The organism is Intrasporangium flavum (assembly GCF_001956915.1).
In the GTDB taxonomy this organism is placed as follows: domain Bacteria; phylum Actinomycetota; class Actinomycetes; order Actinomycetales; family Dermatophilaceae; genus Monashia; species Monashia flava.
This window is the reverse complement of sequence record NZ_MLJO01000027.1, coordinates 1-57,671: the sequence shown is the minus strand read 5'-3', so window position 1 is coordinate 57,671 and position 57,671 is coordinate 1. Positions and strand designations below refer to the sequence as shown.

Genomic DNA, 57,671 nt, shown 5'->3' with positions numbered 1-57,671 from the left:
TCGCGCGGCACCGCGTACGTCGGCCGCGGCCGCGGCTGCGAGGTGCAGCTGGCCGACGAGTCGGTGTCGCGACAGCACGCCAAGCTCGTCGTGCAGGAGGTCGTCGAGGTCGTCGACCTCGGCTCGGCCAACGGCATCACGGCGGGTGGCCAGCAGGTGACCCGCGCCCACCTCAAGAGCGGCGACGTCATCCGCCTCGGCGACACCGAGCTCGAGGTGCACCTGACGGGCGACGGCGCCGTGGCGCGTCCGGGCAGTGGCGTGCTGTCCGGCGACGCCGGCACCGTGCAGTTCTCGCGGTCCCCCCGCGTCGCCCCGCTCTTCCCGGGCCAGGAGTTCCAGGTCCCCGACCTGCCCGAGCGCGGCAAGACCAACCCGATGCCGCTGGTGGCCATGGTCGTGCCGCTGCTCATGGGCGTCGTCATGTACCTCATCACCCGCAGCGCCTTCTCGATCATCTTCATGCTGATGATGCCGATGATGATGGCGGGCACGTATTACGAGTCCCGGCGCCAGCAGCGCAAGGACTTCGAGCAGGCGATGAAGGACTTCAAGGAGGACCTCGCCCTGCTCTCCGACCGCATCCGCGCCTCCCTCGATCGCGAGGGCCACGTGCGCCGCGGCGAGCAGCCGAGCGGCACCGAGTGCCTCGTCGCCGTCCGCGACCGCAGCGCGCTGCTCTGGACCCGGCGCCGCGACGGCAACGGGTTCGGCGAGCTGCGGCTCGGCCTCGGCACGCGGCCGTCCCGCTCGCCGATCAAGATGCCCGCGGTCGGCCGGTCCAAGGCCGAGGCGTGGCTCGAGGTCTCCGAGCAGCTCTCGGGCCTCGAGGTCGTCCACGACGTCCCCGTCGTCGCGGCACCGCTCGTCTCGGGTGCCGTCGGAGTCGCCGGCTCGCGGCAGAACGCCCTCGGCGCGGCCCGCTCGCTCGTCGTCCAGGCCGTGGCGCTGCACTCGCCGGCCGAGCTCGCCGTGTGCTCGTTCGCCTCGGGCAGCTCGGCCCGCGACTGGGACTTCCTCAAGTGGCTGCCGCACACGAGCTCGCCGCACAGCCCGATCGAGGTCGGCCACCTGGCCGGCAGCGCCCCCGCGTGCTCGGCCCTCGCCGACGCCCTCGAGGACCTCATCAGTGCCAAGGGGAGTGCCAAGGGCACGCCCTCCGAGCAGGCGGAGGCGGGTGCCGGCCGCCCGTCGGTGCTCGTCCTCGTCGAGAGCGACGCCCCGATCGACCGCAGCCGGCTCGTCGCCATCGCCGAGCGCGGCCACGCCCACGGCATCATCGTCGTCTGGGTCGCCGAGACCCAGCAGCTGCTGCCGGCCGCCTGCCACACCTTCCTCGTCGTCGAGGGCGACGAGCGGTCCCTCGCCGGCTACGTCCACGAGGGCGAGGAGGTGCAGCCCGTCGCCGTCGACCGCATCGGCTACGACGAGGCGATGGCCTGCGCCCGGGCCCTGTCGCCGGTCGTCGACGCCGGTGTCCCGGTCGACGACGCCAGCGACCTGCCCCGCGCGGTGTCGTTGCTGACGCTCGCCGGCACCGAGCTGGCCAGCGCCGAGGAGGCGGTCATCGAGAAGTGGGGCGAGTCGCGCTCGATCCTCACCGGCCCGTACGCCCCGGCCGTGCTGCCCCGCAAGCCCGGCAACCTCCGCGCCGTCGTCGGCCAGTCGAGCCAGGGCACCTTCTCGGTCGACATCCGCTCCGACGGCCCGCACGCCCTCGTCGGCGGCACCACCGGTGCCGGCAAGTCCGAGCTGCTCCAGGCGTGGATCCTCGGCATGGCCGCGGCCCACTCGCCGCAGCGGGTCACCTTCCTGCTCGTCGACTACAAGGGCGGCTCGGCCTTCCGCGACTGCGTCAAGCTGCCGCACACGGTCGGCCTGGTCACCGACCTCTCGCCGCACCTCGTGCGCCGCGCGCTCGCCTCGCTCGCGGCCGAGCTGCACTACCGCGAGCACCTGCTGGCCCGGTTCAAGGCCAAGGACCTCGTCGAGCTCGAGCGCCGCGGCGAGGTCGAGGCACCGCCCTCGCTCATCATCGTCGTCGACGAGTTCGCCGCCCTCGTCCAGGAGGTGCCGGAGTTCGTCGACGGCGTCGTCAACGTCGCCCAGCGCGGTCGCTCCCTCGGCCTGCACCTCATCCTGGCCACCCAGCGTCCGGCCGGCGTCATCAAGGACAACCTGCGCGCCAACACCAACCTGCGCATGGCGTTGCGCATGGCCGACGAGAACGACTCCGACGACGTGCTCGGCAGCAAGGAGGCCGCGTTCTTCGACCCGGCCCTGCCCGGCCGCGCCGTCAGCAAGACCGGCCCGGGGCGCCTCGTGCCCTTCCAGACCGGCTACGCCGGCGGCTGGACCTCCGACGTGCCGCCGCCGCCGGACATGAAGGTCGAGACGCTGACGTTCGGCGCGGGCACCGAGTGGGAGCCGCCGCGCCGCGACGACGGCGACGACAACGCCGACCTCGGCCCCACCGACATCCAGCGCCTCGTCGGCACGCTCGGGCGCGCCGCCCGACGCGCCGAGCTGCCCCGGCCGCGCAAGCCGTGGCTGCCCGACATGCGCGCGGTCTACGACCTCGCGACGCTGCCGACCCAGCGCCGCGACGACGAGCTCGTCTTCGGCATCGCCGACGACCCCGACAACCAGGCCCAGCCGGAGGTCGCGTTCCGGCCCGACCGCGAGGGCAACATCGCCGTCTACGGCACGTCGGGCTCGGGCAAGTCGGTGTTCCTGCGCACCATCGCCATCGCGGCCGGCTACACGGTCCGCGGCGGCCCGTGCCACGTGTACGGGCTCGACTTCGGCAACCGCGGCCTCGCGATGCTCGAGACCCTGCCGCACGTCGGCTCGATCGTCCCGGGCGGCGACCACGAGCGCGTCACGCGCCTCATCCGGATGCTCCGCGCGACGATCGACGAGCGGGCCTCGCGCTACTCGGCCGTGAGCGCCGCGACGATCACCGACTACCGACGCCTCTCGGGCCGCGCCGACGAGCCGCGCATCATCGTGCTCATCGACGGCATGACCGCCTTCCGGCAGGCCTACGAGGTGGGTGGGCGCTTCCAGTGGCTCGACATGCTCGCGGGCCTCGCCGCCGACGGCCGACCGGTCGGCGTCCACTTCATCATCGCCTCCGACCAGCGCACCGGCCTGCCGACGAACCTCGCGGCGGCCGTGCAGGGCCGGATCATCCTGCGCATGAGCAACACCGACGACTACTCGGTGTTCGGCGTGCCCGGCGACGTGCTGACCATGGCGTCGCCGGCGGGCCGCGGCCTCATGAACGGCGCCGAGGTGCAGGTCGGGGTGCTCGGCGGTTCCTCCGACGTCACGGTCCAGGCCGCGGCGGTCGAGGCCTTCGCCGACGCGACGCGCAAGGCCGGGGTCTCGCAGGCCCCACCCATCGAGTCGCTGGCCGAGCTCATCCCGATCGGCGACCTGCCCTCGGAGCACGGCGGCCGCCCCGTCGTCGGGGTCGCGTCGTCCTCGCTCGAGCCGCACGGCTTCGACCCCAAGGGCACCTTCGTCATCACCGGCCCGTCAGGCTCGGGCCGCACCACGGCGGTGGCGGCGACCGCGGCCGGCCTCTACCGGTTCAGCTCGCAGTCGGCCCTCTACCTCATGACGCCGCGGCGCAGCTCCGAGCTGCTCGACCTCGGCATCTGGGCCGAGACGGCCTTCGGCGGCGAGGCCACCTCCAAGCTCGCCACGCGCCTCGCGGCCGACATCGAGGAGGGGCGCATCACGCGTCCGGTGGCGGTGTTCATCGAGCGCGTCGACGACCTCGCGCCCTCGGGCGCCGAGAACGCGCTGACGACGCTCGTCAAGGCGTGCGTCGACAACGACCAGCTCGTCGTCGCCGAGGGTGAGGCCGCGTTCTTCAGCAGCAACTTCGGCCTCCAGGCGCTGCTCAAGACGTCGCGGTCGGGCCTCGCGCTGCACCCCGACGGCAACGAGGGGCTGTCGGTCTTCAAGGCGAACCTGCCCGCCCTCAACCGGGCAGAGCTGCCCGAGGGGCGCGGCTTCATCGTCGAGAAGGGCAAGTTCGAGCTGCTGCAGGTGGCGCTGCCATGATGTCGAGCTGGGTTCGAATCATGCTGTCGGACAAGCGAACTCGCGGGTCCGAGCCGATGGTCGCGCCCGGCGTCGAAGAGCTTCCGCGGTCATGGGGAGTCCTCCCCATCGACGTGGGGGAGGTGCTGCCATAGGTTCATGCATGTCGACGAACGGTGCGACGCGGGTGGAAACCCCCGAAGCACCGCGAACGTCACGAGAGGTACAGGGCCGGCCGACAGGGGTGGCCTGAGAAGCAGAGACTTCCCGACGTACTCGGGGGAACACGGCAAAGGAGAAGGTCATGGCTTGGCTCGGAATGAACGACGATGAGGTCAACGCCCAGGGCAACGTCCTGCAGCAGCAGGCTGAGGCCATCCAGAAGCTCATCACGAAGGTCGACCAGGAGGTCGAGTCCCTCAAGCAGAACTGGCAGGGCGACGACTCCAAGCAGTTCGAGCAGGAGTGGACGGGCACGCACCGTCCCGAGCTCCAGAAGGCTCAGAAGCTGCTCACCGAGATGAAGACGACGATCGACCACGAGGTCCAGCAGCAGCGCCAGACCTCGTCGCAGTACTGATCGCCCACCACTCATCCACGCAACGCAGACTTCTGAAGGGGAACTGACATGGCTGTTTACAAGAAGGGTATGAACGCCGACGCGGTGTCCGCGTCCGGTGACAAGCTCGTCGGCTACAAGGGCGAGCTCGACGGCATCGTCGAGGCCGTCAACAGCGCCGTCTCGCAGATCAAGAGCAACTGGGGCGGCTCGGACGCCGACCGCTTCCAGAGCGACTGGCACGGCCAGCGCCAGGTCGTCTCGGCCGCCGGCGACAAGCTCGACGCGATGGGCAAGAAGTGCAAGACCAACGCCGAGTCGCAGAAGAGCACGTCGGCCAAGTGAGCCGGCACCGGCGGGCGTCCTGACGTCCGTCGGCACCACGATCCACCGAAGGGTGGTCGTCCTTTCAGGGGAGGGACGGCCGCCCTTCGGCGTGTCCGGGGCCCGCCGCCGGTCGCGACCGGGCTGCAGGGATGTGGGCCGTCTCACGTCCGGGCGGCACGAATTGGTGTTCTGGTGGCCCCAGCCCGTAGATTCTTCGTCAAGAAAGCATCAACGCCGAAGTTTCTCCGGACAGGAGGCCCCTCTGTGAGCCTGTTCCCCTCCGTGGCCGTCGTCGCCGACCGGCCCGCCCTCACCGACGCCCTCACGTCGGGCCTGACGCACCGCGGCTGCCCCGTGGCGGCCCCCGAGGCTGCCGACGTCCTCGTCGTCGACGCCGCCCGCGCCGCCGACGCGTCCGTGGCCGACGCGCTCGCCGCCGGCCGCGGTGTCGTCGTCCTCGGAGCCCCCGCTGCCGGCGCCGTGGCCGGCGTCGCGCCCCATGCATCGGCGACCCCCACGGGCCCGGTCGTCTCCGCGATCCGCGTCGAGCGCGACACCGAGGTGGGCGAGGACCTCCTGGCCCGCGTCGACCTCTCGGCCCTGGCCGTCACCGGCGCCCTCGACCTCGAGGCCCCGGCGCGCCCGCTGCTGCTCGCCGGTGGCCTGCCGGTCGCCGCCGTGCGCACCGACGCCGACGCCGGGGGTCGCCTCGTCGTTCTCGCCGTCGACGCGTCCGCCGCCTCCGCCGAGGCGGGGGAGCGGGCGCTGGCCGACCTCGTCCACAACGCCGTGTCGCACGTCGCGCCGCGCCCCGAGCGTCGCGCCGCCGTCGCGAAGCACCCGCTCGTCGAGACCGACGCCTGGGCCGGCCTCAAGGCCGCCGTCACCGACCTGCGCGCGCTGCAGGCCTCCGACGGCTCGGTGCCCGACACCGCCGACCACGCCGCGGCCGCCGCGCACGTCGGCCGCGTCGTCACCGGCATCCAGGGCCTGGCGCCGCACCTGCCGCACGACGCCGACTACCTCGAGGCGCTCGTCAAGGACTTCGGCCGCTGGGCCGACGGTGGCTTCGAGGTGCCCGACTTCTACGACTCGCTCGTCGCGTTCGCCCCGGCGCAGCACCGCCAGGACGGCCTGCCGCACCTCGTCGTCTTCCCGATGTACACCCAGAACGGCAACCCGCACCGCCAGGTCGAGGCCGTCCTGCTCGAGGTGATCTGGCCCGACTTCGTCGCCGACCTCGAGGGCGGCGACTACTCCAACGCGCTCTTCCTGCCGATCCGCTTCCTCGACTTCACCGAGGGCTATGACACGAACTCGGCGGTGCTCTTCCCCGAGACCGTCGCGATGCGCGAGGTGCCGGCCTTCACGTGGGGCGGCATCTTCGCCGACCGCGAGGCGGCCCGCTTCCGCCGCGTCATCTCCGAGGCCGCGTCGGTGACCCGCCTGTCGCTGCCGCCGGACGCCGCGCGCCTGCTCGCCGACCAGCAGCTGGCCGAGCACACCTTCGTCATGTGGGACCTCATCCACGACCGCACCCACATGCACGGCGACCTGCCGTTCGACCCCTTCATGATCAAGCAGCGGATGCCGTACTTCCTCTACTCGCTCGAGGAGCTGCGCTGCGACCTCACCGCGTTCCGCGAGGCCGTCGCGCTCGAGGCCCAGGGCCACCCGTACGCGCGCCTCGTGCAGTACGCGGTGCTCTTCGACCGGATCTTCCGCTTCGCCATCACCGGCGACCGCACCCGCAACTACGACGGCCTCGGCGGCCAGCTGCTCTTCGCGTGGCTGCACCAGAACGGCGTCCTGCACTGGACCGACAACCGCCTCACCGTGGAGTGGGAGAACGTCGCCGAGCCGGTGCTCGAGCTCGGGCGGGCGGTCGAGGAGCTCTACTGGAAGTCGATCGACCGGCCCAAGGTCGCGCACTGGATCGCCGCCTACGACCTCGTCGCGTCGGTGCTGACGCCGCACCCGCTCTCGGCGTGGGCGCGCCACCGCGACGGCGACCTAGCGGCGCTCCCGCTCGACGGGCCGCCGAAGGGCCTCACCGACCAGGTGCTGCCCGACGAGTTCCCGCTGTCGATGTTCTACGAGGCGCTCGCCAAGAAGATGAAGGGCGTCGTCGAGTCGACGTCCGGCATCACCGGGGCGAGCGCGTGACGAGCGACGGGCCCCGCGAGGGGCACCGGGTCGTCGTCGTCACCGGAGCCACCGGGGGGACCGGCCGCGCGACGTGCGTCGCGCTGGCCGAGCGGGGCGAGCGCGTCGTCGCGGTCGGTCGCGACGACGCCTCGCTCGCCTCGCTGGCGGCCGAGGTCGGGTCGGACCTGCTCGCCACGCGCGTCTGCGACCTGCTCGACGGTGACGCCGTGCGGTCGCTCGCTGCCGACCTCGTCGAGACGTACGGCGGCGTCGACGCGCTCTTCCACCTCGTCGGTGGCTGGCGCGGCGGCAAGGCCTTCACCGAGTCCACCGACGACGACTGGGCCTGGCTCTCGGGCAACCTCGTCGACACCCTGCGCCACACGACGCTGGCGCTGCACGACGCGCTGGCCGCCTCCGGCCGCGGACGCGTGGCCATCGTCAGCGCGGCCGCCGCGTCGACGCCGACCGCGGGCAACGCCGCCTACGCGGCGGCGAAGGCGGCAGCCGAGACGTGGATCGCCTCGCTCGCCGACTCGTTCGCGTCGGACGACGTGACCCCCGGTTCGGCGGCGACCGTCGGTGTGGTGAAGTGGATCGGCGACGGCAAGACGGCCACGAGGCCCGCCGAGCTGGCGGACTGGCTCGTGAGCCTGCTCGACCGCGAGGCGACCGCCCTCAACGGGGCGCGCGCCGAGCTGTGGCCGGGCGCCGAGCGGGCCTGAGCCGCCGGGTTCCCCGCCCCGTCCACCCACCTGACCGAGTGACGAAGAGGACCGCGTGACCACCCTGCACGACACTGCGAAGCGCGGCTTCGCCTCGGACAACTACGCCGGCCTGCACCCCGAGGTGCTCGCCGCGCTCGCCGCCGCGAACGGCGGCCACGAGATCGCCTACGGCGAGGACGCGTACACCGCACGCCTCCAGGAGGTCGTCGCCGGGCACGTCGGCACGGCCGCCACGACGTGGCCGGTCTTCAACGGCACCGGCGCCAACGTCGTGGCGCTGCAGGCGCTGCTGCCGCGGTGGGGCGCCGTCGTGTGCGCCGAGACCGCGCACATCAACACCGACGAGAACGGCGCGCCAGAGCGGATGGGCGGCATCAAGCTGCTCACCGTGCCGACGCCGGACGGCAAGCTGACGCCCGAGCTCATCGACCGGCAGGCGTGGGGTTTCGGCGACGAGCACCGCGCCCAGCCGCTCGTCGTCTCGATCACCCAGACCACCGAGCTGGGCACGTGCTACACGCCCGAGGAGGTGCGGGCCATCACCGAGCACGCCCACTCGCTCGGCATGCGCGTCCACCTCGACGGTGCCCGCATCGCCAACGCCGCGGCCACGCTCGGCACCGACCTGTCCGCCTTCACCGGCGACGCCGGCGTCGACGTGCTCAGCCTCGGCGGCACGAAGAACGGCGCGCTCGCGGCCGAGGCCGTCGTCGTCGTGGACCCCGAGCTCGCGGCCGACCCGCGCCTCGGCCTGATCCACGTGCGCAAGCTGTCGATGCAGCTCGCCTCGAAGATGCGCTTCGTATCGGCGCAGCTGCTCGCCCTCTACGACGGCGACCTGTGGCAGCGCTCGGCCTCGCACGCCAACGCCATGGCCACGCGCCTGGCCGCCGGCGTCGAGCCGCTCGGGGGCGTCGCGATCCAGCGGCCGGTGGAGGCCAACGCCGTGTTCGCGGTGCTCGACCGCGACGTCGCGAACGCCCTGCGCGAGCGGTTCCGGTTCTACGACTGGGACCCGGCCACCGGCGAGGTGCGCTGGATGTGCTCGTGGGACACGACCGAGGCCGACGTCGACGAGTTCATCGCCGAGCTGACCCGACTGCTCCGCGGCTGACACGGGCGCCTGACACCGGCGTCTGGGAGGCTGCGCCCATGAACCAGGGGCGCGCGGCAGCGGCGGACCACGACATCCCCGGCGGGTACGCGTCGGTGCGCGACGCCTACGACACCGTCGCCGGCGACTACGCCGCGTACTTCCCGGACACGTGGGCCGAGACCTCCCTCGACCTCGCCATGGTCGACGCCTTCGTCGCGGCGGTGGGCGAGGGCGCCGAGGTGCTCGACGCCGGGTGCGGCGCCGGTCGGATGAGCCGCTACCTCGCCGACCGGGGCCTGCGACCGCGGGGCCTCGACCTGTCGCCCGGCATGGTGGCGATGGCCCGCCGGGACCACCCGGACCTTGCGTTCGGCGTCGCCTCGCTCGACGCGCTCCCGCTGGCCGACGCGTCGGTCGACGGCGTCCTGCTCTGGTACTCGGTCATCCACACGCCGCCCTCGGGCCTGCACCGGTTGCTCGCCGAGGCGGTCCGCGTGTGCCGTCCCGGTGGCCACCTGCTCGTCGCCAGCCAGTCGGGCCTCGGCGTGCGCGACGTCGCTCCCAGCTACCGCCGCTTCGGCCACGACATCGTCCTCGAGCGCCACCTGCACACGGCCGACGACCTCGCCGATGGGCTCGCGGCGGCCGGCGCCGCCGAGGTGGCGCGGCTCGTGCGACGTGCCACGGCCACCGAGCGCGACGACCAGGCCGCGGTGCTCGCCCAACGCGCCTGACTCCGGCGACCGGCAACGCGACAAGGGTGGCCACCCCCAGCGGGGTGGCCACCCTTGTCGTGCAGTCGTTTCGGGCCCTGGTCCGTCGGCGGTCAGGCCGGGGCGGTCGTGTACCGCAGGTAGGGCCGGACCTCCTCGACGGCGTCGGCACCGAAGCGCTCACGGGCGTCGGCGGTCGACAGCGTCGGGGCGACGATGACCCGCTGGCCCTCGCGCCAGTCGGCCGGCGTCGAGAAGGGGCCGCTGTCGGTGAGCTGGAGCGCGTCGACGGCGCGGACGATCTCGTCGAAGTTGCGCCCGACGCTCTTGGGGTAGGTGAGGCTGAGGCGCACCTTGTTCGCCGGGTCGACGACGAAGACCGAGCGGACGCTCGAGGTGTCGCCCTCGCCGGGGTGGATCATGCCGTAGAGCTCGGAGACGGTGCGGTCCTCGTCGCCGATGATCGGGTAGGCCACGGACGCGCCGCCGACCTCCTCGATGTCGCCCTTCCACTCGTCGTGCCTGTCGGTCGGGTCGACCGACACGGCGAGCACCTTGACGTTGCGCCGGGACCACTCCTCCTCGAGCGCGGCGACGCGGCCGAGCTCGGTGGTGCACACGGGTGTGAAGTCGGCCGGGTGGCTGAAGAGGACGGCCCAGCTGCCGTCCTTCCAGTCGTGGAAGCTGATCGGGCCCTCGGTCGTGTCGGCGGTGAAGTCGGGGGCGACGTCGCCCAGTCGCGGTGATGCCATGGCTCGTCCTCTCGCGGTCGGGCGCACTCCACGCCCCGGATTGCGAGCCATTGTGTGCACGAAACCATGCGTGACGTTATGGGTGTCCAAATGTTGTGACGCGCAGGGGGGATGGCGGGTCGCGGGTCGCGCGTCAGTGGTGCTCGAGGTCGACGACGACGGGCAGGTGGTCCGAGGGCACCGGCTCGAGCCCGGTCACGTCGACGACCTGGGCGCCGGTCGAGGTGAGGTCGGGCGTCGTCAGCACCCAGTCGATGTGCGGGCCGCCGGGCTGTGCGGGCCCGAGGCCGCTGAACGTGCCGGGCGTCGCGTCGGTGACGTGCGGTGCGACGGCGTCGACGAGCCCGGCCTGGGCCAGGGCGGTGTAGGGCTCCGACGCGCGGGCCGGCGCGTTGAAGTCGCCCAGGACCACGCTCGGGTCGTGGCCGAGGCTGCCGCCGAGCAGGCGCGCCCCCTCGAGGCGGGCCTGCTCGCTGACGTGGTCGAGGTGGGCGTTGACGAACGTGTACGCGGTGCCGTCGCCGGCGTCGCGCAGCCGGACCGTCGTCGCCGTCCGCGGGAACGCCGCGCCCCAGGCCGTCGAGCCCGGCACGTCGGGGCGCTCCGAGAGCCACCACGTGCGCCACGACAGCAGGTCGAACCGCGCCGTGTCGTAGACGACCGCGGTGAACTCGTCGTTGCGCGCCCCGAGCCGGCCCTCGCCGAGCCAGGCGTACCGGCTCGGCAGGTGCGAGGCGAGGTCGTCGAGCATGTGGGCCGAGGCCTCCTGCGTGCCGAGCAGGTGCGGCGCCTGCTCCTCGATGACCGACACGACCCCCGCGAGCCGGTCGGGCCAGTGCGGCGGCTCGAGGGCGTTCTCGGTGCGGAGGTTCCACGTCATGACGCGCATCGTCCGATCCTGCCCCACGGCGCCGCTTCCCGACAGCGCCGCCCGGGGCGAGGGTCACCGGCGGACCCAGCGGTGTGGGATGCTCACGCCCCGTGAGCCCTTCCCCGAACGGCGAGGACACGCCGCCCTCCTCGCCCTCCCAGCCGCCGCACGACGCGAGCGGCCCCCAGGTCCCGCCGGCTCCCGCCGGGTCGCCGTTCACGGCCCCCGGTCCGGGGCCGGACGCGTCGTGGAGCGGCCACTCGCTCCCCGGCACCACGGCCGTCGACGCGTCGGGGTCGCCGGACGCCTACGCGTCCTTCCCCGAGCCGCCCACGGCGTCCTCTCCCGTGACCTACGCGGGGTCGTACGCGGGGTCGTACGCCGGGCCGTACGCAGGGCCGGTTCCGGGCGGCGCGGGCCACGACCAGCGCGAGCACCGCCCCGGTACGAACGGCCTGGCCATCGCCGCGCTCTGCTGCGGCATCGCCGGCTTCGTGCCCTTCGCCTCAATCGTCGCCATCGTGCTCGGCATCGTGGCGCTCAACCAGCTCAAGAAGGTCGTGCAGGACGGCCGGGGCATGGCGGTCGCGGGCATCGTCCTCGGATCCCTGTGGATCGTCGGTTTCGGGGCCCTCATCGCGATCGGCATCGCCACCGACTCTGGCGACTCGACCGCCTCTGGCAGCTCGAAGAGCTCGACCCCGACGGCGCCCGCGGCTCACGTCGCGACGATCGACGAGCTCAGGGCGGGCGACTGCTTCGACGGCGGCGCCATCGTCGACAGCCACGACGTCGGCGACGTCACCGTGGTGCCGTGCACGAGCCCGCACACGAGCCAGGTCATCACCGTCTTCGAGCTGCCCGCGGGCCGCTACCCGGGCGAGGACAAGGTGGTCGCCGCTGCCGAGAAGGGCTGTTCGGAGAAGGCCGACCCCCTCGTGCGCGAGGACCGCATGACGCAGGTCGAGCCGTACTACATCTACCCGTCGGACGCGTGGACCTGGGCGCACAGCCGGGCCATCCAGTGCACGGCCGACGCCACGTCGGGCAAGGTCACCGGCAGCGTCCTGAAGTAGTCGCGGTACAGGGCCCGCGAACCGGCCCGGCGGGGCGCCTCGTGTGCCATGCTCCCGGCTCGTGAGCCCTTCGTCGCCGAACGGGGAGGACTCGAACGCCTCCCGGTCCTTCCAGCTGCCGCCACCACCTGCCTCCGACGGCTTCGGCGTGCCCGCACCCGTGGCACCCCCGTCCTACCCGCCGCCCGCGGCCCCGCCGTACGACGTGGGCTACCCCGCCGCGCCCACCCCGCCGCCCGGCCTCGACGACCGCGAGCACCGGCCCGGGACCAACGGTCTGGCCATCGCGGCACTGTGCTGCGGCATCGCCGGCTTCGTGCCGTTCGCGTCCTTCGTGGCGGTCGCCCTCGGGATCGTGGCGCTCAGCCAGCTGCGACGCGTCGTGCAGGCCGGGCGGGGGATGGCGATCGCCGGCATCGTGCTCGGGTCGCTGTGGATCCTCGGCATCCTCGCCTTCATCGTCTTCGCCGTGGCCAGCACCCCGGACCGCGACGCGTCGACGGGTGCCCTGAACCCCGACCAGCAGGTCGGCCTGTCCGACCTGGTGCCGGGTGACTGCTTCGACGGCCTGCCCACCATCGACGACGCCCAGCTGTCGGAGGTGACCAGCGCCTCCTGCGACCAGCCGCACGAGGCCCAGGTGGTCGCCTCGGTCACGCTGCCCGAGGGACCGTGGCCCGGTCGCGAGGACGCGGCCCTGCGCGCCGAGTCGATGTGCAGCACCTCGATCCGGTCGCGCGTGCAGGTCGCCGACATCGACCGGGTCAGCCTGGTGTACGTCTACCCGAGCACCCCGTCCCAGTGGAGGCAGAGCCGGAGCGCGATGTGCGTGCTCGTCGACCCCGACGGCGGCCACCTGACCCACTCGGTCCTCAACCCGGCCTGACACGGCATGACGGCACGAGGCCCCCTCCCGGTGGGAGGGGGCCTCGTCGTTCACGCGTCGGGCGCGGGGGGCAGAGTCGCTGGGTCAGCGGGGCTCCTCGCCGCGGATGAACGCCTCGAGCTTCTGGCGGCCGATCGTGTCCTCGCGCTGCTCCGGCGGGGACTTCATGAGGTAGGACGACGCCGACAGGAGGGCGCCGCCGATGCCGCGGTCCTTGGCGATCTTCGCCGCGCGGATGGCGTCGATGATGATGCCGGCCGAGTTGGGGGAGTCCCACACCTCGAGCTTGTACTCGAGGTTCAGCGGCACGTCGCCGAAGGCGCGACCCTCGAGGCGGACGTAGGCCCACTTGCGGTCGTCGAGCCACGCGACGTAGTCCGACGGGCCGATGTGGACGTTGCGGTCGTCCTTCTTGCCGGCGAGCGGGCCGGTGAGGTTGCTCGTGACGGCCTGGGTCTTGGAGACCTTCTTGGACTCGAGACGCTCGCGCTCGAGCATGTTCTTGAAGTCCATGTTGCCGCCGACGTTGAGCTGGTACGTGCGGTCGAGCACGACGCCGCGGTCCTCGAAGAGCTTGGCCATGACGCGGTGCGTGATCGTCGCGCCGACCTGGCTCTTGATGTCGTCACCGATGATCGGCACGCCGGCGGCCTCGAACTTCGCGGCCCACTCGGGGTCGGAGGCGATGAAGACCGGCAGGGCGTTGACGAAGGCGACGCCCGCGTCGATGGCGCACTGCGCGTAGAACTTGTCGGCCTGCTCCGAGCCCACCGGGAGGTAGGAGACGAGCACGTCGACCTTCGCGTCCTTGAGGGCCGCGACGACGTCGACCGGCTCGGCGCCCGACTCGTCGATCGTCAGCTTGTAGTACTTGCCGAGACCGTCGAGGGTGTGGCCGCGCTGGACCGTGACGCCCGTGGTGGGCACGTCGGCGATCTTGATGGTGTTGTTCTCGGAGGCGTTGATGGCCTCGGAGAGGTCCTTGCCGACCTTCTTGTCGTCGACGTCGAAGGCAGCGACGAACTCGACGTCCTTGACGTGGTACTCGCCGAACTGCACGTGCATGAGGCCGGGGACGGTGCCGGTGGCGTCAGCGTCCTTGTAGTACTCGACGCCCTGCACGAGCGAGCTCGCGCAGTTGCCGACGCCGACGATGGCGACGCGTACGGATCCCATGGATCACTCCTTGTTGTCGGTGGTGCTCGGGGTTGAGCTCGGGGTGGTGCTCGTGGTGGTGCTGGGGGTGGTGCTGGTGGAGTCGGGGGTGGCCTGCGGGTCGTCGAACGCCGACGGGCCGGGGTCGAGGGCCGCGCGCCGTTCAGCGACGATGAGCTCCTCGAGCCAGCGGACCTCGCGCTCGGCCCGCTCCTCGCCGTGCTGCTGCAGGGCGAGGGTGTAGCTGTCCATCCGCTCGCGGTTGCGGGCGGACGCGTCGCGCACGTTGGCGAGCCGCTCCTCGAGCCGGGAGCGCCGGCCCTCGAGGATGCGCAGGCGCACCTGGGCCTCGGTGCGGGAGAAGAAGGCGAACCGCACGTCGAAGTCGTCGTCGTCCCAGGCGTCGGGGCCGGAGGCGGCGACGAGGTCCTGGAAGTGCTCCTTGCCGTCGGCCGTCAGCTCGTAGGTGATGCGCGGGCGGCGGCCGGAGCCGGACGCGGGCTCCTCGGTCTCGTGGATCCAGCCGGACTCGACGAGGTGGCGCAGGGCCGGGTAGAGCGAGCCGTAGGACAGCGCCCGGAAGATGCCGAGCGCCGTGGTCAGGCGCTTGCGCAGCTCGTAGCCGTGCAACGGGCCGTCGTGCAGGAGCCCGAGCACGGCGAACTCGAGCAGCGCGGCTCGGCGGCTCGTCGGACGCGAGGACTTCGGCACGAGCGCCACTGTACACCGCAGATATATCGGCGCGATACATCTGCGCGACGCATCATCGCGACACCTAACCGTCGACGCCGGGTCAGGGCCGGGTCAGCGCTCCGGGAGGTAGAGGGCGAGCAGGGCCGTGCCGGCCGGGGACCGGCCCTCGATCCGCAGGCCCACGCTGCCTGCGGGCCGTGCTCCCTGCGGGATCGTCTGCAGGCCCCCGGCCGTGGCTCCGGCCTGCTGGTCGAGCCCCGTCACGTAGACGGTTCCCGGGTCGGACGAGGCGTCCCAGCTGGTCGACCCCGCCGTCACGAGGAAGGGCACGCCCGCGGGCGTCGACAGGCGGGGCAGCCGTGCGGCGGCAGCCGGCCCCGATGCCGTGTCGGCGAGGCGGTAGCGGTAACCCTGGTGCTCCAGCACCCCGGGCAGCGAGGCCACGGCGTGACCGGATGCGTCGACGACCGGCACCTGGTCGCCGAGCGAGTACACGGCCCCGGTCAGCTGCGCTCCCTCGACGGTCGCCGGCTTCTTGGTCCGCGCATCGACGAGCTGGACCCGCAGGCTGGCGGCCCGGCCCACGCTCAGGTCGGACCAGCCCTGTCCGGCCTCGCCCGGGATGGCGCCGCCCGCGGGCAGGTCGCGCTCCGACGGCAGCTCACCCTGGCACTGGGTGCCGAAGAAGCCGGGCGTGCCCTCGAGGCCCACGGTGACCATGTAGGCCCCGGCCTGATCGTGGGTCAGGCCCGGCAGGAAGCACTCCGAGCCGATCGCCACGTGGGTGGTCGTGGGGTCCCAGGCGAGCGTGAACTGCCCCTGCCCGACGTCGCCGATGAACCCGGCGCTGAGCGTGTCGTCGCCGACCCGGGCCCGGTAGCGCAGGCCGTTCTTGACGACGTCGCCCGGGCCGTCCGGGACGGTGCGGTAGGGCAGGCCGTCCGAGCCGATCATGGGCGCGGTGCTCGTCGCGCTCGCCGAGGGACCCGCAGGGACGGTCGGGGCCGGGCGTCCGAGGTCGGTCGCGACGCCGACGGCCAGGGCCGCGACGGCGAGGGTGGCCGCGGCGCCGGTGGCCGCGCGGCGGCGCTTCGTGCGGCGGACCCGGGTGGCGACGCCGGCGCGGAAGTCGGGCGCGGGCCCGAGGTCGTCGGCGTGCTGGGCCAGCTCGTCGCGGAGGTCGGTGAGGTTCATCGGGCACTCTCCTCGGCGGAGTCGGTTCGCAGGCTGGGGTCGATGCGCAGCTTGGCGAGCGCTCGGCTCGCCTGGCTCTTCACGGTGCCGACCGAGCACTGCATGATCTCGGCGGTCTCGGCCTCGGAGAGGTCCTCGTAGAAGCGGAGCACGACGACGGCGCGCTGCCGCTTGGGCAGCCGCTCCAGCGCCCGCCACAGGTCGGTCCGGTCATCGACGCGGACGCTCTCGCCGCGTCGGGGGTCCTGGTTTCCGGAGCTCTCGGGCAGGTCGGCCGTCGCCTGCTCGCCGTTCCAGCGGCGCCGCCACCAGCTCGAGTAGGTGTTGACCATGATCCGGCGCACGTACGCCTCGGGTCGGGTCTCGATGCGGGCCCAGGCGAACCACGCCTTGGTGAGGGAGGCCTGCACGAGGTCCTCGGCGAGGCCGCGGTCGTGGGTCAGCAGGTAGGCGGTGCGCAGCAGCGCGCTCGACCGCGCCTCGACGAAGGCGTCGAACTCCTGCCGGTCCACGGCGCCCCCTGCACGGCTCGTGAGTCGCGGCGGGACGGCGTCGGGCCCGCCTGCGAGGTCCAGTGTGGTCGTCACACCTGCCATGACCGGCTGGACCCGCCGGGAGGTTGCACGCGATCTGCGCGTTTCCTCGACGCGCACGCGAGGAGGGCGCGCGCCGCCTGTGCGGTGCTCCCCGGCGCGCGCCCTCCGGTTCGGGTGTCGGGTGGGGCGGTGGGGTCAGGCCAGGGTGGTGCAGAGGTTCTCGGCGCTGCCCGCCGGCCCGAGGGTGAACGAGCGCGTGCCGTCGGCGTGGAACGTGACGCCGGTGCCGTGGCCGGACAGGACGTAGATGCCGGTGCCGGGCGTGCTGCCGGGCGGCATCGTCGCGGCGAACGGGCCGTGCTGGGAGGTGAGCGAGAGCGGTGACCCGTCGGCGGCGAAGACGTAGGTGCCGGTGCCGCCGAGGTCGCGCACGACGGACGCGCCCGAGGTGAGGTTGGTGAAGCGGATCGTCAGGTCGCCGCGCCACACCTGCTCGCGCGGCGATCCGTCGGGCCAGGTTGCCGTGGTGCGGTACTCCTCGGCCTGGCTCACGACGTCCTCGCGGACGTCGAAGCCGCACGTGGAGCGTGCCGCCGGGACGACGAAGCTGCTCTCCTCGACGTACGGCGTCCACGGGGTGTCGGCGCTCGCCGTGCCCGCCGAGGCGACGACGGCCGCGGCGGAGAGGGCGGTGGCTGCTGCGGTGGCCGCTGCGACGGTCGTTGCGACGGTCGTTGCGACGGGGTGCCGCGACGGGGCGCGGCCGGCGGTACGGGGGCGGGTGGGGGTGGTCGTGCGGCGGTGCATCGGATCTCCTAACCACTCAATCGCATTCCAGTGGTTAGCAGTCAAGGGGTTCGTGGCGCGACGGGTCAAGGCCCGGCCGGCGACCGTGACCCGTCCGAGACCTGGCGGACCCCGACCCCGCGCCTACTGCACGACGAGCGTCAGCACGACGCTGTGGCTGGCGCCACCGCCGGTGCCGGTCACGGTGACCGTGTACGTGCCGCGCCGCGTCGTCGTCGACGGCCTGACGTCGAGGCGCGAGGTGCCCGGCGCCGTGACCGGGTTGACGGTCCACGCGGACGTCGCGCCCGCCGGCAGCAGCGACCGCGACAGGGTGACGCCGCCGGTGAACCCGCCGACCGAGCCGACGCTGAGGGGGTAGCTCGCCGTCTGGCCACGCTTGACGGTCCGCGAGGTGGGCGCGGCCGTCAGCGTGAAGTCGGGCACCGCGGTCACGACGAGGGTCGCGGTGGCGGTGCGCGTCAGCCCGCCGCCGGAGGCCGTGACGGTGAGCGGGTAGGTGCCCGGCACGGTTCCGGTGCCCGTGGCGACCGACAGCGTCGAGCCCCAGGCTCCCGGGCCGAGCACGGCAGGGGAGAAGGTGCCGGTCGCGCCGCCGGGCAGGCCGGCGACCGACAGCGACGTCGCCGCCGCGAACCCGCCCGTGGGCGTCGCCGTCACGCTGAAGGCCACGCCGCCGCCGGCTCGCGTCGTGGTCGAGGCGGGGCTGAGCGCCAGGGCGAGGTCCGGCGTCGGTGCCGGAGCGGCGGCGGCCCACGCGTCGGCCGCGGGTACGTCGACGCGCCCGGCGCCGTAGCGGTCGTCGGCTCCCGCGGTGCCGAGGTCGTGCGCGGTCGCGAGGAGGCCCTGCTCGAGCGTCGAGCCGGGCAGGCCCGGGTGCGCGCCGAGCAGCAGGGCCAGCGCGCCCGTCACGTGCGGCGCGGCGACCGACGTGCCCGACGCGTACGTGTAGGAGTCGTAGCGGTCGGCGACGAGCACCGAGACGCCCGGGGCGACGACGTCGGGGAACACGCGGGTGCGGCCGCCGCACGTCGACGGGCCCGAGCTCGAGCCCGACCAGATGGCGTCGGTGGTCGACACCGCGCCGACCGACAGCGACTCGGGGTAGTTGGCGGGGCTGGCGCTCGTCGACGCGGACGGGCCGAAGTTGCCCGCCGCGAAGACCGGCACGATCCCGGCGGCGCGCAGGGCGCGGACGTCCGGCTGCAACGACAGGTCGCACCCCGGCCCGGCGCCGAGGACCCACGAGGCGTTGACGACGCGCGGCGCGTCGGCCGTCGACGGGTCGTGGTCCGGGTCGAGGACCCACTGGAAGGCCTGGTGGATCGCGGTGGCGCTCGCGGCACCGCGGTCGTCGAAGACCCGCGCCGCGATCCACGACGCCCCGGGGGCCGTGCCGTACGACGTGCCGGCGCCGTCGCCGCCGACGACGAGGCCGGTCGTCGCGGTGCCGTGCCCGCTGAGGTCGGCGGGCGTCGAGTGCTGGCCGTACGGGTCGAACCAGCTGTTCGTGCCGCCGCGCCACCGGGCCGCGAGGTCGGGGTTGCTCGTGTCGACGCCGCTGTCGAGGGTCGCGACGACGACGCCCTGGCCGGTTTGGCCGGCGCCCCACAGCGTCGGTGCCCCGACGGCGGTGAGGTTCGGCTCCGCCGGCGCCGCGACGGGAGTGACGGTGACGGCGTCCGGGGTCACGGAGGCGACGTCCGGCCGTGCGGCGAGCTCGCGCAGCGCACCCGGTGACGCCGTGACGGCGACGGCGTCGGTGACCCAGAGCGGCGTCACGTCCGCGACGTCACCGGTCGCGGCGAGCTGGCGCAGCCGGGTGAGCAGCGGGGCCTGGTACGTCGCCGCGTCGGCCTGCAGTCGCCGTAGGACCAGGGCGAGGCGTCCGGCGCGGCCGGGAGCGGGCAGCGTCGAGAGGTCGGTGCGGGCGCGCAGCGTGACGAGGACGCGGACGTGCCCCGATGCCGTGACGCTTTGGGATCCGCTCTGGGAACCGACCCGGGAGCCGCCCTGGGAGCCAACGGGACTCGCGGCTCCCGCGGTCGTCGGGGCCACGAGGAGCGCGCCGCCGAGGGTGACGGCCCCGAGCGCGGCGAGGGCGGCGGACCGGCGGGTGCGCTGGGTGCGCTGGGTGCGCTGGGTTCGGTGGGTGGAGGTCATGGGGTCATCGCCTTCTCGAGGTGCTCGTCCCCGGTGCCCGGGCCGGGTTCCGCGCCACCGACTCCCGCGGGGGGTGACCAGTGGGAGGGGGAGTCGGTGGCGCGGTGTCGGCGCCGCACGGCGACGACGGTCGCGAGGCCGAGGAGCATCGCGACGGCAAGGCCGCTCGTGACCAGCTCGAGCGGGGTGGCGGCCCCGGCCGTGGCCGTGGACCCCGGGACGAGGACGACGGAGTCGGGGCGCCCGGACCGGTGCACGACGACGGCGGCGGTCCAGTCGGCGCTCTCCGGCACGGGCGCGGAGGCCTCCCAGCGTCCGGGCTCGACGGCCCGCAGGGTGATGCTGCCGGCGGGGGCGAGCCCCACCTCGACACCCGAGGGTGGCGTGGGCAGCGGCCGGACGACGGCCTCGGTGCGCACGACGAGGCGCAGCTGCTCGCCGGTCGGCACGGCCTCGAACGTGACGAAGAGGCCGTCGACGGTGGCACTGTGCGGCGCGGTGACCGCCGAGGCGGCCTGCACCTCGCGCGCCGTCGGCACCGACGTCATGAGGGCGGCCACCGCGACCGCCCCGGCGAGCACGCAGGCCTCGACGGTCACCGTGGTGGCGAGACGGTGCCGACGCGGGCGCCAGCCGGGCCCGAGGCGCAGCACGTCGCCCACCCGGGCGGACACCGCCGGGTTGACGAGCACCGTGTTGTAGCCCGCGAGGACGAGGGCCACGGCGACGAGGAGCAGCTTGGCGAGCACCCCGGTGCCGTAGACGCTGCTGGTTGCCGTCGCGAGCGACCCGACGTGCCGCCCCGCCTCGTAGAGGCCGGTCCCGACGAGCACGACGGTCGATGCCGCGGCGACCGGGCTGAAGGCCCGCCAGGCCCGCGGCGACACCGAGCGCCGGGTCGCGGCGTCCAGGCGCATCAGCGGCACGACGGTGACGACGAGGACGAGCAGACCGCCGGCCCACACCCCCGCCGCGAGCACGTGCAGTGTCGCGGCGACCGCGGCCGGCACCGACCGGGCCGGGAGCGTCGACGCGTGACCGGCGAAGCCGTCGAGCGACGCGGCGACGACGAGTGCTCCAAGGGCCAGCCGGGCGGGGCGCGTCCAGCCTTGCGGCGCAAGGCTGCCCGCCTCGGACCCGCCGTCCCCCGACCGGCGGGTCGCGACGACGAGGCCGACGAGCCCGACCGCGAGGGCGAGGAGCCGCAGCAGCCACAGGACGCCCCACGTGCTGCTGAGGAGGACCTCGCCGACCGCGGCCCAGAGGCGAGCCCCCGGCCCGCTCGACGCCGGCGCGTCGAGGCCGGCCTGCGCGGTGAGCACCGGCACGGCCGCCGCGGCCACGAGGGACATCCCCGCCCCGATCGCCCCGAGGCGCAGCACCCGTCGACGCAGCCGCGCCCCGGTGGCCCCGAGCGCCGAGAGGACCCGGCCGGCGACGGTCAGGGCGCCGAGCGCGAGCAGGGTGCCGCCGAGGTCGCCGAGCCGCGCGAGGACCTGGCCCGCGTCGGGCGCGGCCCCGGAGCCCCCCGCCGGCACGCCGTCGGGACGGAAGCCGGCGCCGAAGACGACGGTGCCGCGCGTCGGGTGGCCATCGGTCGCCACGACCGACCAGGCGATCGTGTACGTGCCCCGCTCGAGCGGCGCCGTGCGCAGGTGGACGACGTCGCCCGACGCGTCGAGCGTGGCGGTCGTCGGGACCGGCGGGGCCGACGCGTCGCTCGGCCGCACGGTGAAGGTGCTGCCGGTCGCGGACACGGGCTCGCCGAACCACAGCGTCAGGCTGGTCCGGCCGGTGGCGACCATGCCGCCGTTCGGGGGGTCGGAGCGCTCGAGGGCGCTGTGGGCCGAGGCCGCGCCCGCGCCGGCGAGCAGCGCGGCGAACGCCAGCAGGGCGGCGACGAGCAGCGGGAGGGTCGGGCGCGCGGCCCGCCGGGCAGCGGGCACACGGCGGGCCGCGGCGGTCATGCGCGGGCCACGACGTGCTCGAGGCGGACGTCGCCGACGATGACGGTGACCTTCGTACCGTCACGCACCGCGTTCTGCGTGTTGGCCATCATGAAGAAGTACGTGCCGCCGAGCTTGAGGTCGGCCTTGTGGTTGTGCGGCCGCGACAGCATGACGAGCGTCGCGCCGGTGTCCTCGGCGACGAGGATCGGGCGCCGGTCGTCCTGGTGCAGCAGCAGGCTCGCCTTGTCGGGGTCGACGACCTGGTAGCGGAACTCGATCATGCCGCCCTGCGCCGTGACCCCGAGGAGCGAGAGCTGGACCCCCGTGGCCGCCGCGAACTCCTGGGCGCTGACGGCCCGGGTGCCGGAGCGCACGTCGTTGGCGGCGTTGACGGCGGTCCGGGTGGCCACGCCGATGCCGATCGCGAGCAGCGCCACGACAACGAGGACGATGACCGCCCGGGCCCGTCGGGGAGGGCGGGCCCGACCGGGGTCGGCGGAGTCGCGCGGGTCCGGTGCGGTGAGGGTGGGGGCGGTCATCGCCTCGCTCCTTCCGACGGGGCGCCGGCCCGGGGAGGCCGGCGCCCGTCTCGGGTCAGCGGATGTCGAACGCGTCGACGTCCAGGTTGCTGCTCGTGGACAGGCCGTGCAGCGAGCCGTCGAAGTACGTGCTCCACGCGGTGCCGCTGCGGTGGATGACGTCCTCGTCGGCCGCGGTGCCGAGGCCGGTGACGGTGGCGTCGGCGCTGAAGGACAGGTAGTAGTCCGTCGTGCCGACCCAGGTGAGGCCGTCGACGTTGGCGGTGGCCGGGATGCCGGCCGTCGTCGCGTCGAGGACCCGCGTGTACGTGCTGCCGCTCGTCCACCGGTAGACGTCCGCGTCGTCACCGGCCGCCCCCGTGACTCCCGGCGGCGTCGTGTTCGTCGCGAGGGAGAGGTAGAGGACGCGCCCGGTGCCGGTGCCGACGACGCTGATCGCGTCGACGTTGGCGGTGACGCCGTGCGTGGAGCCGTCGTAGTACAGCTCCCACGTGGTGCCGTTGCGGTAGAGCACGTCCTCGTCCTGGACGGTGCCGAGGCCGGTGACGGTCGTCGTGCCGGCGAACGAGACGTAGAAGTGCGTGTCGTCCTCGCGGCTGTACCCGTCGACGTTGGCGCTCGTCGGGACACCCATCGTGCTCAGGTCGTGCAGCCGCGAGTGGGCGGTGCCGTTGAACAGGTAGATGTCCGCGTCGTCCGCCGTGCCGGCCACCCCGGGCGGGTTGGTGTTGCCCGCGGTGGAGTAGCGCAGCTGGTGGGTGACGGTGAGCGTTCGGTTCACGACGGCGCTCCAGTTGCCGGCCGCGTCGCGGACCCGGAAGGACAAGGTCGTCGAGGCGTCGGCGAAGGCGTGCGTGTCGATGGTGCCGCTGATGGCGCCGCCCGCCGTGACGGTGAGCGCGGTGCCGTTGCCGGCGCCGGGGTCGGCGCCACGGAACCACTCGACGTTCGTCAGGGCCGACAGCGCGTCGGTCGCGGTGCCGGACACCGTGATGGTGCTCGTGGCCGCGTTCGGCGTCGCCGTCAGGGCCGTGATCGCCGGGGCCGTCTTGTCGACGTGCAGCACGACCTGGCCCGCCGCACCCCAGTTGCCGGCGGCGTCGCGTCCGCGGACCCACAGCGTGTGCGAGCCCTCGGTCATCTGCCGCACCGTGGCGAGCGGGATGTCGAGGTAGGCGTTCTCGACGGGTCCGGACCAGGCCCCGTCCGAGGCCTCGAGCGGGATGCCGGAGCCCGGCGACCCGAGCGTGTCCACGAACGCCTCGGCGGCCGCGACCGTGCTCTGGGCGGCGCCCACGGCCGACGGGTTGTCGGTCAGGGTGGCCGACAGGCGCACCGACGGCGTCGCACCGTTGACCGGCTGGAGGCCGTTGTTCGGGTCGGGCACGACGCTGACGGCGGATGCCGCGGGACCGGTCTTGTCGACGACGAACGTCGCCGTGGACGGGTCGCCCCAGTTGCCGACGGAGTCCTGCGTGCGGACCGACACCGTGTGGCTGCCCTCGGCGAGGGCGCCCACCGTGGCGGCCGGGATCGAGCCGGTGACGCTCGCCACCGGGCCGGAGGTCGCGACGGTCATGGCGATGGGCGAGCCGCCGTCGACCGACAGCTCGGCCGCCGCGATGGCGTGCCCGCCGGAGGCGGAGTCGTTGCCGGTGGCGCTGACGGCCACGGCCACCGAGCCGTTGGTCCGGTCGGGGGCGAGCACGACGCCGCTCGTCGTGGGCCCGACGACGTCGTTGCCGGTGACGAGGACCGAGCTCCACGGGCCCCAGCTGCCGCCGGCGTCGCGGCCGCGCACGTAGACGACGTGTTGGCCGGACGCGATGGCGACGGGTGCCGTGACGGTGGCCGTCGGCGCGCCGAAGGACCCGCTCATCGCGGTCGGCGGGGCGGCCACCGAGTCGAGCCGGTACTCGGCCGCGGTGACGGCGCTGTTGCCCGTCGCGACGTCGCTGACCGTGGCGGTCAGCGTGCCTGACGCCCAGGCGACGCCGGTCGTGGCCGGACCCGCCGTGTCGGGGGAGGCGACGCCCGAACCGGCCACGGCGACGACGGCGAGCATGCCGCCCGCGCCGGCCGTGTTCGAGTTGTGCAGCGTCAGGCTCGCGTCGTAGACGGCGAGGCGACGGTCGGTCGCGGTCGCCGGCAGGGTGACGAGGGCGTCCGCGGTCTGGCCGGGTCCGAACGTCTCGGCGACGTAGCTGCGCGAGATGTCGGTGGTGCCGTTGCGCAGCGGGCTGCCGTCGACGCCGACGAGCCGCTGCGAGGCGCCGAGGACGCCCATCGAGCGGTAGGAGAGCCCGGCGTTGACGTAACGCAGCAGGAGCTTCTGCCCCGACGCCGCGGTGATCGGTGCGTTCTGCGGGTGCACCTTGCCGTTGACGGTGAAGTAGCGCGGCTTGAAGGTGCGCAGGTCGAAGCCGGCCGGGTTGGCGCTCGCGTTGAGTGCCGGGTCGATCTCGCCGAGGACCACCGGGGCCGACACGTCGAACGCCGTGCCGGCGTCGTCGTAGGCCTGCGCCGGGTCGGTCGCCCGCACGACGAGGGCGCCGTAGAGGCCCATCGCCACCTGGTGCTCGCTGTTCGCGGTGAGGCCCGCCTCGTAGAGGTAGGTGCCGGGACGGCTCGCGGTGAAGGTGTACGTGCGGGTGCCGCTCGCCGCGGCCCCGGTCGTGTCGGGCACGAGCGACTGGCCGCCGACGTGCAGCGCCGTGTTCTCGGCCAGCGAGTTGTGCAGGGTGATCGTCACCTGGTCGCCCTCGTCGACGGTGAGCACCGGACCGCCGGGGGCGGTCGGCGCCGAGCCGTCGGACGTGTAGCCCCAGACGGGCAGCGGGGAGGCGAGCCCGGGGAGGCTCGTCGAGCCGCTGACCGCCCACAGGTCGATCGAGCGGTCGGCGGCGTGCGCCGAGCCGGCCGGGCCCAGCAGCAGCCAGGCCGCCGTGAGCAGGCCTCCGGTCGCGAGCGACCGGGCCAGGACGCGCGGTGCGCGGGTGCGTGTCGTCATCGGATCCACCTCTTCCTCAACCGCACGTGTTCGGGGCCGGCGGTTCGATCCGCATGTACGTGATGGGACCGGTCATCGTCACGCCCCACGAGGTGATCTGGTACAGCGCGTGGTTGTGGCTGATGATGTAGTACTCGCCGCACTGGTTGAGGGTCTGCACCCCCGGCGGCAGGGCCTGCGTCGAGCCGAGGTACGGGCTGCCGCTGTAGAACGTGCCGACCACCTGGTTGGCCAGGCTCGGGACGGTCACGGTCACCGGGTTGCTCGGGCTGTAGCCCTCGGCGTCGTACCACTTGAAGAGCACGTCCCACGTCTGCCCGGGGCCGATGTTGATGGCGAACTTCTCCATCGACAGGTCGCCGCCGGCGGGGCTCTTGAGCGGGTGGCCGTCGCGGCCGACGACGAGCCCGTTGTTGCCGTGCGGGTGGAACGGGTAGTCCTCGCTGCCGACGCTGAGGTAGCGGGCCAGGCCGTTGAGCGGGTGGGTCACCGGGTCGTAGGGCTTGACCGTGGCGAGCGACCCGTACGGCTGGTTGGGCAGCCACGACGCGCCGTTGTCGGCGATGCTGTCCGGGTAGCCGCGGCCGTTGATGAGCCAGTACCGAGCCTTGTAGTTGTTGAGGTTGAAGCTCTTGTGGGCCTCGGCCGCCTGGTGCTGGTAGGGGTCGATCTCCGAGAGGAGGACCATGAACTCCTCGGTCGGGTTGAACCGGCTGTCGGCGGAGTCGTAGGCGTAGTCGTCGCCGAGCGTCGGCCGCACGACCAGCGCGCCGAACAGGCCCATCCGCACCTGCTTCTCGGGGTTGGTGCCCGACTCGTAGAGGTAGGTGCCCGGGCGGGACGCGGTGAACGTGTACGTCGTCGTGCCCGTCAGGGCGGCGGCGCCGGGCGCGAGGCTCGTCACCAGCCCGGTGCCGTCGACCTGCGGCTGCGAGGCCACCCCGTCGGCGCGGACGTCGTCCATGCCCGGGAAGACGATCGAGGTCGGGTCCTCGAGGGTGTTGTGGAGGATGACGGTGACGGTGTCGCCCTCGTGGACGCAGAGCACCGGTCCGGGGTGCTGGAACGGGTCGAACCCGCTCGAGTAGCCCCACATGTACGCGGTGTTGCCGTCCGGCAGGTCGATGTAGCCGGTGCGCGTCGTCAGGTCGAAGACCGGGTTGCCGGGCGCGGATCCGCCTGAGGTGCAGACGATCCCGTTGCGCGGCGGCGCGTCGGCCGTGGCCGGTGCGCCCTGGACGACCGCCGCACCGACCGCGCCGAGCGCGGTGACCGTGGCGGCGGCCAGCACGCGTCGCAGGGATGACCCGCGACGCCGGAGACGTGGTGTGAGGCTCATGGCTCAGTTCCCCCAGTCGTTCGGGTAGGCCTGCGGCCCGACGCCGCTCGCGTACACCCGGATCTCGGTCGCCTGGCCGCCGAACCCGCCCGGGGCGAGGTTGTTCGAGCGGTTGAACGCGCGGTTGTAGAGGTAGTAGGTGTCGTAGGCGCCCGACCCCGTCTTGGCCGGGGCCGTGAACACGACGTCGTAGCTCTCGCCCGGGCCGATGTTGAGCGTCTCGGTCTCGTACGAGGTGTCGGTGCCGTCGCGCCCGCGCATCGGGGTGGCGTCCCGGCCGACGACGCGCATCCGGATGCCGCTCGTCGTCATGGCCGCCTCGCGGAACCCGAGGTTGGCGAACCTCAGCGCCACCCGCTCACCCGAGTTGCACCGCACGAGTGAGGAGTTCGGCTGGTACTGCAGGTCCGGTCGCCCGGCCGGGGCGATGAGGTCGCCGGTCGCGTCGAACGTCACGCCGGACTCGGTGTGGAACGCGTTGACCGACGGCCCGTTCGGCTCGATGGTGTCGGGGTAGACGCGTCCGTTGAGGAGGGCGAAGTCGGCCCGGTAGTCGCTCCACTCCGGCAGCTGGATGTGCGCGTCGGCCCAGTGGGCCTCGGCCCACACCTCCGACAGGAACATCGCGAACTCGCGGTCGTGGCCGGTCGAGCCGTCGCCGTCGTTGTAGAGGAACTTCGTGTAGGTGCGGCCGTCGTGGGTCTTGCTCTGGCCGTCCTGCAGGGGCCGGACGAACACGAGGCCCGTCATGCCCATGTGCACGTGCTCGACGTCCTCGACGTGGCAGTGGAACATGTAGGTGCCCGGGTCCCGCGGCCGGTAGACGTAGGTGAACTCCCGCCCGGCCGGCACCGACACCGACCCCGTCGGCTCCCCGTCGAAGAACGGGATGACGTTGCGGAAGCCGTGCCAGTGCAGGGTGTGCGCGTCGAAGAGGTCGGGCCGCAGCGCCAGGCCCAGGTTCGTCAGCTGCACGCGGAACTCGTTGTGCGCGTTGGGGTCGTACTGGTCGACCCAGAAGAGCGGCGCCGAGTGCTGCGCCTTGTTCTTCTGCGCGAGCCGCTGGGTCGTCGTCATCCCGGTGACGTTGCGGAACCCGAAGACGTAGGTCGTCAGGCCCGGAGGCGCGAGGTTGTCCGGGTGGAACGGCGGGATCGCCGGCGTCGGCGGCAGGTGGATCCAGCCGTCGGTGCCGGCGAGGTAGAGGTTCGCCGGCGCGTCCGCCGCGGAGGCCACCTGCTCGGGCGCGAGCACGCGCCCGCTCCAGGTGCCGACGCCGGCCACGAGGGCCGCGCCGCCGGCGAGGCCGAGGAACCGGCGCCGGCTGACGCCGCCCGGCTCGGTCGGGTGGAGCGTGTCCATGGTGTCCCCTTGTCGTGCAGGAGCGGTGGGCTGGAGGTGCGGCGCGGGGCCGGGGCGGCCGGTCATCGGACCGGCCCCCCGATCCCGGGAGCCACGCGGGCACCGGCACGGACCGCGGCCGCCGCGGGCGCGGTCGCCCCGGTCGGCAGCGAGAACGCGTCGATGTCGTGGTCGGTGGCGGTCAGCCCGCGGGCCGTGCCGTCGAAGAAGACGGACCACGAGCCGAGGGAGGTGGCGCTCGTGCTCTGCCAGTACACGACGTCCTCGTCCTGGACGGTCAGCGAGCTGAGCCCGCCCGTGAGGATGAGGTTGTTCGTGCCGTCGAACGACAGGTACACGTGCGTGGCGTCCACGTACGTCGCCGCGTCGACGTGGGTCAGGGGCAGCACGCCGTGCACCGACGCGTCCCAGACCCGTGCGAACGCGGTGCCGTTCCAGCTGTAGAGGTCGTTCTGGTCGGTCGTGCCGCCGACGCCCGGCGGACGCTGTGCCCCGGCGGTGCCGAAGTAGAGGACGCCGCCGCGGACGGTGATGGAGTCGACGTCGAGCGCCGTCGAGGTCAGGCCGCGGGTCGTGCCGTCGAACCACACCGACCAGGCGCTGCCGTTCCAGTAGACGACGTCCTCGTCCTGGACCGCCCCGAGTCCCGGGAGGGTCGTGTCGTTGCTGAACGAGGCGTAGAAGTGCGTCGCGTCGACCATCGACAGGCCGTCGAGGTTGGCCGCGGCCGGCACGCCGTACGGTGCCGCGGTCACGTCGATGCTCCGGCTGAAGGTGTTCGACGGCGTGTTCCACGCGTAGACGTCGGCGTCGTCGGCGGTCCCCGCGACCCCCGGCGGGTTGGCGTTGCCGGTCGTCGAGAAGTAGAACGCCGGGGACGTCGGCGGCGGCGTCACGGTCCCGCCCGACGACTCGTCCGCGCCGGCCTCGTAGCCACCGTTGGACGGACGTCCGTCGCCGTCGATGTCGGTCGTCGGCATCGAGACGCCTCCGGCCGAGGCCGCTCCGAGGTTGCAGGCCGGGGAGGCCGAGCCGGTCGCGCACGAGGCCAGGTGGTAGTTGCCCATGAGGTCGGGCGGCTGCTCCACCGTGACGACGTTCGCGTCGACGAACGCCGGGTTCTGGCGCCACGTCGCGAACGACACCGACAGGGCGTACGGGCGCACGACCTGCGGGTCGGTCATCCGGTTCGTCGCGCTCGTCGTGTACGGGTGCGACGCGTCCTGCTGGATCACCGAGCTCGTCGGCGCGAGCAGGCCGGTGCCGTCGGCGTTGCCGACCGCCCACTCGTCGACGGGCGAGGAGTCACCGGCCAGGCCGATGCCCGTGACGGTCGTGCCCGCACGGGTGCCGGCACGGTTGTCCCAGAGGATGTTGTCGAACATCAGCGGCCGGCTGAAGACGGGCGAGCCGGCGGGCAGCGTCGCCTGCAGCTGGTCGCTGTTGGTCGCCGTCGAGACCCCGGCCGGGGCCGGCAGCCCGTTGGACGTCACGGCGGTGGCCGTCGTGATGTTGCCCATGACCGTGTTGCCGTAGATCCGCACGTTCGGCGCGTCGTCGATGGCGATGCCGCCGCCCTCGTGGGTCGAGACGTTGTTCGCGATGACGTTGTTGTAGACGTTCATCGGGAAGTTGCCCGACATGAGGAACCGGATGCCGCCGCCGTCGTCGTTGGCGAGGTTGGCCTGGATCTGGTTGTCGTGGATGTCGACCGCGCCGGACCCCGGCGAGAGCGTCGTCGGGTCGGCGGGCAGCTGACCGGCGATCATGATGCCGGCACCCTCGTCGTTGGAGTTGTTGAGCGTGATCCGGTTGTGGTGCACCGAACCGCCCGGGCTGTAGCCGTAGACGCTGAGCCCGGCTCCGTACTCGAGGCTGAAGTTGCCGCAGAGGTCGTTGCCGGACACCTCGTAGCCGTCCGAGCCGGCGAAGAGCCCGATGGCCCCGGCGAGGTTGGTGCCGGCGTTCTGCACGATGCGGTTGTTCGCGATCCGCACGTGCTCGTTGTGCTGGTTGGTGTCCGGCGCCGCCAGGTCGGGGGTGCCTATGCGGATGGTGCCGTAGCCGCCGCCGTTGTTCTCGACGACGTTGTTGGTCACCTGCAGCTGGCGCACGTAGGCGTTGGCGAAGATCGCCCCGCCCTGCGTCACGATGTTCGGCGGCAGGTTGGTCAGCTGCCCGGTCAGGTCGTTGAGGTTGCCCGGGAAGCCCTGCTGGTCACCGCCCCGGATGTCGAACCCGTCGACGGCCGGCTTGAAGGCCGAGCTGCTGTCGGGGAACGTGTTCGCCTGGGCGAGCAGGTAGACGACGGCGCCGTCGTTGACGGCCTGGTTGCCGGCCCACGTCATGGCGGCGACGCGGGTGAACCAGTCGGTGGCGAGGTCGGTGTCGCCACCGAACGCGCTGCCGTCGATGATCGTGCCCTGGATGTGCGGGCTCGTCGGCGTGGATCCCTGGAACCCGCCGGCACCGATGCCCTGGAGCTTGACCGGAGCCGACACGACGAGGTTCTCGTAGTACGCGCCACGCGGGTTCGTCACGGGCACAGCGGTGTTCGGGTACACCACCACGAGGTCGGTACCGGCGCTGGTGCGGGCGTCGTCGAGCGCGTTCTGGATGGCGTGGCTGACGCCGGCGGTGCCGGTCTGGCTCGCCGTGCTCGCCGGGTTGTAGCGCGCGTTCGAGGCGAGGGCACCCGGGCCGACGGTGTAGACGTTCGGGCTGTACCCCGTGCCCAGCACGTGGAAGGTGATCCCGTTGACCGTCCTCATCCCGTTCGAGGCGGTGATGACGAGGCTGTGCGGGCCGGCCGCGACGCTCGTGGCCGGGTTGGTGCCCACGGCCGGGATCGCCAGCTGGATCGTCGTGTCGTTCCACGACTGGTAGGCGCTCGTCGGCAGGGCGACGCCGTCGAGGGTGACGGTCCCGGTGCCCCGGGTCGCCCCGAAGCCGAGGCCGTTGACCGTGACGTTGCGGGCCGTGCCCGTGTCCGTGCTGCGCACGAACGGCTTGGACACCGAGAACAGCTGCGGCTGCACTGCGTCGATCGGGCAGGTCACGGTCGTCGGGCTCGTGCCCGGCGTGCCGACGCTGACGCCCACCTGCGTCGGGGCGAGGTCGGTCGGGATGGTCACCCCGGGCATGGCCTCGAACTCGGTCGCGATGGTGCGGAAGCGCGGGTTGTAGTCCTGGTTGAGCGCTCCCGGGACGCCGGGGTCGTTGCCGACGAACCGGTACATGCCTGTGCAGACACCGGACGGCGTCGGGCAGGAGATGTGGTCGGTCGAGGGCATCAGCACGTCGTAGATGCCGTTGAAGTCGGAGTGCGCCGTGTAGACGAGCCGGTTGGTGAAGTCGTAGATGCCGACCGGCGCGTAGGCCACGCCGGCCTTGTCGCCGAAGCCGGTCGTCCGCTTGTCGACGGAGAAGTTGAGGTCGTCGACGAGGAGCCCGCGCATGCGCGAGGGGAGCGGCACGTCGGTGAAGACGTTGAACATCGGCACGATCGACTTGCCGTTGTTGAGGTCGACGAGCTTGGTGTCGCAGCGCGGCTTGACCGCGCCCTCGTAGGGCGAGCCGCCCATGTCGACGAACGGCGCGTTCGACACCGGCGAGGACGCCGGGACGGTGACGCCGGTCGGCAGGCCGTTGGTGCCGTCGCCGGCCTTGGCCGGGTAGTCGTCGGTGCCGGCACCGGCGACGTCGACGGTGTGCAGGGCGCCGGCGCACGCCGGCGGCGGGACCTGCGGCACGATCGTGTCGCCGCGGGCGATGTTGATGTCCTCCTCGGAGGTCACCGAGTACATCGGGTTGCCGCTCTGGTCGTCGGGCAGGTCGATGTGCACGAGGTAGCTGTGCCCGCCGGGCAGGCTCGTGAAGGCGTCGTTGCCGGACCCGTCGGTGCACGTCGGGTTGGCGGGGTCGGACGCGTCGAGCGTGCCGGTGAAGCAGCCGTCGCCGAAGCCGTAGTTGCCGTCGACCGCGGCGCCGAAGTTCGCGTCGGGCGTGCCCTGGTCGGTGGCGTACGGGCCCACCTGGACGCCCTGGACGAGGGCCGCGAGGCACTCGCCGCCGGTCGCCTGGTCCGGCACGAGGACGTCCTCGTCGGCCGGGTGCGCGAACGGCTTGCCGTCGGCGTCGCGGGCGACGCAGCCGGTGGGCCGGCCCCACGACTCGGAGACGTAGGTGTTGAGCAGCTTGCCCTGCTTGTAGGAGCCGTCGGGGGCGAGGGCGTAGGTGTCGCTCGGGTCGCACGGCAGCGAGCCGTCGGCCGGGCAGTCCACGGTGTCGTAGAGCTTGACCGGGACGTTCGGGACGCCGGGCTGCCAGTCCTCGGAGGCCGCGTACTGCGGGTCGAGCTCGTTGCGGGTCGTGTCGTAGCTGACCGACCCGACGATGCCGCCGTTGCGCGGGCCGCCCTTGGTGCCGGCCGCGTCGTACTTCTGCACGCCCCAGTCGACGGTGCCGGACAGGCCGATGATCGGCAGCAGGCTGACATCGACACCCGAGCCGAGCACGGTCGTCGGGGTGGGCTGGTTGTCGGCCTGGTAGGTGACGCCGGTCGTGTAGAAGGCGTCGGAGTAGGCCTCGAGGACGAACCACTCGGCCAGCGGGTAGCCGCTCTCGAAGCGGTAGTAGCCGGCGCTGTCGGTCGACACGGCGTTCGAGCCGCGGTCCATGAGCGAGTTGTCCTTCTTGCGCAGCGTCAGCGGGAACTGGGCCACGCCCTGCTCGCCGGGGTCGCGCTTGCCGTTCTTGTTGTCGTCGAGGAAGACGTGGCCGGTGACCTCGGTCCACCAGCCGTTCATCGGCAGCTGCTTCATGTCGACGGCCCGGCCGCCGGACACGGTGACGTTGACGAGCATGAGGATGTAGTCCTGCGGCTCGTCCCACCACGTCAGCTGGTAGGTGCCATCGGGCACGTGCGGGATCGTGAAGCTGCCGTCCGCGGCGCCGCGCCCGACCCAGACGGCCTGGTCGCCGTTGTCGAGGTCGTTGAGGGAGAGCACCGGGTCGGCGATCGGCGTGTCGAGCTTGCTGCCGGTCATCCCGTTGTAGAGGTTGAAGCTGCCACCGACGGGCGGGTAGTACTGCTTCGCCGCGACGACGACGCCGCTGATCGAGCCGGACGCCGTGGTGCCGAGGCTGTTGTGCGGGTGCACGAAGCCGAACTGCGGCGTCGGGACGGGCTCGCCGGCCACCGTGAACTCGGTGTCGTAGCCGGTCGCGCCCTCCATGAGCCACGTGTCGAAGTCGTGGTTGCCCTCGAGGGTCGTCGTCTGGATCCAGTCGGTGCCGTCGGGCGGGGTGATCGTCGTCGTGTACCGGTTGGTGCCGAGGTGCGGGATGGCGACCATGCCGGTGGCGTCGCTGAAGCACTTGCCGCCGACCGTGTCGACGACCGGCAGGCCGTCGGCGTCGCGTGACGCGGCGGTCCACGGGATCATGTGGGTGTCGGGGTCCTCGCCGACGTACGTCGTGCACAGCGGGTTGCCGTAGACGTCGGTCGTGACCTCGCCGAGGGTGTCGTTGATGTGGCCCTGGAAGCCGGCGAGGCCGTCCTCGCCGTTGTCGATGGCGCCGTTCGTCGACGCCTCGTCCTGGAAGACGTACGCGCGCAGCGTGGCGTCCGGCAGCGGGTCCGGCTGCACGCCGACGTCGACGGTGCCGTCGGCGCTCGGCACCGAGAAGTGCGCGCCGTCGATCTTGTAGCCGTCGGCGAGCACCGTGACGAGGTAGTTGCCGTCGGGCAGCGTCAGCGTCGCGCCGTTCGCGAAGTCGGCGCTCGTGCCCTGGCGGTAGATCGGGGCCGCCCCCGGGTCCTCGAGGATCGAGGGCCACGTGCAGCTCGCCGGGTAGCCGGGGTCCTCGGCGGAGCAGCCGGAGCCCGGCTGCGGGCCGCCGGCCGGGTCGCTCTTGCCGGAGTTGTCGACGTTGATCATGTAGCGGAAGTCGGTGACCGGGTCGCCCTCGGTGACGGGCGGGTTCGCGTGCGCCTCGGTCCGGGCGGCGTGCAGCTGCACGTGGACGGCGCTCGTGGCCGCCTGGGCGGGGACCGCCGCGAGCAGGGGCACGGACACGAGCGTGCCGACCGCGAGTGCCATCGCACCCACGGCCGACACCACGCGTCGGGCCGGGCCACCACGCAGGCCGCCCGGCCCGCCCCGGGCACGCCGCCGGACGCGTCGGCGTCCGGCCGTGTGCTCGTGCCGGGCGCGCGCGCCGGCGGTCCGGGCCCGCAGGGGCGTCGGCGTCGTGCCGCCCGTCCCCTGCGTGCCGATGGTCGCAACCTGGCCGTGTTCGTCCATCCGACTCACCTCTGCCCTCCGAGCACCCGCCCCGGGCGCTCGCCTTGGGCCATGTCACCCCCGGGTGCAGGCGGCCCGGACCGGAACCCGGCGGGCCGTCAGAGATCCGTGTGGGCGGTGTCACCCGGGCGTCAGCGCAGGCGTCGCGACGCGTCAGGTCGGGGTCAGCGACGCCTCACGCCGCCGTCAGGAACCCGTCAGGTGAGGCGGGCCCGTGGCGTGCGCGACGGTGGGCGCGACGGTGGGCGCGCACGGACGGGTACGTCCGTGCAGGGACCTCGGGAGCACCGGTGGACAGCCTGTGCAGCCTCTGTGAGGCTCGTCCTCTCGTTTGGGTGTCCGGCACCGCGTCGCGTCATACTGATGTGCGGCCCGGGGCGGAAGTCCGGGCCACATCGCTGAAACGGAGTGGATGAGTGAGTCAGAGCAGGCACGAGGTCCGTGCCGCCCAGCTGGCGGCCACCAAGGCCGGCCCGCGCGGCGGCGACGGTCGGGGCAGCGGCGCTGACGGCGGACGCACCGGCTGGAAGAAGTGGGTGCTCGGGACCCTGAAGTGGGGCTCGATCGCCGGCGCCGTGCTGTTCGTGCTCGGGGTGATCGGCGTCTTCATCGCCTACAACAAGATCACCATCCCGGCGGCGAACGAGATCGCCAACCGGCAGGTCTCGATCGTCTACTACAGCGACGGCAAGACCGAGATGGACCGCATCTCCTCCCAGGACGGCAACCGCGAGTCGGTCAAGCTGGCCCAGGTGCCGAAGTTCGTCCAGGAGGCGCACATCGCCGCCGAGGACCGCACCTTCTACGCCAACAACGGCATCTCCGTCGGCGGCATCCTCCGCGCCGTCAAGACGAGCGTCACCGGCGAGGCCCAGGTGGGTGGCTCCACGATCACCCAGCAGTACGTCAAGAACTACTTCCTGACCCAGGACCGCACGATCAGCCGCAAGGCCCGCGAGATCCTCCTCGCCATCAAGATCGACGGCCAGCGCAGCAAGTCCCAGATCCTCGAGGACTACCTCAACACCATCTACTACGGTCGCGGCGCGTACGGCATCCAGTCCGGCGCCAAGGCCTACTTCGGCAAGGACGTCGGCAAGCTCAACGTCGCCGAGGGCGCGGTGCTCGCGTCCGTCATCAACGCGCCGTCGCTCTACGACCCGGCCAACGGCCCGAAGGCCAAGGCCAACCTCGAGCAGCGCGTCGGCTACGTCCTCGACGGCATGGTCACCGAGGGCTGGCTCAGCCAGGCCGAGCGCGCGAAGTACAGCGAGCTGCCGAAGATCCTGCCGTACAAGCCGAACCAGTTCTCCGCGGGCCCGAACGGCTTCATCACCGCCCAGGTCAAGCGCGAGCTCATCAGCAAGGGCCTGACCGAGCAGGACATCGACCAGGGCGGCCTGCGCATCACCACGACGATCGACAAGAAGGCCCAGGGCGCCGCGATCCAGGCGATGCAGGACAACCTGCCCAAGAAGGTCCAGGGCGGCCTCGTGGCGATCAAGCCCGGCGACGGCGCGGTCATCGCGATGTACGGCGGCGAGGACTACCGCAAGAGCCAGTTCAACTCGGCCACCCAGGCGATCATGCAGGGCGCCTCGAACTTCAAGCCGTTCGCCGTGCTCGCCGCGGTCCGCGACGGCGTCTCGACGAAGACGAAGTTCGACGGCGACCAGCCCCAGGACATCGCCGGCACGACGATCACGAACTTCGGTGACCGCTCCTACGGCATGGTCGACATGCGCCGGATGATCGGTCGCTCGATCAACACGGCCTTCGTCAACCTCAACAACACGATCACCCCGAAGCTGACGCGTCAGGCGGCCATCGACGCCGGCATCCCCGAGCGGACGCCGGGCCTCGACAACACGCTGACCAACGTCCTCGGCACCGCCTCGCCGCACGTCATCGACATGGCCACGGCCTACTCGACGATCGCCGGCCAGGGCGTGCGGTCCAAGCCGTACTTCGTCAAGAAGGTCACCTCGACGACGAGCGACTTCAGCTACCAGGCCAAGCCGGAGACGCGTCGGGCCTTCGACAAGGACGTCACGGCCGACGTCACCGACGCCATGACCTACACCGTCAAGGACGGCGGCACGGCCACGAAGCTGCAGCGGCTCGACCGCCCGGTCGCCGGCAAGACCGGTACGTCGTCCTACGCCAAGTCGATCTGGTTCTCCGGCTTCGTGCCGCAGCTGGCCGTCTCGATCGGCATGTACAAGCCCGACGCGAACGGCAACCCGCAGCAGCTGACGAGCGCCGAGGACACCAACCTCACCGGTGGCACCGTCCCGGCCGACGTCTTCTACGACTTCATGAAGATCGTCATGGACGGCGTGCCCGTGCAGGACTTCCCGAAGCGCGCCGGCATCGGCGACGACAAGGTCCCGACGCCGACGACGACGTTCACGCCGACCCCGACGACGACGTCCGAGACGACCACGCAGGCCCCGACGACGACGACCGAGACGCCGACGCCGACGAAGACGAAGGGCACCGGCAAGCCGACGCCCACCGACTCGCCGACCGCCACCGGCACCTTCACCCTGCCCTTCCCGTCTCCCACGTCGACGGGCCCCGGCCCCGGCGGTGGGGGCGGCGGCGGTGGAGGCGGCGGTGGTGCCGGCGCCGGCGGGTGACGTCGGGTGCGGACCTCGAGGACCCGGTGACGCGCGTCCCCGCCCGCCGTGACGACCCGGTCGTCACGGCGGCCTCTGAGGTCATCGGCGGGCCGCGCGGCCGCTACGCCACGGGCCGCGAGCTGCCCTGGGTCCTCACGGCCGCCATCCTGTCGGCGCTCACCGCGGTCACAGCGGGGCTCGGCATCCTGCTGCGGGCGCCCTGCCTGCGTACCGGGTTCACCGGCGACACCCAGTTCTGGAGCGCCTGCTACGCCGACCTGCCCAACGCCTACCGCGACGGCAACGTCAAGGCGGGGCTCGCCGCGTTCCTCCAGGGCGGGTCGGGGGCCCCGACCACCGGCCAGCCGCCGCTGACCGGCCTGGCGCTGACGGCCGTCGCGAGCCTCGTGCCCGACGACGGGTCGCTGCGCACCCGCGCGGCCTGGTACTTCGCGCTCTGGTCGGTGCTGCTCACCCTCCTGCTGCTCGTCGTCGTGTGGTGCGTGGCCTCCTCGGCCTTCTCGGCCTGGTCGGCGGCGCACGTCGCCCTGTCGCCGGTCGCGGCCCTCGTCGGCTTCGTCTCGGCCGACCTGCTCGGCGTCGCGCTCGCCAGCGCCGGCCTCTGGGCGTGGTCGCGGCGCCGCCCGACGCTCGCCGGGGTGCTCCTGGGTGCGGCGATCGCCGCGCGCAGCTACCCCGTGCTCCTCGTCCTCGCGATCGGGCTGCTCTGCCTGCGCTCCGGCCGGATGCGCGCCTTCGGCCGGCTCGCGCTCTACACGTTCCTGTCCTTCGGCGCGATCCTGTCGGCCGTCTCCTTCCTCAACCCGGCCGCGGCCGCGTCGGCCTACCTCGGCTGGTCCTCGGCTCCCGCCGGCTACGGCTCGCCGTGGCTGCTGCCGCAGCTGGCCGGGCACGCGATGCCCGACGGCGTCGTCACCGCGCTCGCCGCCGTCGGCTGGCTGCTGGCCCTGCTGGCCGGGGCGGTGCTCGCCCTCGCGTCCGCGCGCCGGCCCACCGTGGCCGAGGTGTCGCTCGTCATGGTCGGCATCGTCCTCGTCACCGGCAAGTCGTTCACGGTGCAGAGCTCGCTGTGGCTGCTGCCGCTCATCGCGTGGTGCGCGCTCCAGTGGCGCGAGCACCTGCTGTGGGCCGGCGCCGAGGCGCTCAACTTCGTCGCCGTCTGGCTGACGATCGCAGCCACCACCGTGCCCGACCGCGGCCTGCCGCCGGCCTGGTACGCCTTCTTCTCGATGCTCCGCGTCGTGGCGGTGCTGTGGCTCGTCGCCGTCGCGTGGCTGCGGGCCCGGGACCGCTGGGGGCGGCGCGGCACGCCCGAGGATCCCGCTCCCGAGCAGGACGACCTCGCCGGGCCGATGACCGGTGCCGAGGACCGTCTCATCGTCCGCTTCGCCTGACGCGTCGGGCCGGGGTCGCGTGCTCCGCTCGATTTCGCCGCGGGTGGGCCCGACCGGTACTCTTGCCGGGTTCGCCGTGCGCCCGGTGGCCTGTGGAGAAGACCGACACCTGTCAGTCCGATCTGGTTGGCTGTGACCCGTGGCCCACGGCGGGACGTTTGCAACCCTCCTGTCACGGGAGAGACCCGTGACCGCCGAGACCAGAGGAGGTGGGTAGAAGCATGCGTCAGTACGAACTCATGGTCATCCTCGACCCCGAGACCGAGGAGCGCACCGTCGGCACGACGATGGACCGCTTCCTGGCCGTCGTGAAGAACGGTGGCGGCACCGTCGACAACGTCGACATCTGGGGCCGTCGTCGCCTCGCCTACGACATCAAGAAGAAGTCCGAGGGCATCTACACCGTCGTCAACTTCACCGCCGAGCCGGCCGTGGCCCAGGAGCTCGATCGTCAGCTGAACCTCAGCGAGTCGATCATGCGCACCAAGCTGCTCCGCCCCGGCGCCTGATCACGCACCGATCAGCACCTGATCGACCCTGATCACCCGCTGGCTCGCCAGCGCGATCACCACCCGAGCGTTCGCTCCGATCACCCAGCGAAGGACTGATCCATGGCAGGCGACACCGTCATCACCATCATCGGCAACCTGACCGCCGACCCCGAGCTGCGTTTCACGCCGTCCGGTGCCGCGGTCGCGAACTTCACGGTGGCCTCGACGCCCCGGATGTTCGACCGCCAGAGCAACGAGTGGAAGGACGGCGAGACGCTGTTCATGCGCTGCTCGGTCTGGCGCGACGCGGCGGAGAACGTCGCCGAGTCGCTCCAGCGCGGCATGCGTGTGATCGCCTCCGGTCGCCTCAAGTCCCGGTCCTACGAGACCAAGGAGGGCGAGAAGCGCACCGTCGTCGAGATGGATGTCGACGAGATCGGTCCCTCGCTGCGCTCGGCCACGGCCAAGGTCAACAAGACCCAGCGCGGCGGCGGTGGTGGCGGCGGCTTCGGCGGCGGCCAGCAGGGTGGCGGCTGGAGCGGCCAGGGCGGCGGCCAGGGCGAGGACCCCTGGGCGACCGGCGGTGGCCAGGCCGCCCAGCAGGGTGGCGGCAGCCAGGGCGGCGGCTGGGGTGCTCCCGCCGGTGGCCAGGGCGGCCAGCAGGGTGGCGGCAACCAGGGCGGCGGCTGGGGCCAGGCCCCGAGCTACGACGAGCCCCCGTTCTGATCGACCCGTCCTGATCGACCCGTCCTGATCAGGCGCTGATCGACACGCCGGCCCCGACCGGCAACCGCCGCCTCGCGCGGCACACCTAGATCCAGACCCATCCCGGGGCGCAGAACCCCGGGCTCTCATCACGAAGGAGAGCACCACGATGGCAAAGCCCGTTGTGCGCAAGCCCAAGAAGAAGGCCAACCCGCTCAAGGCGGCGAAGGTCGAGAACATCGACTACAAGGACACCGCGCTCCTGCGCAAGTTCATCTCCGACCGCGGCAAGATCCGCGCGCGTCGCGTGACCGGTGTGTCCGTCCAGGAGCAGCGTCTCATCGCCACGGCCGTCAAGAACGCCCGTGAGATGGCCCTGCTGCCCTACTCGAGCTCGGCTCGCTGAGCCCGGCCTCGAGAACCAGGAGAACTGATATGAAGCTCATCCTCACGCACGAGGTCTCCGGCCTCGGTGCTGCCGGTGACATCGTCGAGGTCAAGGACGGCTACGGCCGCAACTTCCTGCTCCCGCGCGGTCTCGCGACCCCGTGGACCAAGGGCGGGCAGAAGCAGGTCGACGCCCTGACGAAGGGCCGCGAGGTCCGCTCGATCAAGGACCTCGACACCGCCAAGGGTGTCAAGGGCCAGCTCGAGGCCACGACCGTCAAGGTCGAGGCCCGCGCCGGCCAGTCGGGTCGCCTCTTCGGCGCCGTCAGCAACGGCGACATCGCCGACGCGGTCAAGGCCGCCGGCGGTCCCGAGCTCGACAAGCGCAAGATCGAGGTCAAGCAGGCCATCAAGACGACGGGCTCCTACGAGGCCACCGTCCGCCTGCACCCGGACGTCCTCGCGACGCTGAAGTTCGACGTCGTCTCCGCCTGAGAGCCGACGCCAGCACGGCCGAAGGGGCCGGGACCCGCACCACGCGGGTCCCGGCCCCTTCGCCGTCCCTGCCGGCCCGGCCTGCCGGCCAGTCCCGCCTCCCCCTCGAGTGGGCCCTTGGACCAACTAACCCTTCGCGCCGATTCCCGGCGCTCCTCCCCGTCGAGTGGGCACTTGGACTCGTAGTTCCACATCTGCCTGAGCCCTTGCGTCGGTGTCCACAGCGCGCTCCGAGGCTGCGGCGCGCAGAGCCGCTCACCAGCAAAGTTGGCCCTCCAAACCCGCGCAACGAGGAGGGAACCCGTGGACGACGTCAGGGTGAGCCAGTGGCTCGATCAGGAGGACCGTCGCGTCAGTGAGTACATCCGGCGGTACGGGTGCTCGCTCGAGTACGTGATGCCGTGCAACGGCGACGGCACATCGACGCCGTTCTGCTACACCATCGGCCTCTTCGGGCTCGGGCACCCGGAGCTACTGGTCTTCGGTCTGGACCAAGGGAGCGCCTCAGGCTTCCTGAACCACCTGTACACCATGGTCGTCAAGGGCCGTGATCTCGTGCCCGGCGAAGAGCTGAGGTTTCCGGACCATGAAGAGCGGTACCTCGTCGAGGAGGTCCCGAACCCTGGCGACATCGTGTTCGGCGCGAACCGGCACTACCGTCGGCCGTCAGAGGTCTCCGTCCCGGTCCTGCAGCTCACGTGGTCTGTCGGCGGTGCCTTTCCCTGGGAGGCTGGTTACCCCTACCCTGCGCACCGGCAGCCGCGGCCCGGCACCTTCAGCGCCAGGGTGGAGGTCGACGGTGCCGGCTCGTGCGACTGCGGTTGCTGACCTTCGCGATGGATGGCCGTCGGCGCTCGAGTCCGGCGCCTTCCTCACAGGTCCGCTCCGCCGCGTGGCCGTCCCTGACCGGGCACTCGACAGTCCCGACCTTCACCGGCCGGCACGGGGAGTTCGATCGGTCTGTGTGCCGACAACCGCCGTCGAGCGGGCACGTGCTCTGCGCCCACTCCTCCCCGCAGACGCCGTCTTCTCGCATGTCACGGCGGCGGAGCTCTTGGCGCTGCCCCTGTCCTACGCGATCGCCGAGGACCAGCGCGTTCACGTCACCGGACCGCTTGACACACGCCGGATGCGCAGACCCGGCGTGGTGGCGCACCGTGTCAGGCACGCCCGCGGCACGACATCCGCGCACGGCCTCCCCGTGGTCGCTCCCGCCGACACGTGGGTGGACTTCGGTGAGTTGGTCGGGCGCGGCAAGCCGGCGGGCCTCGATGACCTGATCGTTCTTGGCGATGCGGTGGCATTCGACCTCAACGCCATTCACCCTCTGCATCGCGCCCTTGCCTCTCGCGTGAGGCCCCGGGGCAAGGTCATTCTCCTGGAGGCACTGTCTGAGATCCGGCTCGGAGCCGCATCGCCCCGCGAAACGGTCACCCGACTGATGTTGGTGCGCTGCGGTCTGCCCGAGCCCGAGCTCGGTCAAGCGGTGATCGATGTGGCTGGTCGCTTTCTCGGTGTGGCCGACCTGTACTGGGAAGAGCACGGTGTCGTGGGCGAGTACCAAGGCGAGGCGTTCCACGGGAGCGACGAGCAACGCGTCGCTGATGGGGAAAGACGCAAGGGTTTCGAACACCAGGGAGAGTTTGTCGTCGAGGAGATATGGAACGAAGACCTCAGCTCGCCGGAGGCGCGTCGAGCGTGCGTGCTGCGCTTCGCCGCCGCGCTTGGCATCCCACGCTGCGACCTCGACCTCTCCCGCGTCGAGCCCCGGTTCTTCTCGACCCAGACGATGGAGCTCGCGATGCAGCGGGACCTCATTCGTCGGGATCGCCGGGCGTCCTGACTCGCCCTCGTGGGTGAGGAAGTGCCCATTCGACTCAACGTAGCTCGGGAAAGTGCCCACTCGACTGGAGAGGCGTGGGAAAGTGCCCACTCGACTGGAGAGGCGTGGGAAAGTGCCCACTCGAGTCGAACGGGGCACGGGAAGGTGCCCACTCGACTGTCGTTGGTGGGACGGAGTGGGACGCGTCAGGCGGAGTCGCGGACGACGAGGTGCGTGTCCAGGGTCGTGACCCGCGGCGGGGTCTCGCCGCCGAGCAGGCGCAGCAGCGTGTCGGCCATGACGACGCCCATCTCCTGCGCGGGCTGGGCGACCGTCGTCAGTCCGACCTTGCCGCGCGTCGCGTACGGGCTGTCGTCGAAGCCGACCACGGCGACGTCGCCCGGCACCGAGAGGCCGCGCTCCTCGAGGGCCAGCAGCACGCCGCTCGCCATGAGGTCGCTGGCGACGAAGATCGCGTCGAGCTCGGGGTGCTCGTCGACGAGGGCCAGGGCGGCGCGGATGCCGCCCGCCTCCGTGAAGTCGCCCCGGGCGAGCCGGTGGTCGGACAGGCCGGCGGCGGCGAGGGCGTCGCGCCAGCCGAGCTCGCGGTCGACGGAGGCCGGCATGTCGGCCGGTCCGGTGATGGTCGCGATGGCGCGGCGTCCGCGCGCGACCAGGTGCTCGACGCCGTGCCGGGCCCCGCTCCGGTTGTCGACGTCGACGTAGTAGTCGCCGGGGTGGGCGAGCTCGCCGAGCGGCCGGCCACCGAACACCACCGGCAGCGAGCGGCCGAGCGAGGCGAGGAAGTGGTCGCCCGAGTGGTGCGAGACGACGAGCGCGCCGTCGACGTTGCCGCCGAGCAGGTACCGGCGCGTCTTCTCCGACGGCGAGCTCGGGTGGGTCAGCTGGAGGTTGAGGACGTAGTCGCTCTCGTCGAGCCGGTCGCTGATCCCCTGGACGACGTCGGCGAAGTACGGGTCGCCGAAGAAGCGGTGGGCGTCCTCCGGCACGACGAGCGCGATCGACATCGTCGCGCGGGCCACGAGCGAGCGGGCCGCCCGGTTGGGCACGTAGTTCAGCTCGGCGATCGCCTGCTCGACGACGGCCAGGACGTCAGGGCTGACCCGCGGTGAACCGTTGATGACGCGCGAGACCGTCGCGCGGGACACGCCGGCCACGCGCGCGACCGCCTCGAGCGTCGGGCGCCCGGGTGCGGCGTCCGCGTCGGTGGTCGGCGAGGTGGCCGGCGTGCCCTCGATCATGCCTCGCGCTCTCCTGCTCGTTCGTCGGCCCCGGCTGCGGCGGCGTCGGTGGACGGGTGGCCGGTCGGCAGCACCCGGGTCGCGATGACCCGGGCGAGGTCGAGGGCACTCGCCTTCGGCGTGCGCTCCTGGGTGTCGTAGTCGACTCGGACGATACCGAAGCGCTTGGCGTAGCCCCACGCCCATTCGAAGTTGTCGAGCAGCGACCAGTAGAAGTAGCCGCGGACCGGCACGCCGGCCTCGGCGGCGTCGAGCACCGCGCCGAGGTGGGACCGCACGTACGCGACGCGGTCGGCGTCGTCGACGAAGCCGTCGGCGTCGGGGACGTCGTCGAAGGCGGCGCCGTTCTCGGTGACGTGCAGTGGCACGCCGGCCGGGCCGGTGTACTCCTCGTGCAGCCGGTGCAGCAGCCGGGTCAGGCCGTCGGGCTGGATCTCCCAGTCCATCGCCGTGACGGGCAGGCCGCGCGGGTGGCGGAAGGAGGAGTCGGCGGCCGGGAACGGCGAGCGGGTGACGCGGCCGCCGTTGACGCTGTCGTCGAGGGTGACCTCGGGCTGCCAGTGCGCGATGGCCTCGCCGTTGTAGTAGTTGACGCCCAGCACGTCGATCGGGGACGAGATGACCTCGAGGTCGCCGTCCATGACGTGGTCGGTCAGTCCCAGCCCGTGGACGTCCTCGAGCAGGTCGGCCGGGTAGGCGCCGCGGAACACCGGGTCGAGGAAGATGCGGTTCATCTGGCCGTCGACGCGTCGGGCGGCGTCGACGTCGCGGGGGTCGGCCGGGTCGAGCGGGTCGGCGACGGTGAAGTTCAGGGTCAGGCCGAGCTCGAGCGACGCGTCCCGCGCGCGCAGCTCCTGCACGACGCGTCCGTGCCCGAGGAGCAGGTGGTGGGCGGCGGCGAGGCCGTCGGCGACGGACGTGCGGCCCGGCGCGTGCATGCCGGCGGTGTAGCCGAGGAAGGCCGAGCACCACGGCTCGTTGAGCGTCGTCCACGTGCGGACGCGGTCGCCGAGGCGGTCGTGCACGGCTCCGGCGTACTCGACGAACCGGTCGGTCGTGTCGCGCACGGTCCACCCGCCGCGGTCCTCGAGGGCCTGGGGGAGGTCCCAGTGGTAGAGCGTCAGCCACGGCGAGATGCCCGCGCCGAGCAGCTCGTCGACGAGCCGCTCGTAGAAGTCGAGGCCGGCGGCGTTCACGGTGCGCCCGTCGGGCACGACGCGCGACCACGACGTCGAGAAGCGGTAGGACTGCAGCCCGAGGCGGCGCATCAGGGCGACGTCGTCAGCGAACCGGTGGTAGTGATCGCACGCGACGTCGCCGGTGTCGCCGTCGACGACCGCGCCGGGCGTGTGCGAGAAGGTGTCCCAGATCGAGTCGAGCCGGCCGTCCGCGTGGCGGGCCCCCTCGATCTGGTAGGCGGCTGTGGCGGCGCCGATGACGAAGCCGGTCGGCAGCGGGCGACCCTGTGGCGCAACGAGATCGGCGACCTCGAAGCGGTCGGTGACGGCCTCGGAGGCGGGCGGGGCGGCGGGGCCGGACGTGGTCGTGGTGGTGGGGACGTTCATCCCTTGACTGCTCCTTGCATGATGCCGGACACGAGCTGCTTTCCGGCGAAGACGAACAGGACGATGAGGGGCAGGGCCATGAGCACGACGCCGGCCAGGACGAGCGAGTAGTCGACGAAGTAGGCGGCCTGCAGCTGCTGGAGCGCGACCGGCAGGGTCGGGTTGCCCGGGTCGAGGATGATGAACGGCCAGAAGAAGTTCGTCCACGTGGCGATGAAGGTGAACAGGCCGAGCATCGCGGCGCCGGGGCGTGCGGCGGGCAGGGCGACCGACCAGAAGGTCCGCAGCGTCGAGGCGCCGTCGACGCGGGCCGCCTCGATGAGCTCGTCGGGCAGGGCCTCCTGCAGGTACTGCGTCATCCAGAAGACCCCGAAGGCGCTGACGGCGCTCGGCAGGATGACGGCCCACAGGCTGCCGATCCAGCCGAGCTTGCTCATGACGATGAAGAGGGGCACGATCCCGAGCTGCGTCGGCACCGCCATCGTCGCGATGACGAAGACGAGCAGCCCGTTTCGCCCGCGGAAGCGGAGCTTGGCGAAGGCGAAGCCCGCCAGCGCCGAGAAGAGCACGACGAGGAGGGCGACCGTCGTGCTGACGAGGACGCTGTTGCCGAGGGCCTTCCAGAACGGGATCGTCGTGACGACCGTGCTCGCGTTCTGCAGGAAGTGCCCGCCCGGGACGAGGGAGTAGGGGTCCTGGACGATCGCCGCGGAGTCCTTGCTGCCGATGACGAAGGACCACCAGAGCGGGAAGGCCGACCCGAGCAGCACGACGATCAGGACGGCGTAGGCCATCGGGCTGGCCTGGGTGCGGCGCACGAGGCGCGTGCCGCGGCCGGCGCGTCCGGGGAGGGGCGCGGTGGCGGTCGGGGTGGTCGTCGCGGTGCTCATCGCTGTCCCTTCGAGGCGATCCGGCGGGTGACGAGGAAGTTGAGCAGCGCGAAGAGGACGACGACGAGGAAGAGCATCCAGGCCACCGCGGCCGCACGGCCGAAGTTCTTCTGCGTCCAGCCGAGCTGGTAGAGGTAGAGCGTCAGGGTCTGCCACTGCCGGTCGGCGCCGCCGAGGCCGTACTGGTCGTACATGCGCGGCTCGTCGAAGATCTGCAGGCCGCCGATCGTCGAGGTGATGACGACGAAGATGATCGTCGCCCGCAGCTGCGGGATCGTGATCGAGAAGAAGGTGCGGACGCGTCCCGCTCCGTCGATCATCGCGGCCTCGTAGTAGTCGCGGGGGATCGCCTGCATCGCGGCGAGGAAGATCAGGGCGTTGTAGCCGGTCCAGCGGAAGTTGACCATCGTCGCGATGGCCAGGTGGCTCGGCAGCACCTCCTTGTGCCACTGGACCGGGTCGATGCCGACGAGGCCGAGCAGGTGGTTGACGAGGCCGAACTTGTCACCGAAGAGGTCGCTGAAGATGAGGGCGACGGCGACCGGGGCCACGACGTAGGGCAGCAGCACGCCCATCCGCCAGAAGGTCCGGGCGCGGAGGCCGCTGTCGAGCGCTGCGGCGATGAGCAGGGCGGCGATGACCTGGGGGACGCTGGAGAGCAGGAAGATGCTGATCGTGTTCTTCAGCGCGTTCCAGAAGTAGGGCTGGGCGAGCACGTCGGTGTAGTTCTTGAGGCCGACGAACTCGCCCTGGCCACCGATGAGGCTCCACTTGTGCAGCGAGACGTACGCCGTGTAGAGCAGCGGGAAGAGGCCGACGACGCCGAAGAGGATGAAGAACGGGCTGACGTAGGCGTACGGCGAGGCTTTCTCATCGACCTTCGTCAGTCGGCGGCGCCAGCCGGCCCGGGGCGCGATGGGGGAGCGGTGGACGGGCGCGGGTGCCGGGGTGCCGGGCGTGCTCGTCGTGCGGGAGGGGGACTGGATGCTCATGCGGTCGTCCGCTCGTCGGGGTGGGCGGCCCGGTGCCGGCGGTGGCGCCGGGCCGCCCACGGTTCAGCGTGGGGCGGTCAGCCGAGGGCCTTGACGTCGGCCACCCACTTGTCCCACGACTCCTGCGGCGAGGTGCCCTGCTCGACGCGGGTCAGGGCCTGCTGCATGGCGTCGTTGATGGCGAAGTAGTGCGTGCCCTTGTACGGCGAGACGGTCACGGCCTTGGCGCGCTCGGCGAAGATCTGCCCGGTGGGGGCGTTGTTGAACGAGGCGACCTTGAACGCGAGGAGCTCGGGGTTGGTGAGCGCGGCCTGCTGGCTCGGGAACGCTCCGACCTTCTTGAAGGCCTTGACCTGCTGCTCCGGGGCGGTCAGCCAGTCGGCGAGCTCCTGGGCCTCCTTGGGGTGGGCGCTCTGCTTGGGCACGACGAGGTAGCTGCCGCCCCAGTTGCCGCCGCCGCCGGGGAAGGTGTTGGCGACGTCCCAGCCCTTGACGCCCTTGGCGTTGCCTTCGATGACGCCGACCATCCAGCCGGGGCAGAGCATGGTGGCGAAGCCGTCCTTCTGGAAGGACGCGGTCCAGTCGTCGCCCCACTGCTGGAGCTTGGCCGAGAGGCCGTCGGTGATGCCGGCCTGGACGACCTGGTCGTAGAGCCTCTTGACGTCGGCGTTGTCGGTGGCGGTGATGCTGTCGTCGGCCGGGTTCTCGTAGGCGGCCTGGACCTGGTTGACCATGCCCTGGTAGGTGGCGCCGATGCTGTCGAAGAAGGGCACCTTGGACTTGGCGGCGAACTGCTTGCCGGCGGCGAAGTAGCTCTCCCAGGTGTTCCCGAAGAGCTTGGCGACGGACGCGCGGTCGCTCGGCAGGCCGGCCTTCTTGAAGAGGTCGCTGCGGTAGCAGATGGCCTCGGGGCCGGAGTCGGTGCCGTAGCCGATGAGGTGGCCGTCGGCGTCGGTGGCCGCCTTGGCCTTCCAGTCGAGCCAGCGACCGTCGGTGCTCGCGCTCTTGAGGTCGGTGAACTTGTCGGAATACTGGAGCATCTCGGGCAGCCAGTCGACCTCGACGGCCTCGACGTCGGCCATGCCGCTGCCGGCCGAGAGGCGGGTGAAGAAGGTGTCGCGGGCCTCGTTGGAGGTTGCGGCCTTCTTGTGGGTGACGGTGATGTTCGGGTGGGTCTTCTCGAACTCGGGGATGAGGTCCTCGTAGCCGAACTGGTTGAAGGTCGCGAGGGTGAGGGTGACCTTGCCGCCGGCGGCGCCGGCCTGGGTCGAGGGACCGTTGTCGGCGCTGCCCGAGCTGCACGCCGAGAGCGCCAGCAGTCCGACGGTGAGGGTGGCGAGCGCGACGTTCCGGGGACGCGTCAGGCGGGTGCCGGTACGGGTGGTGCGGGCTGTCATCGGAGAGCTCCTTCGGTCTCTGCCCAGTGGGGGTGTGGGAGCGCTCTCCGTGCGTGAAGCTCGACCGTGAGAGCGCTCTCACGCCAGAGGATGACGGGGGAAGGGGGCATCGGTCAAGACCCGTGACCATTCCGTGACCGCGTCCGCTGCCCGACCGCCGCCGGCCGGAACGAACCCGGCAACCGGGGTGCCCAGCCGCCACGACGCGTCTAGCGTGGTCCCATGGGACCGTCGCACGAGGCCCGGGGCGAGGGCGCCCGCCGCGCGAGTCACGACCTCGTGGCCATCGGTCGCGTCGGCGTCGACCTCTACCCGCTCCAGCACGGCGTGACGCTCGACGAGGTGCGCAGCTTCGAGAAGTTCCTCGGGGGCAGCGCGGCCAACGTCGCCGTCGCCGCGGCCCGGCACGGACGACGCTGCGCGCTCGTCAGCGCCACCGCCGACGACGCGTTCGGCCGGTACGTGCACCGTGAGCTGCTGCAGCTCGGCGTCGACGACGCGTACGTGCAGACCGTCGTCGGCGGCCCACCGACGCCGGTCACCTTCTGCGAGGTGTTCCCTCCCGACCACTTCCCGATCTGGTTCTACCGCTACCCCATCGCGCCCGACCTGCTCATCACGGCCGAATCCATTCCGCTGCAAGCGATCCGAGAGACCGAGGTCTACTGGGCCACGGTGACCGGCCTGAGCCAGGAGCCGAGCCGCGAGGCGCACTTCACGGCCTGGCGCGAACGGGGGCGTCGCCCGCTCACGATCCTCGACCTCGACCACCGGCCGACGCTCTGGCCCCGGCCGGAGGAGGCGCCCGGGCTCGTCCGGCGCGCTCTCGAGCACGTCACCATCGCCGTCGGCAACGTCGACGAGTGCGAGGTCGCGACCGGCGAGCGCGACCCCGAGCGGGCCGCGGCGGCGCTGCTCGACGCGGGTCTCGAGCTCGCGGTCGTCAAGCTCGGTCCGCGCGGCGTCCTCGCCGTGACGCCGGAGGCGACGGTGCGCGTGGCGCCGTTCCCGGTGCAGGTCGTCAACGGTCTCGGGGCCGGCGATGCCTTCGGCGGCGCGCTCGTGCACGGGCTGCTCGCCGGGTGGGACCTCGAGCGGGTCGTGCACTTCGCGAGCGTCGCCGGCGCGATCGTGGCCGGGCGGCTCGAGTGCTCGACGGCGATGCCGACGACGGCGGAGGTCAGTGCGCTGCTGTCCGACGTCGCCGTGGCCGAGTGGGCCGGCTGAGGCGGGGTCCGCAGGGCGGGCACCAGGGGCGAGCGCCAGCACGAGCGCTCAGGGCGAGGTGCTGCCGGTGACAGAGAAAAACCCGCCCCCGCTGGTCACGTCGCCGAACTCGACCAGCGGGGGCGGGTGCCCTTGACGCGGTGACCCGACAGGGGGAGGAGGTCACCGAGTCGCACAGGAGCAACTCACGAGAACGACTATGAACGGCCGACCTTAAAGAACCCTGAAAAGGCCGTAGCAGTTGGCTCGGACTCGCCGCCGCGCCCCGTCAGCGGGCGCCGACCACCATCCACTCGTCGCGGCGGGCCCGCCACCACAGACCGGCGCCGCGGATCACCATGAAGACCGTGAACGCCAGCCAGAGCACGACGACGTCGCGCGCCGCCGAGCCGCTCGGGCCTGTCGCGCGCACGGCGAGGACGACGGGCAGGTAGGCGACGAAGGTCAGGACCATGCCCCAGGCCAGCCAGCGTCCGTCGCCGGCACCGATGAGCACGCCGTCGAGGACGAACACGTAGCCGGCCACCGCCTGGCCCAGGCCGACGACGACGAGCGCCGCGCCGAGGGCCTCACGCACGGCCGGGTCGTTCGTGAAGAGGGCGGGCAGCACGCTGTGCAGCGCGGCGACGACGAGCCCCATCGCCAGTCCGCCCCACACGCCCCAGCGCACCATCGTGCCCATCGCGAGCCGAACGCCCTCTCGGTCGCCGGCGCCGAGGGCCCGGCCGGTGATGGCCTGCGCCGCGATGGCGAGGGCGTCGAGGGCGAAGGCGAGGAAGGACCACATCGTCATCGCCACCTGGTGCGCGGCGAGCGGCACGTCGCCCAGCGACGCCGCCACCCACGTCGTGACGAGGAGCGTCGCCCGCAGGGCGAGCGTGCGCACCAGCAGGGGGACACCGGTGCGCGCGGCGACGAGCACGCGCGCAGGGTGGGGCCGCAGACGCGCGTGCCGGGCACGGGCCTTGATGAGCAGGACCGCGACCAGGCCGGCCGCCATGCCGGTCTGGGCGATGACGGTGCCCCACGCGGATCCCGCGATGCCCCAGTGCAGCCCGTAGACGAACGCCACGTTGAGGGCGATGTTGGCGCCGAAGCCGGCGACCGACGCGACGAGCGGCGTCGTGGTGTCCTGGAGGCCGCGCAGCACGCCGGTGACGGCGAGGATCACGAGCATCGCCGGCAGGCCGAGGGCCGAGATCCGCAGGTAGGTGGTGGCCTGCTCGAGGGCGTCCGGCGAGGCGCCGAACGCGGCACAGATCGGCCGGGCGGCGACGGCGGTGACTGTGGCAGTGACGGCGCCGAGGCCGAGCGCGAGCCACAGCCCGTCGATGCCGGCCCCGATCGCGGCGCGGTCGTCCCCGGCACCGAGGTGGCGGGCCACGACGCTGGTCGTGCCGTAGGCGAGGAAGACGAAGATGCCGGCGGCGGTGACGAGCGCGCCGCTGGCGACGCCGAGCCCGGCCAGCTGGGCCGTGCCGAGGTGGCCGACGATGGCGGAGTCGGCGAGCAGGAAGAGCGGCTCGGCGATGAGGGCGAGGAAGGCCGGGACGGCGAGGCGCAGGATGTCGCGGCGGTGGGCCGTGGGTGCGGACGTGCTCGTGGGCGCGCTCATGACGGCGCTCCCGGCATGGCCCGTACCGGAGCCGACGCTCCGAGGTGCTTGAGCGCCTCGCGTCGGGACAGCCCGGACAGGCCGGGGTGGTCGGCGACGAAGGCGCGGACCCACTCGGGGTCGTGGCGGGCGTGGTCGCGCAGCGCCCAGCCGATGGCCTTGCGGATGAAGAAGTCGGCGTCGTCGGTGTTCGGCTCGACGACGTCGGTGAGCAGGTCCTGGTCGAGCCGCGCGCCGGCGCCGACCTGGCTGATGATCGAGGCGCGCCGGACCCAGAGAGAGTCGCTGCCCGACCAGTCGCGCATCCGCAGGCCCTCGACGGTCGGCGCCGCGAGCAGGGTGTCGCGCACGAGGTGCGTGGCGATGTCGTCGACGACGTCCCACCATGCTCCGTCGCGGATCAGCTTCTCCCACAGCGGCATCGCATCGCTGTCGACCCAGGCCCGGTAGGCGCGGTGGCGAGCGAGCGCGATGGCGGCATACCACTGCTCGCGGTGGGTGGCGGTGCTCCACAGCTGCTCGATGGTGGCGACCCACTCGTCGCGCGAGCGCATCGCCAGGCCGGGGTCGCGCAGCAGCGGGGTGAGCGCCGCCTTGAGCTGCGGCGAGGTGAGGCCGAAGTACGGCATCGCCGACTTCATGTACCGCTGCTGGCCGGCGGCCCGCTCGGGGTCGGCGCCGGCGACGAGCGCGGCCCGCACCTCCGACGCGAGGTCGGGGTGCGCGTCGGTCGTCATGGGGTCAAGGTAGCCGCCGCCCCCGACGCCGCGTGGAGCCGACCGCGGCGCGGGCCGGGCGCTTTACACTTCCGCACTACTTGTCAAATCACTTTACATCTGTCATGGTCGTGTAAACCCCGAGACGTGGAGGCCCCCATGACGGCAGCAGGAACGGTCCCGACCGGCACCACCGAGCAGTGGCGCGACCCCAAGCGCCACCTCTGGCTCATCGGCCTCGTCGTGCCTTCGCTCGCCTTCGTCGGCCTCGGCCTGCACGCGGTCACCGCCTGGGGCATCTGGTTCTGGATCGGCCCGATCGTCGTCCTCGGCATCGTCCCGCTCGTCGACCTCGTCGCCGGCCTCGACCGCAGCAACCCGCCCGACGAGCTCATCGAGGCCCTCGAGAACGACCGCTACTACCGCTGGATCACCTACTGGTTCCTGCCGATCCAGTACGTCGGCCTCGTCCTCGCCCTGTGGGTCATCACCCACGGCAGCCTGACGACGCTCGACAAGGTGGGCCTGGCCGTGTCGATCGGCTGCGTCGGCGGCATCGGCATCAACACCGCCCACGAGCTCGGCCACAAGAAGGAGAGCCACGAGCGGTGGCTGGCCAAGGTCGCGCTGGCGCAGAGCTTCTACGGCCACTTCTACATCGAGCACAACCGGGGCCACCACGTCCGGGTCGCCACGCCCGCCGACCCCGCGAGCAGTCGCCTCGGGGAGAGCCTCTACGCCTTCTGGCCACGAACGGTCGTCGGGTCGCTGCGCAGCGCGTGGCGCCTCGAGAAGCGACGCCTGGCCCGACGGCGCCTGCACCCGTGGCGGCTGTCGAACGACGTCGTGAGCGGCTGGCTGATGTCGGCAGTGCTCTGGGGCGCGCTCGTGGCCTGGCTCGGCGTCGGCGTGCTGCCCTACCTGCTCATCCAGGCGTTCGTCGGGCTCTCGCTGCTCGAGGTCGTCAACTACATGGAGCACTACGGGATGCTGCGCCAGGTCGTCGGGCAGCCGGGTCGGCAGCGGTACGAGCGCGTCGACCCGAGCCACTCCTGGAACAGCAACAACATCGCGACCAACGTCCTGCTCTACCACCTCCAGCGCCACAGCGACCACCACGCCAACCCGACGCGGCGCTACCAGACCCTGCGCGACTACGCCGAGTCGCCGGTGCTGCCGACCGGCTACGCCGGGATGATCGTGCTCGCGCTCGTCCCGCCGCTGTGGCGACGCGTCATGGACCCGCGCGTGCTCGCGCACTACGGCGGGGACGTGCGCCTCGCCAACGTCCAGCCCTCCCGACGCGCGCGCGTGCTGGCCGCCTACCCGCCCCCGGCGGCGCCGGGCGTGCCCGAGGCGCCGGGTGGCGTCGGTGCCGACGCCGCAGGACCCGACGCGTCGGGACCCCGGACGCGTGAGCGCGGAGCGGGTCGGCGGCACGCGTGCCCCGGCTGTGAGTACGTCTACGACGAGGTGGACGGCGATGTGCGACAGGGCTTTCCGGCCGGCACCGCGTGGGCGGACGTGCCCGACGACTGGTGCTGCCCCGACTGCGGCGTGCGCGAGAAGGTCGACTTCGTCGCAGCCGTGCCGACGTGAGGGGCCCGGTCGCTCCGGCCGGGCTGCCTACGATGACCGTCATGACGACGACGCCGACCCTGCGCGAGCGGATCGTCGCGGAGGCGGCGACCCTGACCTCGGAGGTCGGCTGGGCCGCCGTGACGATGGGAGCGCTGGCCGCCCGGGTCGGGGTGTCGCGCCAGACCGTCTACAACGAGCTCGGGTCCAAGCCCGCCCTCGGTGAGGCCATGGTGCTGCGCGAGCTCGACCGGTTCCTCGGCGTCGTCGCCGACGCGTTCGACGCCCACCCGCGTGACCTCGACGCCGCGGTGCGGGCCGCCGTGCGCGGGGTGCTCGACCTCGCGGCCGACAGTGCGTTGCTCCGGGCGCTCGCGACCTTCACGCACGGCGGCGACACCGAGCTGATGCCGCTGCTGACGACGCGCTCGGACGTGCTCGTCGACGCCGCGTCCGGCATGGTCCTCGGCCGGCTCGAGGGGTACGACGTCGGGCTCGAGCCGCGCCGCCGGCGGGCCGCCGTCGACGTCGTCGTCCGGGTCGTGCTCAGCCACGTCGTGCGGCCCGGGGGCCCACCCGCCCAGGTCGCCGACGACGTCGCGTGGGTCGCCGGCCGGCTCCTCGGGCCCGCCTGACCAACCGCCCACTCGGCGGGACGACGTGCCCACTCGCCCGTGCAGCGACGCCTGGCGCCGTGGAGCGGCTCGGAGTTGTCCGGCGCTCAGCGCTTGACGGCCCGGCCGAGGTAGCCGAAGGCCCACGGCCGCATGAGCCGCGGCATGGGCGCGTAGGCCCGGTCGACGTCGACGACCTCGAGCCCGGACTCCGCCACGATGCGGTCGATCGGGCGGGTCAGGTGGCAGCCGTCGAAGGCGCGCTTCTGCAGCGGCTCGAGCCGTCGCTGCCAGCGGCGGATGCTTTCGTCGGGCGCGATGCCGTGCTCGAGGAAGTGCAGGGCGCCGCCGGGCCTCAGCACCCGCCGCACCTCGGCGAGCGCGGCCGCGACGTCGGGGATCGTGCAGAGGGTGAACGTGGAGAGCACGGCGTCGGCGCTGTCGTCGGGCAGGTCGAGGTGCTGGCCGTCGAGACCCCCGCGCACGACGGGGACCGTGCTGCTCGCGCGGCGCTTCTCGCCCAGGCCCCAGCCGACGTCCGACGGCTCGACGGCGACGACCCGGGTGACCTCGGGCGGGTAGAGGCCGACGTTGTTGCCGCTGCCGAAGCCCAGCTCGACGACCTCGCCGCGCAGGCCGGCGCAGGCCCGCCGGCGCAGGTCGACGATCGCGTCGCTCTCGTTGCCGGCCACGAGCCGCGGCGTCACCTGCCTCGCCCAGAAGCCCATGGGCCCGAGCGTAGGCGCGGGCGGCGTCCGGCGCAGCGCTCCGGCGCCAGCGCGTCCGGCCAGCCGGCCGGCCGGACAGCGCTCAGCCGCGGCGCAGCGTGACGACCGGGACCTCGGGCGGGGCGAGCACGCGGACCGGCGGCCCCCACGCGCCGGCGCCCCGGCTCGTCAGGACCGGCACGTCGCCGACGGTCGCGAGACCGTCGAGCACCGGCTGCTGGAGCGGGACGAGGTAGCGGAACGGCCACACCTGCCCGCCGTGCGTGTGGCCGGACAGCTGCAGGTCGACGCCGCGCCCCTGCACGTTCTCGGCGGCCTTCGGCTGGTGGGCGACGAAGACCGTGAACGACGACGGGTCGACGCCGGACAGCGCGCGGGCGGCGTCGCTGGCGTCGGTGCCGCGTCCGGTGAGGTCGTGGACGCCGGCCAGGGTCAGGCTCGCCCCGCCCCGCTCGATCCCGACGTGCTCGTTGCGCAGGACCCGGATGCCGAGGGTCTCCCAGTGGCCCAGCCAGGCGTCCGCCTCCTGCGAGATGAACTCGTGGTTGCCGCTGACCGCGTAGACGCCGAGCGGGGCGCGGAGGTCGGCCAGCGGGGCCAGGGTGTCGCCGACCTGCGTGACGCGTCCGTCGACGAGGTCGCCGCCGAGGACGACGACGTCGGGGCGCTGGGCGTTGACGAGGTCGACGACGCGTCGGGTGAACGACGCGTCACGGATCGGTCCGGCGTGCAGGTCGGTGACGAGCGCCACGCGCAGCCCGTCGAGGCCTTCGGGGAGGTCGGCGTCGGTGACGGTGACCGGGGTGACCGACGGCTGCGACGCCTCGGACACCCCGTAGCCCGTGGCGCCGAGTGCCGCGACGACGACGAGCGGGGTGCCGACCCGCAGCAGGGGGCGGCGGAGGCCGGGGCGACGAGCGAGACGCACTGCGAGACAGGCGATCCCGAGTATCGCGACCCCGAGCAGGAGGTACCACGCGACGACGAGCCACGTCATGCCGGCCCACGCCAGCCACCGGCCGCGCCGGGGGTCGAGCGCGCCCGACTGCATGGCGAACGCGGTGAGGGTGAGCAGCCAGGTCAGCCCGAGGACGGTGGCGGAGGCGAGTCGCACGCCCCGGGGCCAGCCGGGGGCGACGGCGAGGCGACGGTGCAGGGCGAGGGTGAGCAGCGCGAGGAGCGCCGCGAGGACGGCGACGAAGATCGACACGGGAGGCAGGCGGGGGGCGCGGGTCGGCGAACGGGCGCGGGGCCGGTGCGGGTGCCGGGCCGGTCAGGCGGGCGTGCCGAAGCGGACGGCGTTGCGCTCGCGGGCCTTCTGCCGCTCGACCTCGCGGTCCTTGGGCGGCGCGCTCGTGGTGAGGTGGTCGAGCAGGTGCTGGGTGGCGTGGGCGATCGCCTCGACGGCCTCGTCGAAGGCGTGCTGGTTGGCCTGGCTCGGCTTCGTGCTGCCGCTGACCTTGCGGACGTACTGGAGGGCGGCCGCACGCACCTCCTCGGACGTCGCGGCGGGCTCGAAGTTGTGGAGCTGTCGGATGTTGCGGCACATGCCCCAACCGTATGTCGCCCCGCCGACCTCGTGGGTCTGCGCGCGGTCCGACGTGCGAGTCGCCCGGGTCTGCTCGTGTCAACCCCTCCTGCGAGAACCTGCACTCACCGCGCGGGAGGGCGAGGGCGTGGTTTGTATGGGCGCACGGGAGACCCCCGCCGCGGCCGGCGCCACTGCGTCGGCGCGACCCGGCCCGGACCCGGTCCGGCCGGACAACTCACACAAGGAGTCACCATGCGCACTGCACGTCGTTACATGCTCGGCCTCGCGATCGCGGCGGCCGTCGGGCTCGTCGGGGCCTCCGGCGCCATGGCGGCCGACGGCCCCTCGAACATGTGCGCCGGCAAGTCCTTCTGCGTCGTGGGCGGCTGAACGGCCCAGTCCCGACGACGCGGCCCCGGGTCCTGCTGGACCCGGGGCCGTGTCGTGTTCTGCGGAAAGTCTTGACGGTTGGAAGTTAGTAAACTTTACTAACCCTCGTGACCACCGCCCTGTCCCGCGCCCGACGCGTCTCGCCGCGCACCGCGGTGCTGCCCGCCCACGGCCGACGGCACAACCTCTCGCTCGTGCTCCAGCTGCTCTACTCCGTCGGCGCCATGAGCCGCGCCGACCTCGCGCGGCGCCTCGGGATGAGCAAGGTGACGGTCTCCGACCTCGTCGCCGAGCTCATCGACACCGGGCACGCCGTCGAGCTCGGCCCCTCCGACGAGGTGCGCCCCGGCAAGCCGGCCACGCTCGTCGACGTCAACCGCACCGGCCTGCAGGCCATCGGCCTCGACCTCGCCGCCCACGAGGTGCTCCGGGGCGCGGTCCTCGACCTCGACGGCAACATCCTCGTCCGGGCCGAGCGGCCGATCGGGGACGCCTCGGGCCAGGCCGTCGTCGACACCGTCCTCGACCTCGTCCACGAGCTCGTCGGCGCGGCCACGGCGCCCCTGCTCGGCATCGGCGTCGGCACCCCCGGCATCGTCGGGCCCGGCGGCGTCGTCGACACCGCCCCCAACCTCGGCTGGACCGACGTGCCGCTGCGCGACGTCGTCGCCGAGGCCACCGACCTGCCCGTCTTCGTCGTCAACGACGCAGACGCCGCGGTCCACGCCGACTACACGCTCGGCGACGGCGGCGACGACCTCGTCCTCGTCAAGATCGGCCGCGGTGTCGGTGGCGGCCTCATCGTCGGCGGCCAGCGGGTGCGCGGCGCCCACTTCGCCGCGGGCGAGATCGGGCACGTCACCGTCGGCACCGACGGCGGCGCCCGGTGCCGCTGCGGCAAGGTCGGCTGCCTCGAGACGTGGGTATCGGCCCCCAACCTCGAGAAGGCGCTCGCCGCGT

Annotated in this window: 46 protein-coding genes (1 of these 46 running past the window's edge); 22 read left to right on the top strand and 24 right to left on the bottom strand. The window is 72.6% G+C overall.

The window, feature by feature from the left end; all coding sequences use genetic code 11:
* The 7 genes from BIV28_RS18365 to BIV28_RS18335 all read left to right on the top strand — a co-directional run.
* Positions 1 to 4,077: the 3' portion of an FtsK/SpoIIIE domain-containing protein gene (locus BIV28_RS18365; RefSeq protein WP_076263979.1), read on the top strand. Its footprint begins 336 nt before the window's first position; only the last 4,077 of its 4,413 coding nucleotides appear in the window; its start codon lies beyond the left edge, outside the window; the stop codon is at positions 4,075 to 4,077.
* Between the two features lie 283 nt (positions 4,078 to 4,360).
* Positions 4,361 to 4,636 (top strand): WXG100 family type VII secretion target, encoded by a 276-nt coding sequence (locus BIV28_RS18360; protein WP_083707499.1) that lies wholly within the window; start codon positions 4,361 to 4,363, stop codon positions 4,634 to 4,636.
* Positions 4,637 to 4,684: 48 nt separating this feature from the next.
* The gene (locus BIV28_RS18355; RefSeq protein ID WP_207556097.1) at positions 4,685 to 4,960 is read left to right on the top strand and encodes a WXG100 family type VII secretion target; all 276 of its coding nucleotides are present in this window, start codon (positions 4,685 to 4,687) and stop codon (positions 4,958 to 4,960) included.
* A gap of 771 nt (positions 4,961 to 5,731) precedes the next feature.
* Complete coding sequence (locus BIV28_RS18350; RefSeq protein WP_076263991.1) at positions 5,732 to 7,108, top strand: DUF6421 family protein; 1,377 nt, start codon at positions 5,732 to 5,734, stop codon at positions 7,106 to 7,108.
* Positions 7,105 to 7,815 (top strand): SDR family oxidoreductase, encoded by a 711-nt coding sequence (locus tag BIV28_RS18345; RefSeq protein ID WP_076263976.1) that lies wholly within the window; start codon positions 7,105 to 7,107, stop codon positions 7,813 to 7,815. Before BIV28_RS18350 ends, BIV28_RS18345 begins: the two co-directional genes overlap by 4 nt.
* A gap of 55 nt (positions 7,816 to 7,870) precedes the next feature.
* The gene (locus tag BIV28_RS18340; protein ID WP_076263975.1) at positions 7,871 to 8,932 is read left to right on the top strand and encodes a threonine aldolase family protein; all 1,062 of its coding nucleotides are present in this window, start codon (positions 7,871 to 7,873) and stop codon (positions 8,930 to 8,932) included.
* Between the two features lie 38 nt (positions 8,933 to 8,970).
* Entirely contained in the window at positions 8,971 to 9,648 is a 678-nt protein-coding gene (locus BIV28_RS18335; RefSeq protein WP_076263974.1) for a class I SAM-dependent methyltransferase, read from the top strand.
* Positions 9,649 to 9,740: 92 nt separating this feature from the next.
* On the opposite strand, the gene BIV28_RS18330 is transcribed toward BIV28_RS18335, so the two are convergent.
* Both BIV28_RS18330 and BIV28_RS18325 read right to left on the bottom strand, forming a co-directional pair.
* Positions 9,741 to 10,379 (bottom strand): peroxiredoxin, encoded by a 639-nt coding sequence (locus BIV28_RS18330; protein ID WP_076263973.1) that lies wholly within the window; start codon positions 10,377 to 10,379, stop codon positions 9,741 to 9,743.
* A 133-nt stretch (positions 10,380 to 10,512) separates the two neighbouring features.
* Positions 10,513 to 11,259, bottom strand: a complete 747-nt coding sequence (locus tag BIV28_RS18325) for an endonuclease/exonuclease/phosphatase family protein (RefSeq protein ID WP_207556096.1) — start codon at positions 11,257 to 11,259, stop codon at positions 10,513 to 10,515.
* Between the two features lie 101 nt (positions 11,260 to 11,360).
* Here BIV28_RS18325 and BIV28_RS18320 point away from each other — a divergent pair, with 101 nt between their 5' ends.
* A complete protein-coding gene (locus BIV28_RS18320; RefSeq protein ID WP_076263971.1) occupies positions 11,361 to 12,326 on the top strand; it encodes a DUF4190 domain-containing protein in 966 nt (321 codons plus the stop codon).
* Positions 12,327 to 12,387: 61 nt separating this feature from the next.
* Complete coding sequence (locus BIV28_RS18315; protein ID WP_207556095.1) at positions 12,388 to 13,212, top strand: DUF4190 domain-containing protein; 825 nt, start codon at positions 12,388 to 12,390, stop codon at positions 13,210 to 13,212.
* Positions 13,213 to 13,296: 84 nt separating this feature from the next.
* Here the strand turns inward: BIV28_RS18315 and BIV28_RS18310 are convergent, their stop codons facing one another.
* The 12 genes from BIV28_RS18310 to BIV28_RS18255 all read right to left on the bottom strand — a co-directional run bounded on the left by BIV28_RS18310 (position 13,297) and on the right by BIV28_RS18255 (position 34,267).
* Positions 13,297 to 14,388, bottom strand: coding sequence for an inositol-3-phosphate synthase (locus BIV28_RS18310; protein ID WP_076263969.1), 1,092 nt, complete (start codon positions 14,386 to 14,388; stop codon positions 13,297 to 13,299).
* A 3-nt stretch (positions 14,389 to 14,391) separates the two neighbouring features.
* The gene (locus tag BIV28_RS18305; RefSeq protein ID WP_076263990.1) at positions 14,392 to 15,078 is read right to left on the bottom strand and encodes a PadR family transcriptional regulator; all 687 of its coding nucleotides are present in this window, start codon (positions 15,076 to 15,078) and stop codon (positions 14,392 to 14,394) included.
* 93 nt (positions 15,079 to 15,171) lie between these two features.
* Complete coding sequence (locus BIV28_RS18300) at positions 15,172 to 16,254, bottom strand: hypothetical protein (protein ID WP_076263968.1); 1,083 nt, start codon at positions 16,252 to 16,254, stop codon at positions 15,172 to 15,174.
* Entirely contained in the window at positions 16,251 to 16,766 is a 516-nt protein-coding gene (locus BIV28_RS18295) for a SigE family RNA polymerase sigma factor (protein ID WP_076263967.1), read from the bottom strand. The genes BIV28_RS18300 and BIV28_RS18295 overlap by 4 nt, the downstream gene beginning before the upstream one ends.
* A 219-nt stretch (positions 16,767 to 16,985) precedes the next feature.
* A complete protein-coding gene (locus BIV28_RS18290) occupies positions 16,986 to 17,597 on the bottom strand; it encodes a hypothetical protein (RefSeq protein WP_076263966.1) in 612 nt (203 codons plus the stop codon).
* A gap of 123 nt (positions 17,598 to 17,720) precedes the next feature.
* On the bottom strand, positions 17,721 to 19,760 hold the full coding sequence (locus BIV28_RS18285; protein WP_076263965.1) for a S8 family serine peptidase: 2,040 nt from the start codon (positions 19,758 to 19,760) through the stop codon (positions 17,721 to 17,723).
* Positions 19,757 to 21,727, bottom strand: coding sequence for a copper resistance CopC/CopD family protein (locus BIV28_RS18280; RefSeq protein WP_076263964.1), 1,971 nt, complete (start codon positions 21,725 to 21,727; stop codon positions 19,757 to 19,759). The genes BIV28_RS18285 and BIV28_RS18280 overlap by 4 nt, the downstream gene beginning before the upstream one ends.
* Positions 21,724 to 22,248, bottom strand: coding sequence for a hypothetical protein (locus tag BIV28_RS18275; protein WP_076263963.1), 525 nt, complete (start codon positions 22,246 to 22,248; stop codon positions 21,724 to 21,726). Before BIV28_RS18275 ends, BIV28_RS18280 begins: the two co-directional genes overlap by 4 nt.
* Before the next feature lie 55 nt (positions 22,249 to 22,303).
* A complete protein-coding gene (locus BIV28_RS20470) occupies positions 22,304 to 25,258 on the bottom strand; it encodes a multicopper oxidase family protein (protein ID WP_076263962.1) in 2,955 nt (984 codons plus the stop codon).
* Positions 25,259 to 25,274: 16 nt separating this feature from the next.
* Complete coding sequence (locus tag BIV28_RS18265; RefSeq protein WP_083707496.1) at positions 25,275 to 26,597, bottom strand: multicopper oxidase domain-containing protein; 1,323 nt, start codon at positions 26,595 to 26,597, stop codon at positions 25,275 to 25,277.
* 3 nt (positions 26,598 to 26,600) lie between these two features.
* On the bottom strand, positions 26,601 to 27,959 hold the full coding sequence (locus BIV28_RS18260) for a multicopper oxidase domain-containing protein (RefSeq protein WP_207556094.1): 1,359 nt from the start codon (positions 27,957 to 27,959) through the stop codon (positions 26,601 to 26,603).
* A gap of 62 nt (positions 27,960 to 28,021) precedes the next feature.
* Positions 28,022 to 34,267 (bottom strand): hypothetical protein, encoded by a 6,246-nt coding sequence (locus BIV28_RS18255; protein WP_076263961.1) that lies wholly within the window; start codon positions 34,265 to 34,267, stop codon positions 28,022 to 28,024.
* Between the two features lie 416 nt (positions 34,268 to 34,683).
* Here BIV28_RS18255 and BIV28_RS18250 point away from each other — a divergent pair, with 416 nt between their 5' ends.
* From BIV28_RS18250 to BIV28_RS18215, 8 genes are all read left to right on the top strand, one after another.
* Complete coding sequence (locus BIV28_RS18250) at positions 34,684 to 36,909, top strand: transglycosylase domain-containing protein (RefSeq protein ID WP_076263960.1); 2,226 nt, start codon at positions 34,684 to 34,686, stop codon at positions 36,907 to 36,909.
* A gap of 26 nt (positions 36,910 to 36,935) precedes the next feature.
* The gene (locus BIV28_RS18245) at positions 36,936 to 38,306 is read left to right on the top strand and encodes a DUF2029 domain-containing protein (RefSeq protein ID WP_076263987.1); all 1,371 of its coding nucleotides are present in this window, start codon (positions 36,936 to 36,938) and stop codon (positions 38,304 to 38,306) included.
* A gap of 221 nt (positions 38,307 to 38,527) precedes the next feature.
* Positions 38,528 to 38,815: a 30S ribosomal protein S6 gene (rpsF, locus tag BIV28_RS18240; RefSeq protein ID WP_076263959.1), complete on the top strand. Its 288-nt coding sequence runs from the start codon at positions 38,528 to 38,530 to the stop codon at positions 38,813 to 38,815.
* A gap of 102 nt (positions 38,816 to 38,917) precedes the next feature.
* A complete protein-coding gene (locus BIV28_RS18235) occupies positions 38,918 to 39,523 on the top strand; it encodes a single-stranded DNA-binding protein (protein WP_076263958.1) in 606 nt (201 codons plus the stop codon).
* 148 nt (positions 39,524 to 39,671) lie between these two features.
* Positions 39,672 to 39,908 carry a 30S ribosomal protein S18 gene (gene rpsR / locus BIV28_RS18230; RefSeq protein ID WP_013494395.1) on the top strand — a complete coding sequence of 79 codons (237 nt, stop codon included), beginning with the start codon at positions 39,672 to 39,674 and terminating at the stop codon, positions 39,906 to 39,908.
* Positions 39,909 to 39,937: 29 nt separating this feature from the next.
* Positions 39,938 to 40,384, top strand: coding sequence for a 50S ribosomal protein L9 (rplI, locus tag BIV28_RS18225; protein WP_076263957.1), 447 nt, complete (start codon positions 39,938 to 39,940; stop codon positions 40,382 to 40,384).
* Between the two features lie 303 nt (positions 40,385 to 40,687).
* The gene (locus BIV28_RS18220) at positions 40,688 to 41,212 is read left to right on the top strand and encodes a DUF4262 domain-containing protein (protein WP_076263956.1); all 525 of its coding nucleotides are present in this window, start codon (positions 40,688 to 40,690) and stop codon (positions 41,210 to 41,212) included.
* Between the two features lie 226 nt (positions 41,213 to 41,438).
* A complete protein-coding gene (locus tag BIV28_RS18215; protein WP_242653127.1) occupies positions 41,439 to 42,227 on the top strand; it encodes a hypothetical protein in 789 nt (262 codons plus the stop codon).
* A gap of 185 nt (positions 42,228 to 42,412) precedes the next feature.
* On the opposite strand, the gene BIV28_RS18210 is transcribed toward BIV28_RS18215, so the two are convergent.
* The 5 genes from BIV28_RS18210 to BIV28_RS18190 form a co-directional block, all read right to left on the bottom strand.
* A complete protein-coding gene (locus BIV28_RS18210; RefSeq protein ID WP_076263955.1) occupies positions 42,413 to 43,468 on the bottom strand; it encodes a LacI family DNA-binding transcriptional regulator in 1,056 nt (351 codons plus the stop codon).
* On the bottom strand, positions 43,465 to 45,033 hold the full coding sequence (locus tag BIV28_RS18205; RefSeq protein WP_083707494.1) for a GH1 family beta-glucosidase: 1,569 nt from the start codon (positions 45,031 to 45,033) through the stop codon (positions 43,465 to 43,467). Before BIV28_RS18205 ends, BIV28_RS18210 begins: the two co-directional genes overlap by 4 nt.
* The gene (locus tag BIV28_RS18200; RefSeq protein ID WP_076263954.1) at positions 45,030 to 45,923 is read right to left on the bottom strand and encodes a carbohydrate ABC transporter permease; all 894 of its coding nucleotides are present in this window, start codon (positions 45,921 to 45,923) and stop codon (positions 45,030 to 45,032) included. The genes BIV28_RS18205 and BIV28_RS18200 overlap by 4 nt, the downstream gene beginning before the upstream one ends.
* Positions 45,920 to 46,915, bottom strand: coding sequence for a carbohydrate ABC transporter permease (locus tag BIV28_RS18195; protein WP_207556093.1), 996 nt, complete (start codon positions 46,913 to 46,915; stop codon positions 45,920 to 45,922). The genes BIV28_RS18200 and BIV28_RS18195 overlap by 4 nt, the downstream gene beginning before the upstream one ends.
* A 77-nt stretch (positions 46,916 to 46,992) precedes the next feature.
* Positions 46,993 to 48,312, bottom strand: coding sequence for an ABC transporter substrate-binding protein (locus tag BIV28_RS18190; RefSeq protein WP_083707493.1), 1,320 nt, complete (start codon positions 48,310 to 48,312; stop codon positions 46,993 to 46,995).
* 222 nt (positions 48,313 to 48,534) lie between these two features.
* Between BIV28_RS18190 and iolC the strand changes: the two genes are divergently transcribed.
* A complete protein-coding gene (iolC, locus tag BIV28_RS18185) occupies positions 48,535 to 49,539 on the top strand; it encodes a 5-dehydro-2-deoxygluconokinase (protein ID WP_076263952.1) in 1,005 nt (334 codons plus the stop codon).
* Positions 49,540 to 49,807: 268 nt separating this feature from the next.
* Here iolC and BIV28_RS18180 read toward each other — a convergent pair whose 3' ends face one another.
* Both BIV28_RS18180 and BIV28_RS18175 read right to left on the bottom strand, forming a co-directional pair.
* The gene (locus BIV28_RS18180) at positions 49,808 to 51,154 is read right to left on the bottom strand and encodes an MATE family efflux transporter (RefSeq protein ID WP_076263951.1); all 1,347 of its coding nucleotides are present in this window, start codon (positions 51,152 to 51,154) and stop codon (positions 49,808 to 49,810) included.
* Positions 51,151 to 51,891 (bottom strand): DNA alkylation repair protein, encoded by a 741-nt coding sequence (locus BIV28_RS18175; RefSeq protein WP_076263950.1) that lies wholly within the window; start codon positions 51,889 to 51,891, stop codon positions 51,151 to 51,153. Before BIV28_RS18175 ends, BIV28_RS18180 begins: the two co-directional genes overlap by 4 nt.
* A 138-nt stretch (positions 51,892 to 52,029) precedes the next feature.
* On the opposite strand from BIV28_RS18175, the gene BIV28_RS18170 reads away from it, so the two are divergent.
* Together BIV28_RS18170 and BIV28_RS18165 are read left to right on the top strand one after the other, a co-directional pair.
* The gene (locus BIV28_RS18170) at positions 52,030 to 53,469 is read left to right on the top strand and encodes a fatty acid desaturase (RefSeq protein ID WP_076263949.1); all 1,440 of its coding nucleotides are present in this window, start codon (positions 52,030 to 52,032) and stop codon (positions 53,467 to 53,469) included.
* 41 nt (positions 53,470 to 53,510) lie between these two features.
* Positions 53,511 to 54,083 carry a TetR/AcrR family transcriptional regulator gene (locus tag BIV28_RS18165; protein WP_242653126.1) on the top strand — a complete coding sequence of 191 codons (573 nt, stop codon included), beginning with the start codon at positions 53,511 to 53,513 and terminating at the stop codon, positions 54,081 to 54,083.
* A gap of 86 nt (positions 54,084 to 54,169) precedes the next feature.
* Here BIV28_RS18165 and BIV28_RS18160 read toward each other — a convergent pair whose 3' ends face one another.
* The 3 genes from BIV28_RS18160 to BIV28_RS18150 form a co-directional block, all read right to left on the bottom strand.
* Positions 54,170 to 54,790, bottom strand: a complete 621-nt coding sequence (locus BIV28_RS18160) for a class I SAM-dependent methyltransferase (protein WP_076263947.1) — start codon at positions 54,788 to 54,790, stop codon at positions 54,170 to 54,172.
* A gap of 82 nt (positions 54,791 to 54,872) precedes the next feature.
* Positions 54,873 to 56,000: a metallophosphoesterase gene (locus BIV28_RS18155; RefSeq protein WP_083707492.1), complete on the bottom strand. Its 1,128-nt coding sequence runs from the start codon at positions 55,998 to 56,000 to the stop codon at positions 54,873 to 54,875.
* 63 nt (positions 56,001 to 56,063) lie between these two features.
* Entirely contained in the window at positions 56,064 to 56,339 is a 276-nt protein-coding gene (locus BIV28_RS18150) for a DUF2277 domain-containing protein (protein ID WP_076263946.1), read from the bottom strand.
* Positions 56,340 to 56,573: 234 nt separating this feature from the next.
* Between BIV28_RS18150 and BIV28_RS20125 the strand changes: the two genes are divergently transcribed.
* Complete coding sequence (locus BIV28_RS20125) at positions 56,574 to 56,711, top strand: hypothetical protein (protein ID WP_207556092.1); 138 nt, start codon at positions 56,574 to 56,576, stop codon at positions 56,709 to 56,711.
* Between the two features lie 107 nt (positions 56,712 to 56,818).
* The coding region (locus tag BIV28_RS18145) for an ROK family transcriptional regulator (RefSeq protein WP_076263945.1) at positions 56,819 to 57,671 on the top strand (853 nt) is incomplete at its 3' end.

Coding starts and splice junctions, on each gene's coding strand:
- BIV28_RS18360 (WP_083707499.1), top strand. CDS start 4,361: ATGGCTTGGCTCGGAATGAACGACGATGAGGTCAACGCCCAGGGCAAC.
- BIV28_RS18355 (WP_207556097.1), top strand. CDS start 4,685: ATGGCTGTTTACAAGAAGGGTATGAACGCCGACGCGGTGTCCGCGTCC.
- BIV28_RS18335 (WP_076263974.1), top strand. CDS start 8,971: ATGAACCAGGGGCGCGCGGCAGCGGCGGACCACGACATCCCCGGCGGG.
- BIV28_RS18330 (WP_076263973.1), bottom strand. CDS start 10,379: ATGGCATCACCGCGACTGGGCGACGTCGCCCCCGACTTCACCGCCGAC.
- BIV28_RS18325 (WP_207556096.1), bottom strand. CDS start 11,259: ATGACGTGGAACCTCCGCACCGAGAACGCCCTCGAGCCGCCGCACTGG.
- BIV28_RS18310 (WP_076263969.1), bottom strand. CDS start 14,388: ATGGGATCCGTACGCGTCGCCATCGTCGGCGTCGGCAACTGCGCGAGC.
- BIV28_RS18300 (WP_076263968.1), bottom strand. CDS start 16,254: ATGAACCTCACCGACCTCCGCGACGAGCTGGCCCAGCACGCCGACGAC.
- BIV28_RS18290 (WP_076263966.1), bottom strand. CDS start 17,597: ATGCACCGCCGCACGACCACCCCCACCCGCCCCCGTACCGCCGGCCGC.
- BIV28_RS18285 (WP_076263965.1), bottom strand. CDS start 19,760: ATGACCTCCACCCACCGAACCCAGCGCACCCAGCGCACCCAGCGCACC.
- BIV28_RS18280 (WP_076263964.1), bottom strand. CDS start 21,727: ATGACCGCCGCGGCCCGCCGTGTGCCCGCTGCCCGGCGGGCCGCGCGC.
- BIV28_RS18275 (WP_076263963.1), bottom strand. CDS start 22,248: ATGACCGCCCCCACCCTCACCGCACCGGACCCGCGCGACTCCGCCGAC.
- BIV28_RS20470 (WP_076263962.1), bottom strand. CDS start 25,258: ATGACGACACGCACCCGCGCACCGCGCGTCCTGGCCCGGTCGCTCGCG.
- BIV28_RS18265 (WP_083707496.1), bottom strand. CDS start 26,597: ATGAGCCTCACACCACGTCTCCGGCGTCGCGGGTCATCCCTGCGACGC.
- BIV28_RS18260 (WP_207556094.1), bottom strand. CDS start 27,959: ATGGACACGCTCCACCCGACCGAGCCGGGCGGCGTCAGCCGGCGCCGG.
- BIV28_RS18255 (WP_076263961.1), bottom strand. CDS start 34,267: ATGGACGAACACGGCCAGGTTGCGACCATCGGCACGCAGGGGACGGGC.
- rpsF (WP_076263959.1), top strand. CDS start 38,528: ATGCGTCAGTACGAACTCATGGTCATCCTCGACCCCGAGACCGAGGAG.
- BIV28_RS18235 (WP_076263958.1), top strand. CDS start 38,918: ATGGCAGGCGACACCGTCATCACCATCATCGGCAACCTGACCGCCGAC.
- rpsR (WP_013494395.1), top strand. CDS start 39,672: ATGGCAAAGCCCGTTGTGCGCAAGCCCAAGAAGAAGGCCAACCCGCTC.
- rplI (WP_076263957.1), top strand. CDS start 39,938: ATGAAGCTCATCCTCACGCACGAGGTCTCCGGCCTCGGTGCTGCCGGT.
- BIV28_RS18210 (WP_076263955.1), bottom strand. CDS start 43,468: ATGATCGAGGGCACGCCGGCCACCTCGCCGACCACCGACGCGGACGCC.
- BIV28_RS18205 (WP_083707494.1), bottom strand. CDS start 45,033: ATGAACGTCCCCACCACCACGACCACGTCCGGCCCCGCCGCCCCGCCC.
- BIV28_RS18200 (WP_076263954.1), bottom strand. CDS start 45,923: ATGAGCACCGCGACGACCACCCCGACCGCCACCGCGCCCCTCCCCGGA.
- BIV28_RS18195 (WP_207556093.1), bottom strand. CDS start 46,915: ATGAGCATCCAGTCCCCCTCCCGCACGACGAGCACGCCCGGCACCCCG.
- BIV28_RS18190 (WP_083707493.1), bottom strand. CDS start 48,312: ATGACAGCCCGCACCACCCGTACCGGCACCCGCCTGACGCGTCCCCGG.
- iolC (WP_076263952.1), top strand. CDS start 48,535: ATGGGACCGTCGCACGAGGCCCGGGGCGAGGGCGCCCGCCGCGCGAGT.
- BIV28_RS18180 (WP_076263951.1), bottom strand. CDS start 51,154: ATGAGCGCGCCCACGAGCACGTCCGCACCCACGGCCCACCGCCGCGAC.
- BIV28_RS18175 (WP_076263950.1), bottom strand. CDS start 51,891: ATGACGACCGACGCGCACCCCGACCTCGCGTCGGAGGTGCGGGCCGCG.
- BIV28_RS18170 (WP_076263949.1), top strand. CDS start 52,030: ATGACGGCAGCAGGAACGGTCCCGACCGGCACCACCGAGCAGTGGCGC.
- BIV28_RS18165 (WP_242653126.1), top strand. CDS start 53,511: ATGACGACGACGCCGACCCTGCGCGAGCGGATCGTCGCGGAGGCGGCG.
- BIV28_RS18160 (WP_076263947.1), bottom strand. CDS start 54,790: ATGGGCTTCTGGGCGAGGCAGGTGACGCCGCGGCTCGTGGCCGGCAAC.
- BIV28_RS18150 (WP_076263946.1), bottom strand. CDS start 56,339: ATGTGCCGCAACATCCGACAGCTCCACAACTTCGAGCCCGCCGCGACG.
- BIV28_RS20125 (WP_207556092.1), top strand. CDS start 56,574: ATGCGCACTGCACGTCGTTACATGCTCGGCCTCGCGATCGCGGCGGCC.